Raw genomic sequence first — 57,671 nt, 5'->3', positions numbered from 1 at the left:
TGTAGGCTTGTTGCCGCTCCTCTGCTAATTGTACGGTGTCGCCGTTTACCAGTCGTACAAAGCCTGAATTATTAAGAATATCGGTTATCGCTTCCCCCGTGCTATCGGTAAATATCCTTCGGTATTCGAAGGTGCCGCCATTGCGCTGATACATATAAGTGCGGTCCCTGAATTCGAATGCCAGCTTTGCATTTTCTTCAAAAGCATCTCCGCCATGCACTTCAATGGCCTGGTTCACCACTTCAGCTGCTTTATCTGTAGCAGGCTCAGGCTGGCAGGCTGCAATGAGCAAAAGAAGGAGAGGAGGGAGTAAATAAGTTTTCATAACAATAAGGAGAAAATATAATTATGACCAGATGGTTAAGCAGCAGGGGAGTCAAGAAAATGCCTGCAGCAATTCTTCATCAATTCGCCTGGGGCGGTGTTTTTCGGCGTCCAGCAGGCACCAGCTTGTTTTAGCCTCCGCCAGCAGCTCGTTGGTTGCTGCTTTATAAAGGCTGACGTAGCGCTCTATCCTGGGCCCGCTGTGGGTTCCAATCCAGGTATAGCCAACAACCTCCTCTTCCGGAAGGGCGGGCTGACGATAATCAATTTCGTGCCTCAGCACCACCCATGCATATTGCTCCTGAAGGTGGCTTGGGGCCGACTGCCAGTGTGCCTGCGCCACCTCCTGCACCCAGCGGAGGTAAACGACATTATTTACATGGCCCATCTCATCGATATCACTATCCTGTACTTTTAGCTTATGCTGAAAGCTGTGACTGGGAGGGTTTGGGGTTTTCATCAATTGCCTGTTTGATAAGTTTAAAAAATAATATTTTAAATTGAACATAGAAGTTGCTCGTCGGAAAGCTTAAGAGACCGGTTTCATGTAGCCGGCCTCTTTCTGCTCTTATCCTGCTAAGCGAGCATGGATTAATCTTCCGGAGGTACACGTCTCCTAAAGATTGCTGCTGCATTTATTCTTCTTTGTTTAAATCCTTCAGGATGATTTCAATGGCCTTATCCAGCTGTGGCTGTCGGTGACTGAGTCGGTCTTTAAAGTTTTTCCCAACATACACATCCGGGCTAACGCCTTCTGTTTCCAGATTTCTGCCATCGAGTGTATAGCAGCCCCAGGAAGGCAAACGGTAAAAGGAGCCATCGACCAGTGATTCGCCGGTGGTAAAGATAATCCAGCGGTAGGTTTCTGTGCCTACAACCGTACCCAGGCCAAGCTCCTTAAATCCATTGGCGGTCATTTCCGCATCGGAGAGCGACTGCTCATTGATTAGCAGCACAATAGGCTTTACCGATGGTCCGAAGTTAGACTGGCTGGTTAGGGCCCCTTCGCGGTATTTCCATTGCAGGTAGGGCTTCTGGCTCAGAAAACGCAGCACATCATCATGTACATTTCCGCCGGTATTATACCGCAGGTCCAGGATAAGCCCGTCGCGATAGGCCGCTTCGGAAACCATGTCATGCATAAACTGCTCCAACTCCCCGCCACCCATATTCTTCATATGCACATAGGCAATACGATTGCCGGCCTGCTGGTTAACATACTCCTGGTTAGCATCCTGCCACTCATCGTACAGGAGGTCCGAAAGGCTTCCGTAGGTAGTGGTATGTAGCTTCACTTCCTTCTGCTTGCCATTTCGTTCGAAGGTGAGCGACACCTCATCGCTCAGCGAAGGAGCGGAAAAGTATTTTTCGCGGTTTACAGAAGGATGAACGGCTATGCCATTTACAGCCACCAGACGGTCGCCGGGTAGAATGTCTTTTTCTTTCACATCGGCCGGACTCTGCTTTACAATTCGGCTTACGGTATAAGGGGCTTCATTCGAAAACAAAATACCGGTGGCAATCGAGCGGGTTCCGTAATAAGTTTCCTCCTCTGCACCACTGGAGCGGAAGCCGAAATGCGAAGTGTTCAGTTCGCCCATCATATCGTTCAGAAGGAGTCTTAAATGTTCGCGCCGGCTGATGTGGGGGATATAAGCAGCATAGCGGTCTCTCAACCCCTGCCAGTCCTGGCCATGGAAGTTTTCATCGTAGAAGTTTTCTTCCATGCCGGCCCATGCTTCATAAAACATTTGCTCGAATTCGTGGGAAAGGGTCTTGCTGAAGGTGTGGCTAACGGGCAGTGCCTCTACCTTATTGTTCTTGTTATCGAGCGTATAAATGGAACCGTTGGCCAGGATAAAAAAGCTGTCGCCGGCTTTTGCTATCTGGTAAGAATGCACTTCCTCTTCTCCAATTTGCTCGGTTTTAGCTTCCTCAAAGGGTTCCAGGCTGGTTTTATACAGGTGAGAGTTACCTTCCTTATGGTCGGAAAGGTAAAATACCATGGTCTTGTCACCTTCCTGTACCACATAAGGAGCAAACTGCTGTCCGAAAGAAGGGCTTATTTGTTCGAGTCGCTCCATAAGTCCTGAGTGGTTAATACTCAATTCGGGCTTCTCAGGGGCCGCGTCTTTCTCTTTTTTCTTCTTATCACTTTCTTTCGCCCCCTCACTGTTTTTCTCTGAAAACAGCTCGCTTACTTTGTCTGATCTGAAGGGAGCATCGTATTTGTCGAGTGCCATGCGGTAAATTTTGGCGTTTTTAGTGCCATACGGGTAGCCGGGGTTTATGCGGTCGGAGGAAAAATAGAGATACTTTCCGTCGGGCGACCAGTAGGGCTGGCCTTCATTTACCCTGGTGTGCGTGAGGTTAAAGCTTTCTTTGGAATCGATATGATATACAAAAATATCGTTCTCGAAATGGCGGTGGGCAGTGTAGGTAACATACTCATCATCGGGCGAGAAATAGGGATTAGAGTTATAGAAGCCCCAGAGTTCATCCCGTGCAATAGTGTTGCTTTTGAAATTTTCGAGATCCATGATGCGAACTTCATTCCTTCCGCTAAGGTATACAGCCTGGCTTCTGTCGCTGTTAAAGGTGAGCTGACGGTTATTCTGCTGATCGAAGGTAATCTGCTTTTCAGGGGCGGAGCCATCGGCCGCAATGGTAAACCAGTTATAATAGCCGCCAGCGGTTTGGGTAAAGAGAAGGGTGCGGTTGTCGCTGAGCCATTTTACTTCCCCTACTGCCTTATTGGGCGTTGTAAAAATTTGCTGTACAAATTTCCCTTTCGGGTCCGTAATAAACAGCTCTCCGCGCGATACAAAGGCAATCTTTTTCTGGTCCGGCGACAGGTCGAAGCTGGCGATATCGCTTTTTACATTAAAAGTTTGCTGCCGGTCGAGGCTTGAGTTCTTGAACACCCGAATGTCCGGTTTGGTGGTTTGTCCGCTTGCTACATCATATACATAAATCTGGTAATCTTTCCGGAACACTACCTTTTCGCCATTGGCGCTAACCTTTGGCCACATAATGGAGGAAGGGAAGCTGGTAAGCTGCTTTTTCTGGCTGTTTTCAAAGGTATAAAGGTTGTACTCCCCATTGGCTTCATCTGACTTAAAATAGACCCTGCCGTTTTTATCGATGGTCGCGCCAAAGTCCTTGCCGCGGTAGCTGGTGAGTTCTCTGTATTCTCCGCTTAACGGGTTATAGGTTTTAATATTCGGGTTGTAGTCTCCCTTATAGCGCTTACGGTGAGCAAAACTCTTGCTTTCCCATGATTCATTGAAGTAAACCTCCTGAGTGGCAGGGTGAATGGCAATATTATGAACGGTATTGAAATAGTGGTCGAATAACCTTTTAGGAGTTCCTCCCTCACGGCCGACATGGTAGCCGCTGTAGCGGTTATAGCGATCAGAGGTAAAATAGATTTCCCGGCTGTCCCAGCTCCAGCTTTCTACCTCATCGGTAGCTTCATGGAAGGTAAGTTGTACCACTTCACCTCCCTGCAGGGGCATTACAAAAACATCTTTATTGCCATACTGCTCGCTGGTAAAGGCCAGCCACTGGCCGTCTGGCGATACACTGGGCCTGCTTTCTTCCCCTTCCATGGCAGTGAGCCGGAGGGCGCTACCTCCTGTTACCGGCACCTGCCAGAGGTCGCCTTCGTAATTGAAGATGATGCTCCCGGCATCGGGAGTAAGTACCGGGTCGAGGGTGAAGTAAATGTCAGTCGATTGGGCATGGCTAAGGAGTGGAGCAGCCATTAGCAGAAGCAGTAGTTTGCGGATCGGGTGTTTCATGTTGTTCAGGGCGCTATCTATCAGTTTTGTTCAGGTGCAAATCTGTTTTAAGTTGTAACATAGGTACTCTATGGCTGATTTGCAAGCAGATGGCAGGAATAACAAAAAGGCCGCCTAAAAGGTGCCTGGAACAAACCACTCACAGCTTTTCTTTGTTATAATGAAAATTGTCATTAATTTTAAGAAAATTGTCAGCTATGGGATTGCCTTTGTTTAAAAATATATCGCTGGATGAATTGATTCAGTTGAGCAGGGAAGGACTCGAAGCCGCTACCTTTGAGGAGATTATTGGCAGGCTGCCGTTCAGCCTGCAGGAATGGGCCCGCTTTCTGGGGGTGTCGGAGCGCACGCTCATCCGTATTCGGAAGGAAAATAAAAGCCTTGGCACAACGGCCTCCGATAAGGTCATTCGTATAACCCAGCTTTACCAGAAGGGAACAGAAGTTTTTCGTGACGAGGAGAAGTTTAGGGACTGGCTGGATGTGCGCATTATGGCCGTGGGAGGGGTAAAGCCCAAGTCGCTGCTCGATACCAGTTTTGGACTTGAACTGGTCGATAATACACTGGGGCAGATTGAATACGGCGTATTTGCATGATTCTTTATCGCTTTAGCCGGAAAGAGCATGGGGGAGACCTTTCGGGTAAAGGAGCCGAATTGTTTGGTGGCCGCTGGAACAGTAAAGGGGTGCCGGTGGTGTACACTGCCGAAAACAGAGCCCTGGCTGTAACGGAAATGATTGCCTATGCCCCTCCGGGTTTTATTCCGGAGGGCTATGTGCTGAATATTATTGAGGCACCCGATATAGAGACTACTCCCTGTGAAATAAAGCCGGAAATATTGCCTGAAGGGTGGAAGCGTTACCCGCATGGAAAGGAAACGAAGACTCTGGGAGATAGCCTGCTGAAGGCAAAGGAGTGCCTGCTGATAAAAGTGCCGTCTGCCCTGGTGCAGGGGGAGTTTAATTATCTTCTTAACCCATTACACCCGGATTTCCCGCAGGTAAAGGTGCTGGAGGTACTACCATTTAATTTCAACGAACGCCTGTTTCACTAAAAAAAGGTTTATTTTGAAAGAGAGAGGGGGAAGGTAAAAGGGGAGATTGGAAAATGCTGTTAAAATAAAAAAAGCGACAGCTGAATGAACAGCCGTCGCTTTAAAGCTAGGTTTAGCTTAGAGTGCTAATTCTTAGACTCTCTCGTCTTTTCGCTTTTTGTCCGCTTTCACTTTTTCTTCTTCTACTTCAGTATGACGCACACGGTCACGGACAGTTTCCTTGCGTTCGTTTACTTCTTTCTTCAGTTTTACCTCTTCGACTACGCGGGCTTCCTTACCTACTACAGGTACCTCTGCACGTTCGGTAGCCTCAATGGTTCCTTCTTCGAAGTTTTTGAAGTCGGCTTCGGTAGCCTTACGGTCTACAGGTTTACGCTCTACTTCTACGTGCTCCTCACGCAGGCGTAATTTCTCTTCGACCGGACGCTCCACAATTCGGCTGCGCAGGCGAACACCACCGGTTTCTACCTCTTTTTTACCAACTTCCAGCTCCTCTTCAATTACCGGAATAGACTTCTTGTCTGTACCTTTTACATCATCGGTTTTTTTGTACTTTCTGGCATGTTCGTTGGCATCAATGGCACCGTTTTCATCTAAAATAGCAGCGGCACGCTCGGCACGGTCCATGCTGGTGGTATGGACGGTAACTACGCTGCCTCTTCTTGCTACTTCGGAATAATTCCGGGCTTCATTGGTATCCTCGAACATAGAGCTGAAAAAGTTGTCTACATGCTCGTGGTTTCTATCCGCTACATCTCCTTCTATTCGCGGAGAAATGTCAATATCTTCTTTCTTAAAGCCTTCTTTTTCAAGCATTTTCTTTGCTTCGCGGGCTTTCATTTCATTCTCATATACTCCTATTACTGTCTGTTTCATAACATTTTGTATTTAAATTAAAAAATTGATTTAAAGGAATCGCAGTGATTCTACTTCGGTTGAGAGGGAGGGGTAGGAGAGCTGGAGTTATTATTACTATTTCGCTCTACCTCTATTTCTTCTTTTTTAAGCTTTATGGTATCGTGTACCTCTTCCTGCTTCTTACGTCGGGTAATATGTAGCTCTTCAACTACCACCAGGCGCTTTACAATCTCTTCGCGCAGTACCGGAATAATCATCGTATCTCCTTCATGCCGGATTGCCGGGGGTGCCTCCTCTACGTACTGGTTTACTGCTACCCGTTCCACATCAATTTCGTCATGTTCAAGAGAGAGGTCAATATTTACGTCTTCTTCTGTTACTCTTTTATGCAGTTTAATGCTGCCGGTTTCCACCTGCTTTTTGCCAACCTGTAGTTTTTCTTCTATCACCGGGTAGGTCTCCGACTGGTTTGCCTCCGGTTGCCGTGCAGCGGAGGAAGGGCTAAAAGTTTTCTTTTGCTCCTGCTGTCCACTTAAATTTTGTTGTCTGGCATCTGTTGGCTCCCTGTCTTTCATTTTTTTGTTCTCCTGTTTAAAATTGGTATCAAAAAATCAATCGTTAAAAGGCTGAAAAACAACCCTTTATAAGTAGTACACGAAAGAATGAGGGAAGGGTTTTGTGGGGAGAGAGGAAAAAATGTCTATTTGAGCTGAGAAGATACAAATGGAAGAATTTTTGAAAGAACACGAATGAAGTTTTACAGGATTTTAATAAGCTTAAGGCTTCCCCATTAATAATTTTCTTTATGAAGTCATTTGTCTAAAATAAATCCGGAGAAATGGTTATTAGTTGACAAGGCTGTCCTTTTGAGGAACCAGTACTTTACCGCTCATCCTATTTATGGCGCACTACCTAAAATTTCTCTTGCTATCCTTCCAGTCCATCTTTATCTTGGATGGTTTAAAATAATTAGTACTATGTTTGCTACACTGGTTCATCATGCTTACCTGAAGTTTATGCGCTCCGCTTCCTTTTCAAGGAATATGGCTACGCTTATTTTCCTCGGGTTTTTATGTCTGTTGTTTGGTTCTTATTTCCTGGCAGCAGCCTTTTTGCTGGACAGTCTCCTGCAGCAGTTTTTTAACACAGAAAATACTTTCCCCTACCTTTGCCAGCTGCTGATTTACTATTTTACGACCGAAGTCCTCATGCGGTATTTTCTGCAAAGTTTGCCGGTGCTGGACCTGCAGCAATACATCCATTTGCCCGTTGGCCGTAAATCCCTGATGCACTTTATCCTCCTGCGTTCTTACGTCCACCCCTTTAACTTTCTTTCAGCTATATTCTTTCTTCCTTATACCCTGCACGTTCTTGTTCCACAGCTGGGCGGTTCCTCTGCCTGGGCCTGGTGGGGTAGTATGGTCCTGCTTTCCCTTCTTATCCATAATGGCATGTTCATCTTCAAAAAGCATCTCGACGACAAGCCATTGGGCACCGGCCTGCTGATTGGCTTGGTTGCCCTGTCCGCCTTTAGCCAGTACATGGATTGGTTTAGCCTGGGCAAAATGACAGCGCCTTTCTTTGAAATGGCCGCCCGCTTATCCTGGTTGCCCGTGGTGCTGGCAGCCGGACTTGTTTTTGCCTATGTGCTCAACCTCTTTTTCCTCCTTCGCCATTCCTATCCCGAAGACTGGGGAAGACAGGGTGCGGAAAAGATACAGCAGGTTCCGGCTTTAGGTCTGCTGCAAAGGCTGGGCCTGGCAGGGGAGCTGATAGGGCTGGAAATACGCTTAATTCTCCGGCATAAGCGGAGCCGTTCCATCCTGATGCTTTCTTCTTTTTTCCTTTTTTACGGGTTAATATTTTACACAAATCCTGATTACCTGAATGATATGCAGGCTTTTCTAATCTTTGTGGGCATCTTCATTACCGGAATTTTTATGATGAATTACGGACAGCTCCTCTTTAGCTGGAACAGTGGGCATTTTGATTTTTTCCTTACAAAACCTATAACCGCATACGATTATGTAAAGGCAAAGTACTACCTCATGGTGGGGGTGGGACTCCTGACCTTTGTGCTGGCCATCCCTTACGTTTACTTTGGCTGGAAAGTGCTCTACATCAATACCATGATGCTGCTCTTTAACCTGGGGGTGAATATGTTTGTGGTGATGAACCTGAGCATGTGGGCCCCTAAAAAGATAAACCTGAGTAAAGGCAGTATGATGAATTATGAAGGCCTGGGAGCTGCTCAATGGCTGATGGCCATTCCTATCATCGGGTTGCCATACGCCGTCTATATCCCTTTCGCCATTTTTGATAATCCTACACTCGGCATTACAGCTCTAGGTGGAATGGGCCTGATTGGTTTGCTTTTCCATCGCCGCCTGCTGGCCTTATCCACCCGAAGGGTGGAAAGCAAAAAGTATCAAATCTCTCACTCTTTCAGAAACGAAAATTAAGATGATACAGATAAACAACCTAAGCAAACGCTACGGCAAAACCCAGGTGCTGGATGTACAGGTGCTCAGTATTCCGGCAGGAGAATCATTTGGACTGGTTGGAAACAATGGTGCGGGAAAAACCACCCTCTTTCGTACTATTCTGGACCTGATACGCCCCACAAGCGGTACTGTACAAATGAAAGGAGAGCCAGTACATGGACGGGACGACTGGAAAAGCTTTACCGGCTCTTACCTCGACGAGAACTTCCTGATTGATTATCTTACGCCCGAAGAGTATTTCCAGTTTATCGGGCGCCTGCATGGGTTGCGACCCGAAGGAGTGGCTGAATACCTGGGGCGCTTTGATGAGTTCTTTAATGGAGAAGTGCTGGGGAAGTATAAATATATCCGCGACCTCTCGAAAGGCAACTTAAAGAAGGTAGGCATTGCTTCTGCCTTAATGGGAGAGCCGGAGCTGGTGCTGCTCGATGAGCCTTTCGAAAATCTCGATCCCAGCTCTCAGATTCGCCTTAAAAAGCTGCTGAATGCAGAACGCGGCAGGCGCCCGATAACCTATTTGATTTCCAGTCATGATCTCAACCATATCACCGAAGTTTGCCAGCGGATCGTTATCCTGGAAAAGGGGCGTATTGTGCAGGACCTGCAAGCCGACGAAAATCTGCTAGGATCGCTTCAGGCTTACTTTACAGCTTAAGAATAATTTAAAATCCTAATAATGAGAAGATTCAAAGCACTATTAATTACAATTTTCGCCACTGCACTACTATCTGGCTGTGGCTACCATATGGCAAGGGTTGCTAACCTAAATAACCATACCACAGAGGTAGAACTAAGCAGGAGAAACTTTGTGGTGGTTGAAAAAGTAATAGGCAAGGCAGATGCAACCTATATTTTTGGAATAGGAGGTCTGTCAGATGAGGCCCTTATCGCCAATGCAAAAGCGAATATGTTAAGCAATGCTGAATTGGTAGGCACAGCAAGGGCGATCATCAATGAAACTACAGAGGAACATTACGCTATGATCTTTCCGGTTTATTTTAAAAAGACGGTTACGGTGAGTGCTTTTATAGTTGAGTTTACTGACTGATTAACAGACATAAATTATTATTCATCAGGCATCCAGGCAGCAGCTGGGTGCCTTTTGCTTTTTTAAAAGGAACCTGCTCCCTTTACAGCAGGTCCCAGTCCGGCCTTCCCAGAGCGGTGGTTGTGGTATAGTTTACCTTACGCCGCATATTTGCACCCAAGCTAATAAGGGGAGGTTTTGCATAGGAAATCCCCACCGAAAGGAAAAAGCGAAAAGCTGGTGTTCAGAAAAAAGTAAGGCTCCTTGAGCAGGAATTGCCTCCATTTAATAAACTTTTGCCTGGTATACTAATATGGATCCGCCTGAAATTGCACCTTCCTGTGCTAATACTTAACTTCAAGGCTCATGCAGAAAAAGCAAAACCCTATGCACTGGAAAATAGCAGCCGATACCGGCGGTACTTTTACCGATTGCCTTGCGCTGGATCCGGATGGAAATACCCACCGAGCCAAAGTACTGAGCAACGGAAGCCTCAAAGCCACTATAAAAGAAAAAATTTCCGAAACCCAATATACCCTGTCGGCGGAATGGCTAAGGCAGCCGCTCTTTAAAGGCTTTTCCCTCTGGAAAGCCGGAGCCCCGGCAGCTACCGTAAAAATTGAAGCCCTTAATCCGCAAAGTGGACGCCTAACAATTCAGGAGAAGCCATCATTCAACTTAAAGGTTGGCGATACAGTAGAAATCAGTGCTTTCGAAGAAGCGCCTGTGCTGGCTGCCCGTCTCCTTACCGGAACTCCCTTAGGCCAGCCTTTTCCCCCTCTTCAGATGCGCCTTGGCTCTACCAAAGGAACTAATGCATTACTGGAAGGAAAAGGCGCTCGCATAGCGCTCTTGGTGACCAAAGGTTTTGGCGACTTACTCTTGATAGGCGACCAGCGCCGGCCGAAGCTTTTTGCCCTGAATATTCAAAAACGTAAACCATTGGGCCAGCATGTGCTGGAAGTAGAGGAAAGGCTCAATGCCGCGGGGGAAGTGGAGCAGGCCTTAAGTGCCGATGAAATCAACCGACTGATAGGAGAGGTGAAGGCCTTAAAGGTAGAGGCAGTTGCTATTTCTCTGATGCATAGCTATAAAAATCAACAGCACGAACAGCAACTAAAAAGGGCTTTACAGGATGCGGGAGTTACTTTTATTTCTGTTTCTGCGGAGCTTTCTCCAGCCATTAAATACCTTCACCGCACCGAAACGGCCGTCGTTAATGCCTATCTCTCACCAGTCATTTTTAAGTACACAGAAGAAGTGCAGCAGGGGCTGTCGGGGTCCGGCCAACCAGGGCCCGGCCATCCGGGGTCTGGCCGGTCGGGAGCAGATTTTAAAATAATGACCAGTGCGGGAGCCTTGGTGAGCGCTGCCTTTTTTCAGCCAAAGGATAGCTTGTTGAGTGGTCCGGCCGGGGGAGTAGTGGGGGCCGCACAGGCCGCGCGGCAACTGGGAGAAGAAAAGGTACTTACGCTCGATATGGGCGGGACCAGTACCGATGTGGCCAGATATGACCAGGCTTTTAGTTTTCATTATGAACTGCAGGTAGGAGAGGCGCGCCTCCAAAGTAAAGCAGTCGCTATTGAAACGGTGGCTGCCGGCGGGGGCTCAGTATGCCATACCGATGGACTAAAACTGATGGTGGGGCCTGAAAGTGCAGGGGCTTACCCCGGCCCGGCCTGCTATGGCTCTGGGGGGCCTTTAACGGTTACAGATGTAAACCTGCTCTTAGGGCATATTTACCCGGGCCGGTTTCATATTCCACTGCATCAGGAGAAGGCCCGCCGGGCTTTTGAGCAACTCAAACAGGAGTTAAACTCCCATGGGGAAGTGGCGGACGAAGAAATTATGGCAGGCTTGTTACAGATTGCCAATGAGAAAATGGCCGAAGCTATCCGGAGTATATCTGTGCGACGGGGCTATGATCCGAAGGAATATGCCCTTATGGGCTTCGGGGGTGCGGGGGGACAGCATGTTTGTGCCATTGCCGGCTTGTTAGGCATGCAAAAAGTGATTGTGCCTTACGATGCCAGTATTTTAAGTGCCAGTGGCATCCATCAGGCGGTTATCGAACGAACTGCAATGCGGCAGGTGCTGAAGCCATTACTGGAGGTAGGTAATCTGGATCTACTAATGAAGGAAGTTGCGGCAGAAGCTCGCCAGGCGCTTTTATTGGAGAAGATTTTGGAAGAGGAAATGGAGGTGAAAGAACAAAAAATCTTTCTGCGCTTTAAGGGACAGGACAGCAGTATAGAAGTAGAATATGGCCGCGGAAATAATCTTCAGGAAGCTTTTAAGGAAAAGTATCGTCACCTGTACGGGCATTGGCTCGACGATAAGGAAATAGAGCTGGAATCTGTTCAGCTGACCCTCGCCAGCCGCTCTCCTGAACCCTTCTCTCCCGGGGAGAAAATGGAAGCCCATCGTGCGGAGACCACTCAACACCATGCCTGCTGGGTAGGAGGAGGCTGGCAAAAAGTGCCGGTGTATGAATGGGATGAGCAGGCCGCCGGAGCTACCATAGCAGGGCCAGCCTTGTTACTTTCTGACTTTACCAGTATTTTGGTAGAACCAAAGTGGGAACTGCAGATTTATCCCGATCGCTCGGCGGTTCTGGAACAGCAGGGGACGAAAGAAGAGGATAATACCTCCATTACTTCTGAGGCTGTACAGCTCGAATTATTTACCAACCGTTTTACAGGGATAGCTGAAGAAATGGGTAGCCTGCTCGAGCGTACTGCCTTCTCTGTTAATGTAAAGGAACGTCTCGACTTCTCCTGTGCGCTGATGGATCCGAATGGTTACCTGGTGACCAATGCTCCCCACATTCCGGTGCACCTTGGCAGTCTCGGAGTTTGTACTCGTCTGGTAAAGGAGCAGTATGCCATTCGTCCGGGAGATGTGCTGATAACCAACCACCCGGCCTTTGGCGGCTCTCATCTGCCGGATATAACCATGATTTCAGGGGTATTCGATGCAGCAGAAAATTTGCTGGGCTATGTCGCGAACCGGGCCCATCATGCCGAAATCGGAGGAACCCGACCGGGCAGTATGCCGCCCGATGCAAAGAGCCTGATAGAAGAAGGGGTGGTGATTCCGCCAACTTACCTGATAAAAGAAGGTGTACCTCAATGGGAAGTGGTGGAGCGCCTGCTAAGGGAAGCTCCCTATCCCAGCCGGGCAATATCAGAAAACCTGGCAGATTTAAAGGCGGCTCTGGCAGCAAATGAAGCAGGCAGGGTCGCCTTGCTATCCATGGCTAAGCAGTATGGCAGAGAAGAAGTGCTGCATTATATGCAGGCCCTGTGTACCTATGCCCACGAAAGCCTGCACAAGGCATTGAAAGGGTTTGGCTATGGGAACTATTCGGCAACTGAACTGCTCGATGATGGCAGCCCGCTTAAGGTAGCCATCAACATTCAGCCCGAGGGAGTGGAGATTGACTTTGCAGGTAGTGCTGATGTTCACCCGGCCAACCTGAACGTTAACCCGGCCATTGTAAATAGTGTCATCATGTATAGTCTGCGCCTCTTGCTGGACAAAGAAATTCCTCTCAATGAAGGGCTCATGGAGGGGGTGCAGGTTAATATTCCTGCCGGGAGCATGCTAAACCCCGACTTTCAACAGCCAGCAGAAAAATGCCCGGCCGTGGTGGGGGGGAACACTGAAATCAGTCAGCGCCTGACCGACCTGATGCTGAAAGCCTTTGGCGTTTCGGCCTGTAGCCATGGCAGCATGAATAACCTGCTTTTCGGAAATGAACACTTTGGCTATTATGAAACGATAGGAGGGGGCAGCGGTGCCGGACCTGGCTTTAAAGGTGCAGATTCCGTCCATCAGCACATGACCAATACCCGTATTACCGACCCGGAGATATTGGAGTTCCGTTACCCAGTTCAACTGGAAGCTTTTAAGATCCGCAAGGGGTCTGGTGGCAAAGGGAAATGGGCGGGCGGAAATGGCATTTATCGGCAGATTCGCTTTAAGGAAGCCGTTCAGTTATCTGTTCTTACCCAGCACAGGCAGGTAGCTCCTTATGGTGCGGATGGTGGCGGGGAAGGTGCCGTTGGGCGGCAGTATATCCTGCGGGCCAATGGCAGCTGCGAAGAACTCCAAGGTATTGACGGTGCCGATATGGCTGCCGGCGATGCAGTGGTCATGGAAACCCCTGGTGGAGGTGGTTACGGGCTGCCTGAAAAAAAGTAATATGACTAAAAAAGAGGCTTTTACCACCAGCTTAACCAATATCCTGTTCTGGTCGGTTATTTCAGCAGCTTTTATTGGACCGGGTACTGTAACAACGGCTGCCAGTGCGGGGGCGGCTTATCGATTGGACCTCTTATGGGGATTGGCCTTTTCTACCTTAGCCTGTCTGCTTTTGCAGGAGGCTGCTGCGCGTATCCGCCTCGTTAGCGGCCTGAGTTTGGGGGAGGCGATTGCCCGGCGCTATGGAGGGGCAGCATATGTAAAATTGTTTATTGCCGGAGCCATTATTATCGGGGGCATGGCTTATCAGGCAGGTAACATTTTGGGAGCGGTTTCCGGAATCGGCCTGTTGCTGGATGTTTCCCCGGCCTGGCCTGCAGTTTTCCTGTCCCTGCTGGCTGCAGTCTTTTTATTTATGGGAAGGAACAAACTAATTGCTAAGGTGCTGGGAGGAGTGGTAGCGTTGATGGGAGTGGCTTTTGTGCTTACGGCCAGTCAGCAAAGCTTTTCCTTTCCGGAAATCGCCTTAAATATGGTACAGCCCAATTTTCCTGCCGGCAGTGAATTGCTGCTGTTGGGTCTTGTCGGAACCACTATCGTTCCTTATAATCTTTTTTTAGGCTCAGGAATCGGGCATACACAAAGTCTGAAGCAAATGCGCTGGGGCTTGGGTGTGGCTGTTGTATTGGGAGGTTTTATTTCCGGAGCAGTGCTGATTACCGGCGCAGGCTTGGAGGGGCTGTTCAGCTTTGAAGCCATGGCCCGGCATATGGAGGCCGGGGCAGGAAGGGGCTTTGCGGCTCTTTTTGCCTTTGGTCTTTTTGCGGCAGGCTTTTCCTCTGCTTTAACGGCCCCTCTGGCAGCGGCCATAACAGCTAAAAGTGTAGCAGGAACAGCACCTGAATGGCAGGAAAGAGGGTGGAAGTACCGGCTGGTATGGGGAGTAGTAATTGTATGTGGACTGCTTTTCGGGGCCTCTGGAATTAAGCCAATTCCCATGATTATTCTGGCCCAGGCGCTGAATGGCTTCCTGCTGCCATGGTTGAGTATTTACCTCTTCATTTTATTGAACGACCATCAGCTGATGGGGCAGCACAAAGCTTCCATTCTGAATAATATTCTGCTGCTAATGGTTATTTTCTGTACCCTCTGTCTGGGACTGTTAGGCATGGTAAAAGCACTTAATGGCGCCGGCGCCAGTGTGCCGCTCGATAAGGGAAGTTTGCTCGTTATCAGCTCCCTTTCCCTGCTTGTAGTAGGAGCCTTAGCATGGAAAGTGGCAGGAGAAAGGAGAGGATGAAAGAGCTGCTAAAACCTCTCTCTGCACTTTTATTTTTGGGAAAAGTGCAGAGAGGAGTAAGTTGAAGCTCATTTAATTCTTCATGGAAGGAAATTTAGAGGCAGATGGAGCGCAGTTCTTTTTAGAGGGAAACCTAAGCCGGCAGGAAAAGGATACTCCAGAAAAGCCCATAACTGTTGCAGGCAGTATAAATTGATAAGCAACACTCATTACTTCTGCCAATTCTTCCGGCATTGATTCAGTAGTTCCACCAGGTCGGTGACTTCTTTCTCTGTGGTGGCATAATTAGTAATACAGGCCCGGAGGGCTTGTACTTCTCCGGTTTGGTATATCGATATCCAGGCTTTTCCGGACTGGACTACCTGCCGGTTGATTTCTGCGGCAAAGTCTGCATTCTTTTCATAAGCCGGGTCGGTAAAGCAGGCAATAGGAAAATCAGTATAATTGTAAAGCTTCCAGCCACTGTTTTTTAGCTGCTTTTTTAATAAGTTACCCATCTCGGTTTGGTGACGGATTACCTGGCTGTAGCCTTCCCAGCCAAAAAAAAGGAGGGAAAGGTACACCTTTAAACCTATAAAACGGCGGGACCATTGTAGGGAGTGGGTAAAAGGATCCACAATTTCCAGCTGACCCGCTTCCTTGGGCATATAATCTGCCAGGGTGCGGAAACTACGGTCGAGGATGTGCCGGTGCCGGGTCAGGAACATGCCGGCGGCCATGGGTACAGACAGCCATTTATGCGCATCGAAGGTGATGGAATCGGCTGCTTCTATACCTGAGAGTAGAGGAGCAAGTCCCGGCTCCAGAACGGCTGCACCCCCATAGGCGGCGTCTACATGCAGCCAAAGATTATATTTTCGTGCAAGATTTGCTGCCCGGGGTAAATCATCGATGGCTCCTGTACCGGTAGCACCGGCAGTAACAACCAGTAAGAAAGGCTGATGCCCTTCAGCGGTATCTTTAATCAGCTGTTCTTCTAACTTATCCATCCGCATTTGTTGCTGCTGATTTACAGGGATGGAACGTACAGCCGCCATTCCCAACCCGGTGGTGCGGGCAGCTTTTACAATGGAGTGATGGGTTTCGGTGGTGCAATACAACAGAGGCTGACCTGCCAGGCCCCTTAATCCCGTTTGTGCATAGTCGGGGAATTGCTGGTTCAGTGCAGAAATAAGGGCCGTAAGGTTGGCTTCGGCTCCCCCGCTGGTAAATACGCCGTCGATCGAGTCCTGAGGAAAGCCAAAGCGCCTGCCAAATTCCTGCAGGAGGTAAGTTTCCACCTCGGCAGCAAAAGGAGAATGGCTCCAGGCGGCCATTTGAGGATTATAGGTAGCGCTGATCAAATCGGCCAGGATAGAAGGAAAATTAGCCCTGGGGTTAAACAGTCCGAAATAGCTGGGATGGGGAGTGTGAACAGCATATTGCTCCAAACCTTCCAGCACATGCTGTAGTGCCTGAATGGATGGCACCACCTGCTCAAAAGAATATTTTTGTGCATGTTTCCGGATACCTTGGGTATTTAATTCCGGGGCTACCTGCCTTTCATGGGTATGGGCATAGTAGTTTTCCAGTTCTTCCAGCAGGAAATTCCATATCTCCTTCCTCTCGCTTACGTTCAGGTCGAAATTCATGCGTTCATCTGATTTGGGTAGGGCTCTAAGTTAGGGGAAATGCTCCGCAAAACAAGCTTCCTTTTTTACCTTCCCATTAAAATGCGGATACCTTATTTTGTGATTCAAATAAAAGTTTTTCCCCTGCCCGGCTTAATAAAAGACCTTCTGCTAAGAAAAGGAATACTCTTTGCTTTTATCAATTTTCATTCTGTAGTAAGCATGCAAATTCGCATTATCAGGGAAAAGGGTTAAACCTACTGCTCTTACCTCTTTCTGAATCCTGCGCTCAAAACCAAAGCATAAACTCCGAGCAACGGCCCCACACTCAGCGTGGTGTATGCCAGCGTAGGCGGGAAGTATTTTAGCAGTAAACCAATCAGCTGTATACTCACAATGGTAATGGAAAAGCCAATACAGTTAACAGCCGTAAGGGCAGTCCCTTTAAATTCCGGCGGAGCATGCTGAGCTACAAGGGTGGAGAACTGCGGCGAATCTGCCGTTACCACCATCCCCCAGAAAAAAAGAAAGGCCAGAAAGAATGCAACAGGCAAAAAGAAAGCAAGAGGTGAAAATAAGCAACAGAGGCCCGAGGCTAGTAAAGCCCAAAAGGCCACCTTTTTGCTGCCCAACAGCTGGGAAAGAAAGCCACCGATAATGCATGAAAGCCCCCCGATGCCAATGAGCAGGAATGAAAGGAAGGATACAGGAAAATGATGCTCCGGGTGTAACTGTACATAAGTAGCCAGTATAAGTGGAAGGTAAGCCCAGAAAGCATACAACTCCCACATATGGCCGAAATAGCCAAAAGCAGCCGCTCGAAATGCTTTGTTGCGGAAGGTTTGAGGAAAGGCCTTCAGCTTAATGGTACCTCCCTTTTTTCTAAATGGGCCATCAGGTACCAACATTAGGATAATGAAACCTCCGGCGATGGCAAAAAGGGAGGTAAGGGAGATGACATACAGCCATGGAAGGCCTTGAGTGGCCGCTTTTAAGAGATGGGGAAAGGCAGTGCCAAGTACCAGTGCCCCCACCAGGTAGCCAAGGGCTTTTCCCAGGCCTCTTTCATGATAGTCGGCAGCTATCTTCATTCCTATTGGGTAAATACCAGCCAGAAAGAAGCCGGTTCCGAAGCGGAAAAAAAGCAGGGAAAGGAGGTTTTGCTTTCCCAAAAGTAAACCAGCATTCAGTAAAGCCGCAGCAAGGGCAGAGACGAAGAATACTTTGGAGGGAGAAAAGCGGTCGGCAATAGCCAGTAAGGCAAAAGAAAGGGTACCAACAATAAACCCAAACTGTACAGCGGAGGTAATATGGCCCAGGGCGGCTGCCGGAAGATGTAAATCCCGAACAAGGTCCTGCATAATAGCATTGCCTGCAAACCAGAGAGAGGTACAGGCAAACTGTGAAAAAACAATGAAGAACAGAATACGGCCATAGCTGTTTTCCAATCGAATAGCCGCCCCTTCCGGATTACTTGTTAGCATATTTTCACCAGGCAAAACAGCCGCACCAGTTTAATGTTAGCTGGCAGGAGCATTAAACAGAATGCGAAGGTACAGGAAAAAGCTTACCAATGGAAGTTCCTGCCTCCATCTGGTGCATCCTCAGGAATAAGCACATCTTCAATGATAGTGGTTTTATTGCTGAATAGCTGGTGCGGAAAATGGTAGATGAGCAAGCTGTCGCTTAGAGCTGTTATTTTAAAATACTTGGTATTGCTCCCCTCTTTTACTTGAAATAAAGTGGGAATAATATCGCTGGAAATGGCAAGGTAAGCCTGCCCATTGCGTCCTACACTAAAATTCCATTTTCCTGTTATAGATGGGCCGCAGTTATTGTTTTGGCTATTATTATCACTCACCTCCTGATTGGTGCTAAATGTTTGCCGGTAGGCAAGGGTGCAGTCTCCCATATTAACCCGAACCCCACCATTGGTGCGCTTTGCCAGCTTCCAGGTTTTCGATTCTTTACCCGCGAGCTTTTCCATGGCATTTTCCGGAAGGGTATATACTACCTCATTTTTCTCACTACTGCAGCTGGTAAGAATGAGGAGGATGATGCAAGAGGTAAAAAGGCTTTTCATGTAGAAATTTTTTTAGGAGTAGGACAGAGAAAGTAAGATAAAAAATGCCATTGTAAATAAACAAAAATTCCTTCCTTTTCTCCTGTACCAAGTAGGGTGAATGAAGAAAGATGATGAAGCTAAAAAGAATGGGAAAGGTAAGATTCTTCCTTGATTGTATTTTTTCGTGCAGTGTTGCAGTTACGGTTGACTCATTTAAATGCCGTCAATGTATGAACAGGGCAAAAATAAGGCAGTGATTAATCGTTTTTACCATTCTGGCTCTCGGGTAAGCTTTAAGAACAAAATCGGCAGCAAGCGACCACCTCACTTCCTACATTTACATTTATTTGATGCGAAAAGGTGTATAGATGAAAACAGGAGTAGGTTTAAGAATCATTTGCGCTGGTATTTTTAGTATCCATGCGGGGCTGTTAAGCGCCCAAACCATCGGTGATACAGCGGAAGAGAGAAAAGAAAAATTTGAGCTGGTAAGCCTGAGCAGGAAAGTAAATACACAGTATCATGACTCTGCTCCTGTGTTGTCGCCCGATGGAAAAACTCTTTATTTTACGGTTAATGATCACCCCGAAAATACGAGGGGCAAAGGCAGCCAGGATATCTGGTTTAGCGAACTGGATTCTACAGGGCAATGGGGGCCGTCTCAACACATGCCGCAGCCGCTCAACCAAAACCAGTTTAATCAGGTGCTGAGTGTATCTCCCGATGGGCAGACGCTACTCGTGCGCGGAGGGAACCGGAAGGATGCCTTAGGCTTTTCTCTTTGTAGAAAAAGCAACGGACAGTGGCAGAAGCCGGAAGAGCTTCGTATCGATGGCTTTGAAAAAATGTGTAAAGGGCGTTTCAACGGCGCTTTTCTGGCACTTGATGCTTCAGCCCTGCTGCTTTATTTCAGCGAAACGGAAGCCGCAGCCTACAGCGACCTCTATGTTAGCTTCCCGGAGGGAAATGGAAACTGGAGTCGCCCTGAGTTAATTACAGCCCTGAATTCACGGCAGGATGAATTTGGTCCTTACCTGGCCCCAGATAACCGAACCCTTTTCTTTGCCAGTAACCGCCCCGGCGGCTTTGGCGGCATGGATATCTATAAAACAATTCGAAAGGATAACAGCTGGCAGCAATGGTCGGATCCACAAAACATAGGTGCACCGGTTAATACCGGCGGTTTTGACGCCTATTATGCCGTGGGCAATGCCGATACGCTTGTTTTTACTACCCGTGCCTATATGTCGGCCGATGGTGGCCACCTGGACCTGTTCACTCTGCAGAGAATTCCAGAGAAGAAAGTGAAAATCAGCCTGGCCGGACGTATATTGAATGAGAAAACAGGAGAGGAGATTCCGGGGGCAGCCATTCGTGTGGTTCAAAAAGAGGAGGTGATCGAAAGAGTGGAGAGTGCAGCAGAGGATGCTTACTTTTCGACGGAACTGCCTGGCCCCGGTGCTTATCAGCTGCAGGTAAATGCCGAGGGTTATCTTGCCGGCATCGATAGTTTCCTGGTGGAACCTACCACCATTGACCTGAGTGTATACCGGACTATTTTCCTTAAAAAGCTTGAGGTGGGCCTGTCTGTCAGACTCAATAACATTTTCTTTGACTTCGATAAAACAACCCTCAGGCCCGAGTCTTTTCCGGAGCTGGATAAGGTGGCTGAGCTAATGGAACAAAATGAAGGCCTTTCCATTGAGATTGGCGGCCACACGGATGATAAGGGGAGCGAGGAGTATAATGCGAGGCTCTCGCAGGGCAGGGCAGAAGCCGTTCGCTCTTATTTAATGGGAAAATGGATTGAGGGAGAGCGGATAACAGCGAAAGGCTATGGCGAAAGTAAACCCGAAGTAGTGAACGACAGTGATGAAAGCCGGCAGGTTAACCGGCGGGTAGAGTTTACCATTCTCCGGAATTCAGCTGACTTAGAGTAAAGCATCGCCCCTGGAAGAATAAAGCCCGACCAGGGGCAATATTTTTTTCAGGAGCTGATTCATTCATTTTTCAGGGCAGCATGCAGGATAGTTTTCCCACATTATGATGTTCCCTAAACAATCATTTTTTCCTTACTGGTATTCATGAACAGGACATCGCCAACACCATCGTAGCCATCGAATACGTCTGTCTCTTTGTGCCGGATCAGTTCTTCACGGAAGCCAATAATGGTAAGGTCAGCATCTTTCGATTCTTTATTGATGATGGAACGGGGGTCTTTATCTATTTCCTGCAGGATAAACTGAATATTGCTGCGGGAAATCGGCAGTCTGCCTGAATTGATCATCGATAAAAGCTTTTCGCGCTGAGTCTCAATTTCCTCTTCTGATGATATCACAAAAATCTTGATGCTACCCTTTTTCCACTCAGGATGCCCGAGAATAATATAAGCCATCAGGATCATGAGGTTGGCATTGGCATAATCCTTTGAGGTTATCCAGATATTGATTTCCTTTTTAATGCCAAATTTACGGTCGGAGCTGGCCAGGATGCAGATGTCGAAATCCGTCGATTTAACAAGCTGAAAATTATCGACGATGTCCTGCAGGCCTTCCGGCTTATGCTTGGAGTACTCAAACAGGATCATGTTGTTTTCTTTTCCGGAAACCCCTGGCAACTGAATAACCTGGGCAATGGCAGAGGTGTAGGAGGGGCTGATAAGGGTATCAAGATAGACGTTACTTTTTGAATATTCCGAAATCTGGATAAGGCGGTTCATGGCTTCTTTTGACTCCATATGAGTTTCTGTAGAGAGGTAGCCGTCTATTCGGTGAATGTAGGTGCCAAAACCATATTTATAGGAAATCCAGCGGAGCAGATCAAAGGCCGCAAAACTGTTGAATGTGCTGCCTGAAATACAAATAACCGATGGCCGCCAGTGCCCACGGTCCGTATCTTTATCTGCTTTCTGAAGGAAAACCTGCATTTGCCGGCTTAGCTGAAAAATAACTCCCTGGAAAATAACCGACATTCCTTTTTTATCTTCCCGGGTGCGGGTAAGGCCAATAAAGATCAGGACCATGAAGAAGATAGAGATAATGGCATAAGTTGGGTTCATCTTAAACATCAGCCATATACAAAGAACAGCTCCCATAAGAGAGAGGTACCATTTTGATTTAAAGGAAGGCCTGTAGGAAGGATCGGCGGCAAAATGTTCCAGAAAGGAAATCATACAAATGGCTCCATAAGTAACCATAAAAAACATGGAAATAATCTCCGCCACAAAGTTAACATCGCCAATACTAACAAAGAGAAGCGCAATAACAGAGGTGATGAGGGTGGCATTAAATGGTTCATTGTTACTGCCTTTTCCTTTTGATAACCAGCTGTTAAAGCCATCGGCAGGAAATATTTTATCGCCGGCAAGTGCCTGTAACGTTCGCGGGGCCACGAGAATGGAGCCAAGAGCAGAAGAAATAGTTGCCGCTGCCAGACCAATAGGAATGATAGGACCCCAAAGGGCAATCTCGCTCATAATGAGCTGGTCGTTGGCCAAATCTTCGGCGCTGGCTGAAATGTAAAGTTTATATACAATAAAGAAATAAATAAACATTCCTGCGATAGTGGCGCCAAGGGTCCCTAGTGGAATGGATTTTTTAGGATCTTTCAGGTCGCCGGAAAGGCCAACACCGGCTGTCATACCCGTAAAAGCAGGGAAGCAAATGGCAAAAACGTAAAAGAAGTTATCGGGCTGCGCAACGGTCTTGCCCAGTTCAAAGCTTTCTGTGGAACCTGCAAAATCTGTGCTGCCGGCAAAGAAGAGAATGAGGGAAAGGAAAAGGATAGCCACGACGATATATAACACCTTCAGGCCCAGATCGGCTCCTTTTGTGGTAACAATTAAAATGAGCAGGAGGGTGGCCGGTATACTTACGATGCGATAATCGTACACCAGTATTCCATACTCTTTAAGAATAAAATCAAAAACAGGCTCAAAGGCCTGGGAGAAGGCAATGATATAAAAGGCTACACTTATGGCCTGAGAGAAATAGAGGGCAATACCGATAGAGGCGCCAATATTCAGGCCGAATGAGCGGGAAATGATATAATATTCTCCACCGCCTTCTACTTTTTGATTGGTAGCAATTTCGGCAATGGCCATTGCAGTAGGAATGGTTACCAGGTGCCCGATAAGAACAATGGCAAGCGTACCAACGAAACCCACATGACCTACTGCATAACCAAAGCGCAGGAACATAATGGCGCCAAGAATGGTGGAAATGGCGGTTAGGAAAACGGGTGCTGTACTAAGTCTTTTACTATCTGATTGAGTAGCCATGGTTTAAAGATAGGAAATTAGGCAACAGGTTTTGCATGAAAGGTGAAAAGCGGCCAGGGGAATGGAAACACACTTCCACTTACTGGGTCTGCCGTTCAGGCTAACAGTAGCAATGTACCTCTTAAATAAGGGATGTTCGGGCAAAATGTTTTGTACGGCAGTAGTAAAGGAGCCTAAAGGGCCGGAGAAGGAACAGGGGTATCGGGTACTTCGGAGAGCCAGATAGAATTTGCCGGGAATTACCCATCTAAGCCTCCTGTGGCTACTGTTTGAAAAGGGAAATCGTTGTATGTAAAATCTTTAGCATAATTGAAAAGCTAGAGTCGAAGGTAGAAACAATTCTAATCATGATTCTGCACCATCTTCAAAACTCATTTTATTTAACGTCAGCCCGGTTTGGGGAGCCATAAAGGCAATCGGGCCGTCTTCCTTACCTTTGAGCGATCCCTCTATCTCGGCTAAGCTGAGGTTTCCTTTTCCCAGTGCAAAAAGAGCGCCCATCATCAGGCGAACCTGGTGGCGCAGAAACCCCTTTCCGTGGACATAGTAAACAAAGCTTTCTTTGGGAAAGAAGCTGGCGGTGTGGAGGTCATTTTCACGAATTACGCTATGAAGAATCTCCCGCTCAAAAACAGTGTTTTCCCCTGGTTTTATGCAATAGCGCTTAAAATTGTGGGTGCCCTCAAAAAGCTTTGCTCCTTTCTTCATCAGCGGAATGTCCAGCGGTTCGCGCATGTATACCATAAAAGGGGCACAGAATGGGTGGTTCTTTTCTCCATAACTGAAGAGATAGGTATACTCCTTTACCTTCGGGTGTTGAATGATATTGAAATGCCTGTCTACCGCTTCAATACCCATGGCTCGGATATCATTTGGGAGATTCAGGTTAAGCTGTGCTAACAGCTCCTCAGGCTCCAGGGGTTCCCGCACGAAGAGCTCCAGGGCGGCCTCATTGGCCGAAACGCCTGCATCGGTACGGCTGGCGCCAAGGGTCTTAAAATCCTCATGTCCGAAGATAAAGGCGAGGGTGCGATCCACCATTCCCTGGACAGTCTTAACCTCAGGTTGCTTCATCCAGCCATGGTAGCGAAATCCTAAAAACTGCAGGTGAATCAGGTAATAATGGTAAGGCTTTTTTCTCATCGCCTGCAAAAATAGGCATAATTATATTTGCGGAGTCCTCTGATGTGAAAGAATGGCATCGACAGGAATGTGCCTGTCCTTATACCTTTGTCAGGTTGTTCACCAATCAGAATAAGGAAACCCCCAGCTTATCTGTCAAAATTTCAAGGGCCTTTATGCCTTTCACGCTGTTTCCCTTAGTGTTGAGCTCCGGGCTCCAAACGGCAATGCTGAAGCGGCCGGGAAGCACTGCTCCCACACCGCCACCTACGCCACTTTTACCGGGTAGTCCTACTTTGTAGGCAAAATCACCGGCTTCATCGTAAAAGCCGCAGGTAAGCATAAGCGCATTGATCCTTTTAATACTACTGCCATCTAAAATATGATCTTCACAAAAAACGGAATGGCCATCATTGGCATAGATAAGGAAGGCTTTTGCCAGCTGTTCGCAGCTCATTTCAAGGGAACAATGGTAGGTGTATACCTCTATGATCCTGTCAATGCTGTTGTCGATATTTCCGAACGACTTCATGAAGTTGGCAAGGGCTCTGTTGCGCGAAGAATGAGCCAGCTCCGACTGGTGAACCAGCGGGTTAACAGGTATCTGAACTTCGCAGGCAATGCTCCTGATAAAATTGTGGATGGCCTTCTCCGGATCCGGATACTGCGAAATAATGGCATCTGTAATTACTAATGCACCTGCATTGATAAAGGGATTTCTTGGGATACCATCTTCCTGTTCCAGCTGCACCAGAGAATTAAAGGGATTGCCGGATGGCTCAACATTCACTCTTTTCCTGAAGATATCCTTCATAACGGAAAAAGCCATGGTGAGCGTAAATACTTTAGAAATACTCTGGATAGAAAAACTCTTCTGGTAATCGCCGGTGCCGTAAATATTGCCTTTACAATCGACCAGGCATATGCCAAACTGGTTGGGGTCTACGAGACTTAGCTCCGGAATATAGTTAGCCAGCTGGCCTCGCAGGCCCATGACTTCCACTTCATGGTGTACTTCTTCTATAAGTGACTGGTAATCCATAATCTACTTTTTCAGTCTTGACTCCTGCAGCTCCAGCTTTGCCTTTTGTACCTCATAGCAGGCCCGCATAAAGAGTTTAAAGTTTCCGCCCTGCAGGGCTTCCACCAGAGCTTCCATTTCGGGAATATAGCGGCGGGCAAAATCTTTATCGTTTTTGAGGATATCCCGGGTGTTATCAATTACATCGGCCAGCTTAATGGTTTTGGCTTCTGTACTCATGTTTGCCTGCCGTGCCGCTTCCTTCTTTTTACGTTCGCGGCGGTTGAGGTTCGGGTACTTTTCCTTGATGTACTCATCGGTTAATTCATGCACGAGCCTGGCAATTTCTTTCCCGAACTTTTCTTCGATTTGCGCGTGGGTAACAGGAGTATCTTCCACCACATCGTGCAGGTAAGCAGCACATAACATAGCCTCTGTATGGGGAATGGTTTTAAGGGTCTCGACCAGGCGGATAGGATGTTCAATATAAGGTTCGCCGGTATATTTTCGATGCTGCCCTTCATGTGCCTGGCGGGCAAATGTTAAGGCTTCCTTGATCATATTTTAATCTTTTAGCTTATCTTATATAACAGTAAAAGCCCCCTTTTGTATGCTCCTGCTGCTTATTACATCCAAATGCCCGTTCAATTCTTCTCTCTTTCGGAAAGGTTTGGGTGATGTGCCGCAATATCAGCGATAGACGGAATATACAATAAAAGCTATGTAAATCAGCAGAAAAACAACTCCTTCGGCTTTCACTACCTTTCGTTTACCCAGTACAATGGTCGTCATAAACAGCAAAAAGCTGGCCAGTATGGTAATGGCAATATCGAAGTTCATGGATGGTTCAAAAGGCAGGGGCTGGATTAGCGCCGTAATGCCTAAAATAAAAAAGATGTTGAAGATGTTGGAACCTACGATATTTCCGATGGCAATATCGGCCTTCTTTTTATAGGCTGCTACCAGCGAGGTAGCAAGCTCAGGTGTGGAGGTGCCAACGGCCACAATCGTTAATCCAATCAATTTCTCACTCATGCCGAGTTGGCCGGCAAGGGAAACAGCTCCTTCTACCAAAAACTTTCCGCCAAAGAACAGCCCCAGCAGGCCAGCCACCATCAGCAGAATGGACTTCCAAATGGGCATCAATACCACCTGCTCATCAGTTTCACTTTGGTTTTTCGATATCTCGATAGTGTAAACCATAAAAATGATAAAAAAAGACAGAAGTACCAGGCCATCGATCCGGGAAATGAAGTTGCCAATTGGGTTGTTATCAATTAACTGATCGTTGGCTAAAAAACCCAAAACAATTGCAGCCAGCAGGCTGAGGGGAATTTCCTTCCAGGTAGTGTTTTTCTGAATTAGGAGGGGGGAAATAAGTGCTGAAAGGCCAACAATTAGAAAGATGTTGGCAATGTTACTTCCCAGTACATTGCCTATAGCGATGGCAGTGGAGCCCTGCAAAGCAGAAAAAAGGTTAACTGTTAACTCCGGAGCCGAGGTGCCGAAAGCCACAATGGTAAGCCCGATAACCAAATCCGGGATCCCATATTTTTTTGCAAGAGAAGAGGCACCATCAACTAACCAGTTGGCGCTAAAAATAACAAGAGCAATTCCTCCAATCAGATAAACCAGGTCAAGAAGCATGTTGAAAAAGTTTTAATGGTAATCAGGGCCTAAATATAGCATGAAAAAGCTGAATTCCGGATATATCAAAAAGAAGGGGAAGGCCTTTTCTGAAGCTGAAGGCTTCCTGTTATATGAGGTAGAAAACTAAAGAACTCAACTTTTAACGCCGAAAGCTTACGGGCAGAATAACTTTTATTTTTACAGCCTTCCCCGGAAAATGGCCGGCTTCCAGCGCCGCAGTTTTATTAGTACTCCAATCACCCCGCTTTCCAGTTTGAATCCTTCTTTTGTGAGAGGAGTAAAATCAGATAGTTCACCCTTTTCATCTATAATAAATTGGATCAGGGTACCACTTTTTGTGCTCTTCGTGCCCTGTCTGGGTACTCCAGATGCCCGGAGAGGCTTCCGTAAAAGGCTTTCATTCCTCTCCAAGGCTGTGGAGCTTTATCGTAATGGTAATAAATAGTACCCTGTTCCACGGGCCGTATGCCCTACCTTTCTACCAACTCCCCCTCAAGGTAAACTTCCCTTATCTGCTCGCCATTTCGTTCATCGATATAAGTTTCCAGACCGCTGCCATCAACTAATGCCATCAACTAATACTTCTTTCCCTTCGGTATCGCCAAGCTGTTCGTAAATTACCTTATTGTTTTCGCCTGTTATCTTAAACAGGGGAGTGCCAATTCTCCTGAACTGGAGCAGCTGAACCTTTTTGCTATGGAATAAAAGATTTCGGCCATACATAAACCTGTTCCCTTGATAGTATTTCACAATGGCATCCGCTTCGGCAGGGCTTTCCACTCCATACAGACTGGCAACCATTTGCAGCATATCGTTCCTGTAATCTTTTATTGTTTCAGGCTTTGCCTGAAGATAATAGAAGCGGACATTCGCTGTAGTATCATTGGTAGGTGTATGGAAACCTGATTCGAAAAAACGAATTTGCTGGGCATAAGAATTAAAGGCAATCAGGAGGAAGAGGAACAGCAGAATTGTCTTTTCTTATATATGAGAGCTATAACAGCAAGGGGTTAGGAAGATAAGGGAATAGTTTAGTACATCAAACTTAGGAAGTCTTCTTAAAGGCACCATTAAATATTGTAAAAAAGGCTTCAATTTTAGTGCAAAATTGGGCACCCTGTCCATTTATGGAGGCTTTACAGATATGGATGATTGCTGAAGAGTGGACCAACAGAACAGGTGCCGGTTAATGTGATAAAGAATGCTCTTGAAGCCGCTGCCCGACCTCAGGGGAAGGTGGAAGTTAAGATCCAGTCTGGGGAACTACAGATTCTAAATAACGGCAAGGGAATTCGTGCAGAGGTACAGGGAAAGCTGTTTTTGTCTTTCTATCGTACCAAGCCACAGGGGCAGGGTATTGGGCTAATGCTGGTGCGGGAAATTTTGCGAAACCACGGCTTCCGCTTCTCTCTCCAAACCCGCCCCGATGGATGGACGGAATTTAGAATAGTCTGGGAGCAATAACTTTGTGGAGTAAATAAATGGGCCTAAAAAAAAAGCCCCACACGGTGGTGCGGGGCTTAGAGGGATTCAATTTTTATTAGGCGTTACGCTGTACGTTTACCGCGTTAAGTCCTTTTCTGCCTTCTTCAAGGTCGTAAGTTACTTCATCACCTTCTTCAATCTCATGCACTAGGCCGGATACGTGTACAAAGTACTCTTTGTTTGAATTGTCATCTTTAATAAATCCGAATCCTTTTGATTCATTGAAGAATTTTACTGTTCCAGTATTCATATTGTATTGTTAATTATTATAGGGCAGCTTTTCTTTTAACAGCTGGAAATCCCACCTGCTTACTGCCTTCTTTACTAAGACCAAATATACGGTCTAAAAGTTTCATAAAAAGGGGCGGTAGAAAATAAAATTGTAAAAGAATTCTAATTTAAGCTTAAGGCAAGGGTTTTCTGCTGAAATATTTTTAGCTTCTCCTTCTTCTTCATGTCCTGAAATCCAGAAAGCCCTGCCTTATGAAAAGGCAGGGCAGAAAGGCTTCTGCGGGAACGTTGTTTAATCCAGGTAATAGTTGAGTATAAATAACAGGTCTTCTATGCTGCCGGAAATATTGCGAATGGAGTTATAATGTTCATCTTTAGCCGTAACAAAATTAGTGGCGTCATGTGCGGAAAAATTCTCCTGAACATGTTGCCATAAGGCAGGATCTTTTTCGTGTAGCTGAAGAAAGGCTTTCCTGATTTTTTTCTGGAGTTGCTTATCAAGCCCGCTGTTCATGATGACGGGAGTTTGGGTAATTGGTTCAGATACCCACAGGATGTTGAGGTCGTTTTTATTTACTTCGCCGGCTTCAATTTTTGCCTGTAGAATATTGTAGGCCATGGCTCCGGCATCTACTTCTCCGGCCAAAACTTTTTGCAGGCTGGTGTAGTGGTCGCCACTAAAGCTTAAGTCTTTAAAAGCTGTTTCTGCCTGGGCAATACCTTGTTTAATTAAAAACAGTCGCGGCACCAGGTGGCCCGAAGTGGAGGTGGGGTTAACAAACATAAAGCTCCGGTATTGGGCATTTGCCAGTAGCTCGTCCATATTTTTTATGCCTTTATCCGCTGCTGAAATAATACAGCTGTTGTAGGTGCTAGGGACTCCATCCTTTCCGCCTGTTATAACAAGTGGCGTAATAGGTAAGGAATCAGAAACACCCAGAACATATCCGAAAGAGTTAATAAAACCGACGTCTGCCTGTCCTGCTTTCATCTGTTCAAGTAATGTGGTAGACTTTTTAGCCGAAACGGTCACTACTTCCAGCTTCAGCTCTTTGCTGAGGTACGCTGCAATGGGCTTAATGGCTTCTAATCTTTTACCAGAGCCATTATCTGTAATAGTCAGGACTAACTTCTTTAGTTTGGCGGGAAGTTTTGTTGAAGCAGACTCCATTGCGGGCAGCTGTGAAATTCCGGTGAAAAGGGCCAGCAGGAAGAGGATTAATTTAAATCTTGTTTTCATATCAGGTTCTTCTGAATTTTAACAACTTAAGGCAAGTTAGCTGCTTGTTGAAATAAAATACCGTCGAATATACGTTACACATTACATGCATTGGTATATGTCTAATAAACCAAAGTTCTTATGGGGTAAGACTGATTGATCACCTAAGCGCCGGGAATTTTCAGGCCAATGAATATTTATGGTAAAGGAAGGACGCTGGTTCCAGCGGGAGTGGAAAAAAATACTCAGACAGCTTTAGAGCCTGTCTGAAGATTTATATTTTGAACTACAAGCCAATATTTTGCACGAATTCTTCCGTTTTTTATCAGGCAATAGCGCTGCTATTACCTTCAAAAAGAGATTTGCCTTCGCACAAAATATAAGCCTTTCGAAATCAACAATAAATTTAAACAGGCTCTGAGGGGTTAAAACAGCAAACACAAAAAAAGGACAGGAGTAATTTATTTACTACCTGTCCTTTTTTAGGTCTTCCCTTTACAATGAAATCTTTAGCAGTTACCATCAGGGCCGCAACTCGGACCGTCGGTTTTAATTTCTTCCAGTGCAGGAGCCACCTGGCCGAAAACACTTTTAAGAGTTTCGGCAGGTTGTGCTCCACTAACCATATATTTATCGTTAAATATAAAGGCAGGAACACCGTTTATGCCGGACCGCTGTGCCCAGCTTTCCATTGCCCTTACTTCTTCCACACCTTCCGTGGTGCTGAAAAAATTTTCCAGCTTTTCGGCAGGTATCCCATGCTCTATTCCAATTTGTTTGAGTTGCTCATGGTCATTTACATTTTTACCTTCGGTAAAATTGCTTTCAAATAGGGCATTGGCCACTGCTTCCTGTACACCATATTTTTCAGCCAGCCAAATGAGGCGGTGGCCGTTAAAGGTGTTGTGGATTACGGGCGATTTCTCAAAATTAAAAATCGCGCCTTCGGCCTGTCCCATTTCTTTAAGCTGTCGGTTTCCGGCATCCAGCCTTTGCAGTGCTTCTTTTCCATAATTCCGGATAAAATAATCCTCTTTCTTTTCACCTTCGGCCGGTGCATTTGGGCTAAGTTCAAAGGGTTTAAAGTTTATTTCAAAATCGAAATTATCTCCGGCTTCTGCCATTGCTTTTTGGAGCCGTTTTTCACCCAGGTAGCACCAGGGGCAGTTAATGTCGGATACGATATCTATTTTTATTTTTTGCTTGTTCATGTTTTTTTCTTGATAATTAGTTTACACCAGTTCTTCTGAAATAATAAATTTTTCTTTTTCTCTTCGCACCTTTGGCAGCTTAGCCAGCCAGTCGTTTTCGGCATCACGATAGCCTAAAGGCATTAGTGTTACACTTTTAAGGCCTTTTTCTTTGAGTTTCAGTAGTTCATCCAAAGCAGCATTATTAAAGCCTTCCATAGGGGTAGCATCTACCTTTTCGGCCGCTGCAGCCATTAAACCTGTACCAAAGGCAATATAAGCCTGCCTTGCAGCCCATTCGAAATTTTGTTCTTGTGTACGGTTTTTAGCCATATTCAGAAGGGAAGCCTTAAAATCGTTCAACGATTCCACCCCCACATTCCGCACAGAAGCGGTATGATTAATATACTCCTCAATCTGCTCCGGCTTTACATTATCCCAGGCGGCAAAAACAAGTAAATGAGAACTATCGACAATTTGCGACTGGTTAAATGCAATAGGCTGAATTTGTTTTTTTAGCTCCTGGTCTTCAATAAGAAGAACCGTATAAGGCTGTAAACCCATGGAAGAAGGGGCGAGCCTGATGGCTTCCAGGATGCGTTCTATTTTTTCTTCCGGCACACTCCGGCCGTTCATTTTTTTGGTGGCATATCGCCATTCCAGAGTCTGTAAAATATCCATAATTTTAGGTCATGCTCCTGAAAAATGGAATTTGCAGGAGTATATTTATATATTTGAATTCTTCGATTGGTTGATTTAAATTTTTTTACCCTTTTTCCCCGCTTAGCTGTAGTTGAAGTTCATCCATAAACATTCGAAGCGTTTCCCGCTTAAGGGTATATTTATAATTGCGGCCTTCTTTTTCTGCCTCAATTAATCCGGCTTCTGCCAATATTTTAATATGGTGGCTCACAGAAGGCTGGGCTAAATTTACGCATTCCTGAACGGCAGAGCAGGCTCCTGTTCCGCCATGCTGAGCCATAAGACGGAGCATCTTTAGCCGATTTACATCGCCCAGCGCCTTTGCTATTTTTTCAAGTTGTTTGAGTTGTTCTGCCATTCTATTATAGATACATTTAAATATATCGATTAGTTCCTGTAAGGCAGATTTCTTTCAAAAGATGGATTGGAAAGGGATTAACCGGATAAATAAAGGGTGTAAAAGATTACGATCTTCTTAAAAATTCAATTTCTTAGGTAGGAAGGCAAAGGATAATTAAAGAATGATGCTTCTGATAAGGAACAGGGGAGGGAAATTCCAGTTCTCCATTAGTTACAGGAAGCTTTTTAAGTCTTACAACTTAATTTCTGTTGGTCCAATCCGCTTTACTGATTTGGAGGTTGGCGGAAGGGTGACGGAGTTCCCTATCGACCAGCTTTCTCCATGCCTGTTGCTGTTCCTGCCTGATACCATGGAGGCTTTCTTCGTCGTATTGTTCCTGGGCCTTTAGCTGGGCTTGCTGATAATCTGCAATTACACTTTTGATTCCTTTGCGATCCCATTTATTTGCCAATGAATTAAGCTTTTTTTCAAGCTTAAGCGCATAAACTGCGGCAATATCGAAATGGAGCTGTTCATGTGCCAAAAGAAGATCATCTTTCCGCTCAGGTTGAACCCAGGAGCGTTGCCGGTCGAATACGGCCACCACACTAAAGCGCATAGGCCTTTCATCTTCCAGTTCTACATCTAAACCGGCATAGGTAACGGCTCCATGTATTTTGTCGGTGGCTTCGGGTTCTCCCCTGAAGTCATTCCAATGTAACAGACGGCTTGGCTGCCAAATCAGGAAATCGGGTGCCGGAAGGGAAATACCAGTCTTAGCTGACGGCAGAGGAGGTTCCTGCTTATCCAGGTCTGGTACGGATATAACTGAAAAGCTAAAGAAACTTACAAACAGTACAAGCAAAAATGAAGACATGTGCTAAAGGAAATAAGGTTCTGTTATAGATAAAAGGGTATGGAGCCCTGGATGGTTCCCGTGTGGAAGGGAGAACATACTTTCTTTTTTTCATCAGAAGCTGCTTAAAGAAAAGACTCAGTGAGATTATGCTTTGGAAACTACATCTGTAAATTTTTAGAAATTTCGTACAGCAAGCCAAGGGCAGGAATATTAAGTTTACCGGGCGAAAACGCATATATACTCTAATGAGAGGACTGAAATTTTTAGGTTACCTGCTGCTTTGTCTCCTGCTGGGGATGACCCTGCTTTCGTGGTACAACTATGGTTCCCTGCAGGTTCTGCTAACAGAAATAAAGGACTTTGGCAACTTTATTAATTTTGTGGTTGAGAAAGTTTCTTTTTACTTCTCCTACGCCGGTTCGTGGAACTACCTTATCCTTATGCTGTTACTGGCGTTTCTGGTAGTTCTGTATACCTGTAACGATTTATGGCTGGAAAAGTATCTTCATTCACGAAAACAAAAATCTTTTCTGCGGTTCGGCTATACCTGGTTGCTGCAGCGCTCCATGGCCTTTGTACTGCTGGCGATTGAGTGTGTTTTAATTGCGAACCTGTTTGTATGGAGCTATACCCGGCAGGGAATTATTTCAGATTTTACCTCTATCAAACATCCGCAAACTGTTCTGCTGCTGGGAACCAATAAAGAGCTCAGGAATGGTGAGGGGGCCAACCTTTACTTTACCTACCGCATCGATGCAGTAAGGGAGCTTTACCGGCAGGGAAAGGTAAAAAAGATCATTATTTCTGGCGATAATGGCAGAGTAGGTTATAATGAGCCGGCGGATATGCAAAATGCTCTTCTGAAAAAAGGAGTGCCTGCCTCCATTATAGAACTGGATTATGCAGGCTTCCGCACCCTTGACTCCGTAGTACGCCTGAAGGGGCACTTTAAAGTAAAAGATGCCCTTATTGTGTCGCAGCGATTTCATATAGAAAGAGCGCTGCTGCTGGCATGGCTGTATGATATTGAGGCAGTGGGTTATCCTGCAGAAGGATCTATGACCGTAGCCATGGCTGCCAGGGAGCTTCTGGCCAAGCCCAAAGCCCTACTCGATGTATTCGTGTTTAATATGCAGCCGCGCTATGGAAAAACATATGCGAAAGCTACTGTTAACTTAAACGACTCCAAAGACCGGGCATTTATTGGGGTGGTACTCTTTTGCTGTCTTTTTGCAGGCCTGATGGTCTGGCTGTTTTTTAATGATTAAGTCAGGCGGTTTCGCTATCGCTTGCTTGCCTCTTTGCCCGCTCCCAAAGCACCGATTGTCGGCCCCTCAGGTAGCGAAAAAAACCGGCATATACTGCATAATTCATCAGGAAGAAGTAGTAGGGGATAAAGAACACTTTTACCTTTAATTTTCGGCTTTCCAGCCAATAGCCGGCAAGTGCACAGGCATAAAACAGCAGCTGTCCTGCCAGTAGAAGCTGGTAAAGGAACAAGCCCTGCAGTGCCAGGCCAATATTGCAGAAGAGGAGGATCAGCAAGGCAAGAGGTGCCAGTGTCCAGCGAAGGACCCGGTGCGAAATATACTGGAAGCTGAGCATGCCGTAGCGAAAAGGGTTTAACAAAGCCTTTAGGCGCACAATGGCTTGTATACCACCAGCGGCTATTCGTACTTTTCTTTTAAGCTCTTCGCGCGAATCGGCCGAAGGTGGCTCCACTGCACGGGCTTCGGGTTCATATACTACTCTGTACCCTCTCTGGGCTATCCGCAGTGTCATATAAAAATCTTCGATAAGCGTATCGGCAGGTACATGCTCAAAAAGGCTGGTCCGGATGGAGAAGAGCTCCCCTGCTGCACCAACTACTGTATGTAGCTCAGAATCCCATCGCTTGAGGGTCGATTCGTATTTCCAGTAAAAGCCTTCACCTGCACCGGCAGCTGCATCCTGCTCCGGGCTCACCACCTGCTTTTCTCCCGCCACAGCTCCCACTTCAGGCCGCTGGTAATGACGCACAATTTTCTGTATAGCTTCTTTATTAAGCATGGTATTGGCGTCTGTATAAATAGTTATTTCGCTCGTTACGAGAGGCATGGCGCGGGCCACGGCAGCAATTTTGCCTTTTCGCTCAGGCTGGTGTAAAAGCTGTACCCCTGGGTGTTTTGCAACAATTTCTGGGGTACGATCGTTTGAACCATCAGTAATGAACAGCAATTGAAGCTTGTCCTCTGGATATTCCAGCGCTAAAGAATTTTTAATTTTTTGCTCAATGTCAAGCTCTTCATTGTAAGCCGCTACCAGCAGGGTAACGGTAGGGGTATAAACTTTATCGGGCTGCTTTTTTTCAGAGGACGAAAATAATCTTTTCATTTTTAGTAACACCATTAGCAGAAGGCCGTATCCGATATAGGTGTAAAAAATCAATCCCAAACAAATCCAGAATAGAATTAGCAGGCTGTACATTTAGTTGATATTTATAAATGAAAGTTAAATAACTGTAACACAGTATGTTAAAAATGGCTAATTTTGCGCAGGCAATTCTTTTATTGTGATTTAAATCATTTTAGAGTGTGAATGGTTCTATTCGTTTAAAAATACTTTTGCTTAAGATTTAATATAGAATATGGATATCTGGTCTTTTTTACGCGTCCTGCAAAGGCGAAAATGGCTTATCATCACCGTTACTTTAACGGCCGTATTGGCTACGTTTTTTATTACCATGAAGTTGCCCCAATCTTATAAATCACAGGCAACTCTTGCTACCGGCATAACTGATAACACAGAAGTTTCTCTGGAAGAGAACAACAGCTCCAACCCTTATGTTATCAACACCCGCTTTAGTAACCTTATTGAACTTATTACTTCCCGCAGGGTCATCAGTTTACTTTCCTACCGTCTTATGCTCCACGATCTTACCAGCGAAAACCCCTGGCGGAGTGTAGAACCTTTGAAAGAAGAGTATTCAGAAGAACTTATTGCTAAAGCAGCCTTACTGTTCGAGAATAAGCTCGATTCTATGGCCACGCTTGGTGCCAGCGACAAAATAGACTGGGTGATGCTGGATATGCTGGAGGAAATGGATTATGATGAGGAATCAATCCGTGAAGACCTGGTTATTAACAGGCCTGTTGGTTCTGATTTTATCGAGATTGAGTTTGTTTCTGAAGATCCCCATCTCTCAGCCTTTGTTGTTAATGCCCTGAGTGAAGAATTTCTTCGCTTTTACCGGACTACAAAGGTAAAACAGGTGGAAAACTCTCTGGAGTTTTTTGCTAACCTGGTTGAAAAGAAGAAAGAAGAACTCAATGAAAAGGTGGCCGCACTTCAGGCTTTTAAAGAACAGAATAGTGTAATAAACTATGGAGCTCAAAGTGCCAATATGTTAGATCGTATAGCCCAGCTGGAGAATAGCAGGCAGGAAGAAACAAAAAAGATTATGGGTTTGCGCCGGGCCATCAGCAATATAAATTATCAGCTGAGCGGAAATGCCGAAACAGATTACGGAGATGGAGCAGCCCGGAACAACCGCCAGATGATCGAGCTCCGGAACCGGATAAGTACTCTTAATAACCGCTATATCAGCGGAGGGATGCAGGACCAGGCATTGGCCGATTCGATCCAGCTACTCCGTAATCGCCTGGATGGCCTTATTGGTCAGTCAAACGAAGAAAACCTTTATCGCCCGGATATTACCCGGCAGGAACTGGCCTCTATGAAGGTAAAGAACCAGATAGAGCTGGAAATGGCGGAAGCCCGATTGGCTACCATTGAAAATAAGCTGCTTGAAATGGAGCAGCAGGCCTATGGGTTTAGCGAAAACGAAGGGGAGATTGCAAGCCTCGAATCTGCCATTAGTGTGGCCCGGGAAGAGTACCTGCAGGTGCTGGATAAGTTTAATACTGCCCGCAATGCCTCTTTGAGTATTGCCAACCGCCTGGAACAGGTAGAACCCGGTGAGCCTGCTTATGAACCGGAAGATTCCCGTCGCCTGCTTATTATTCTGCTGTCCGGAGCAGCCAGCTTCTCGCTTTGTGTGGTGTTAATTTTCTTCCTTGAGTTTGTTAACATGCGTATAGACTCTCCTTCGAAATTTAAGACGCATGTTAGGCTCCCTTTGCTGGGGTCTCTCAATAAGGTAAGCCTGACGGGTTTTGACCTTAAAGCCCTTTTTGCCGGCGAAAATAAAGATGAAAACAGGGAGGTATATAAGCAGATGCTCCGAAAGATTCGCTTCGAAATAGAAAGCGAAAAACCTAAATCTATTCTGGTTACAAGCAATAAAAAAGGGGAGGGAAAAACCTTTACTATTATCTCTCTCTCTTATGCGCTAAGCCTGCTGGATAAACGGGTACTCATCATTGATACTAACTTTAAAAATAATACCCTTACAAAAATATTCATGCCTTCTGCCAAAGCAGATAAGTTTCTGGAAGCAAGCAATGTTCTGCGGGACCCCTACAAGGAAACAAAGCTTTTACAGGAAGCAGGTGGAGAAAGAAATGACCGCTTAAATGGACACTCTACTCTTATTACGCCTACTCGTTTAAAAGGGATTGATCTCATTGCCAGCCGTGGAGGCAGCATGTCGCCGGCAGAAATCTTCATGAGCAAGAACTTTAAGGAACTTATCGCTGAACTGGAGAAGGAGTATGACTATATCATTATGGAAGGGGCTGCCATGAATGAATATTCCGATACCAAAGAGCTGGTTAATTTTGTAGACAAGGTAATTACCGTGTTTTCGGCAGAATCGACCGTGGGACAGGTAGACAGGGAAACGATTAATTTCCTCAGGAATCTGGATCAAAAACTCATTGGTACTATCCTCAACAAGGTAGAGCCGTATAACCTCAAACTCTAAGAAACAGGTGAAGCTTTTTCGCCAATCATACTGGCTAAAGTCAGGGGCTTTTGTATTTATGCAGCGGTTGTCTACCTTGCTGTTTGGCTTCGGGGCTTTCTTTTTCCTGATCCGGGCCTTATCTAAAGAGGAATTTGGAGCCTGGGCACTTTTCCTTTCTATTTCAGCTATAGTGGAAATGGGGAAGAATGGTCTGGTTCAAAACGGCCTGGTAAAATTCCTGGCTGCTGATGAAGAGAAAAAGGAGGCCCAGATTATTACCGCTTCCTTAGTGCTGAACCTGCTGCTCAGTTTACTGGTAATAGTAGGTTTAATTCTGCTTGCACCTCTAATGGCGCGCTGGCTCAACACGCCCATACTGGAAGGAATGTTATATTGCTATACCCTTAACGTTGTTCTGCTGATTCCTTTTTCTCAGTTATCGTTTATTCAGCAGGCCAATTACGACTTTAAAGGTATTTTCTTTGCCAATCTTATCCGGCAGGGGCTCTTTTTCCTCTTTGTGCTGGCCATATTCTTTTTTTCTCTTCCTTACCAGTTAGAATGGCTAATTCTCGTACAGGGAGCAGGTATATTACTCGGTAGCGGCGTTGCCTACCTTTTTGCTGGTAAATATGTTTTCCTGCACCGCCGTGTCAGCTGGCCATGGGTGCACCAGCTTTTCCATTATGGTAAATATGTTTTCGGGACTAACATCAGCTCTATGCTGATGAAGAGTGCCGACCAGCTAATGCTGGGGATATTAGCGGGACCAGCAGCGGTTGCTATGTTTAATGTAGCGGCAAGGGCAACGAATTTCGTTGAAGTTCCCTCCTTTACCATGGCTTCTATTGTTTTTCCAAAGAGCGCAGCTAAAGGGCAAAAGGAAGGTCCTGCAGCCATTAAAAGGTTGTATGAAAAATCAGTAGGGGCCATCCATGCAGTACTGCTTCCAGTAGTATTGGTGGTCCTGTTGTTTCCTGAGCTGGTTATCTTCATAATTGCAGGAAAAGAATACCTGGAGAGTGCTTTACTTCTCCAGGTAGTAGTCATTTACTGTCTGTTTATCCCTTTTTTACGGCAGTTTGGGACTATTATGGATTCTGTAGGAAAACCACAGATAAACTTTTGGCTGATATGCATGTTAGCTGTTATAAACATCACCCTGAATTATTTCTTTATTAGTGCCTATGGCGTTATGGGAGCAGCTTTCGCTACTTTAGTTGCCTACTGCATAGGATTTATCACTAACCAGCTAATATTATATCGATTATTCCGGATTAGCACCTTTCAGGTTGTGAAGGAATTAGGGTCTTTTTACCGGCAGGGATATAAACTGCTTCTTTCACGTTTTACTGGTAGGCAGTGGGTTGAAAAAAAGCAGTAACAGGTATTTTATTTAAGAAGTTTTAAAATTCTCTCCTGCCCTTCTGAACTGATAAGGGTGGGAATAAAGTTTAAATAATTAGAAATGGACGAAAGAATCTGAGCCCTGCTGTTCAGGTAGATAGGGCCTGGTGGCAGGATAGAATAGATTAAAAAGCCGGTTAGGCCCTTAAAAGAAAGCAAGCATGAAGAATCAGTTAAATCAGAAAGAAAAGTTTATCGAATTTCTAAGCCTTGGAATGGTTGCCATAGTGTTGCTGATCATTTTTGTTAAAATTTTGTTTCTTTAATATTAGGTAGTGTCTTTAAATTTTACCTCCATATCATCCGGAAGGAAAAAGTCTGTTACTGAACGGATTCATCATTGGCTGAAACGACAGTTGCTCGATAAGCGGCTTAACAGTCCATTCGGCTATCTCCTCCTGTTGTTGGCGGCTGTTTTTATTTCGGCTGGCACAGCTGTTTTAGGATTGAAGTTTGGCATTGGTTTACTCTTTCTTATTATAGGCATTCCGGTTTTACTGGGCTCCGTTTTTAATTTGCAATTCGGGCTTATAACCTTTTTTGTCATATCCTTTATTATTATGGGGATAAGCCGTTTTGTAAGTGGTATACCGCTGGGTACCGTTATGGATGCCTTTATTGCCGCCTTGTTCTTCGGCCTTTTGATTAAGCAAATTGGAAGTAAAAAGAAGCTTAATATAGCCGATCCGGTAAGCTGGCTGGTGATTATCTGGATTGTTTACAATCTTATCCAGGTATTTAATCCTGCGGCAGCTTCACGGGTAGCCTGGTTGTATACCATTCGTACTGTGGCGGGCAGCATGCTTATTTATTTTATTGCATTGCAGGCAATTAAATCTTTAAATTTTGTTTCTGTACTCTTCAAAATCTGGATTGTACTGGCGGTAATCGGTGCTATATATGGGCTAAAGCAGGAATTCCTGGGTTTTGCCGAAATGGAGCATGCATGGGTTCTGGCCGATGAAGAGCGGTTTAGCTTACTTTTTACCTGGGGCCGTTTTCGCAGGTTCTCCTTTTTTAGTGATCCGACAGTTTTTGGCATTTTGATGGCTTATACCAGCTTGTTGTGCTTTGTACTGATGACAGGACGGATGGCGATAGGAAAAAAAATTTTATTAGGTATTTCTGCCATTTTAATGCTGCTGGCAATGGTTTATTCCGGCACAAGAACCGCCTATGCTGTTGTTCCGATAGGTGCTGCCTTTTTTACTGTTGTTACTTTCCGGAGGAAAATTATTTTAATGGCAGGTGTTATGGTTCTTTTGGGAGCTGCAGTTCTTTTCTTACCAATAAATAGTATAGGACCATTAGATAGCAATGCCCTGGACAGGATTCGCTCTGCCTTTACCATGGAAGAAAACCCTTCTTATAATGTAAGGCTTAAGAATCAGGAGTATATTCAGCCTCATATATGGAGCCACCCCATTGGCTGGGGCTTAGGTAGTATTGGGGTTTGGGGTTTGCGCTTTTCTCCGGATTCGCCGGTGGCCAGTTTTCCTCCGGATAGTGGCTTCGTGCGGGTAGCGGTAGAGCAGGGGTGGATTGGGCTGATTTTATACAGTATCCTACTCTTCACTATTTTCAGGTATGGAATTCGCCATTACCTGCTGTCGGAACATCCACGGGTCCGAACTTATTATGTCGGTGTTCTGACAGTTCTGTTTAGTTTAATGGTGGCCAATTACCCGCAGCAGTCCTATGCCATCTATCCTACTATAGTAGTGTTTAATATTTGTACTGCTATTGTGGTGCGGCTAAAGGATTTTGATAATGAAGAAATGGAAAAGCTGAATGGTGGCATAAAATCAATTAATTAATTTTTTAGATCTCAGTAAAAATGAAGAAAGCTTATTTTTTTCTGCTAATCCTGATTTGTTTCTGTAATGTCGGGGCTTTTGCCCAGGAGCCGGCTCCACTTGCCGGCCCTACCCGTTTTCCTGAAGGGATCGACAGTCTTGCAATTGGAGAAGCTCTTGTGGAAATTGCGTTGGAAAATTATCCTGTTCAGGATGCTCTTCTCTTTGAGGTAGAACAGGAAGATGAAAACATAACCCTGGCCCGCTGGAGCTGGCTCAACGATTTAGATGCTTCTTTTAACCTTAACGAAGGAAATATAAATCCGGAAATAACAAGTTCAAACCTTTTCTTTCCTCGCTATAATCTTCGCTTTTCTATTAGCCCGGGCATTTTTATCAGCACACCGAGCAAAGTTAAAATTGCCAAGCTACAAAAGCAGATTGCGCAGAAAAATGTAATGGAACAGCAGCTGACTATCCGAAAGGAAGTGCTGTCAAGGTATTTTACCTATTTGTACAGTATTCAGTTGCTTAAGATTCAGGCACAGGCATACCAGGATGTTTACTCCACCTTTAGACTGGCCACGGAAGCCTTTACGAATGGAGAAATAAGTCTGGAGGAATACAACCAGGCCCTGATGGCAAAAAACAGTGTTCAGCGGGTAAGGGCAGAGGCGGAACGAAGCATGGTTCTGTCGGAGCTTGAGCTGGAGGAAGTTTTAGGAATGTCGCTCGAAAAAGCGCTGGAATTAATAGGGGAGTAGGAAAAGCTAAGAGGTATGTTTCATTTTTTGATATTTCTGCCAAAAAAGCTGGCGAGGGTAACTTCTGGCGGGCGCTTTATTGCAGAAATTGACGGTCTGCGTTTTCTGGCCATTTTTCCGGTATTGATCCAGCATTTAAGTGAACGATTACTGGCCTATACGCCCTTATCTTTTGAAGGAGTAGAAGAAAACTTTGCTGCTTATGCCGCAAGCCGGGGCTTTATTGGGGTATATATCTTTTTCGTGATAAGTGGTTTTGTGCTGGCCCTTCCGTTTGCGGCCCACCATTTGCGCGATGCCAAAGCTGTTTCGCTAAAGAACTACTTCTGGCGCAGGTTAACCCGCCTGGAGCCCCCCTATATCATTCTAATGACGTTCTTCTTCCTGGTGCTCATCAACATGAGAAGTGATTCATTCCAGGAACTGTTTCCGCACTACCTTGCCAGTATATTTTACCTTCACAACATCATTTATGAGAGTTACACCCCCATAAATCCTGTTGCCTGGTCGCTCGAAATAGAAATACAGTTTTACCTGCTTGCCCCTCTGCTGGGGACTTTGTTGTTCAGGATAAAGCATAAAACCGGCAGGAGGGTGGTGCAGGTGGCTACCATACTTCTTATTCTACTGGCGCAGCAGTATTTCGGCTGGTACATATCTTCTATGAAAATGACCATTTTAGGAAATTTACACTTGTTCCTGATAGGCTTTCTGCTGGCCGATATATTCCTGATAGAATGGAAGAATGGATGGTCGAAATCATATGGCTGGGATCTGCTGACCCTGATAATGCTGCCCGTTCCTTTTTTCTTCTGGCGCCACGATTTTCTCAACTGGATGATTTTCCCTTTTCTTTTACTAATTGTCTTTGTAGGCGTTTTTAAGAGCAGGTATATCAACCGTTTCTTTACTAACCCGTGGATAACCGCCATTGGGGGGATGTGCTACACTATTTACCTGATTCACTTGCCATTGGCAGAGCTGATGTTCAGGCTTACCCATCAAATTACGCTGGGGCAGGCTTACCTGCCTAACCTGTTATTGCAAATGGCCATTTTTCTCCCGGTAGTGTTTGCAGTGAGTATCCTGGTGTTTTTTGCATTGGAAAAGCCGTGTATGGATAAACACTGGCCAGAGAAGTTGAGGGGCAACCTGCGTAAAGCCTTGTACAGGCTAAAAACTTATTAATGATTCTGGCATTAGTGGAAGCTCTGTTTATTTGGTAGAGTAATAAATTTTTAAACATTCAGCAGTTAATTCATTCCAGATGATCAAAAAGAGAGACTTTATTTTTGTTGGTTTACAGGATTGGGATATTGAAATTGGCAGTAACTTTAAAAATCTGGCATACGAAATCTCGAAAGAAAACCGGGTTCTGTATGTGAACCTTCCTGAAAATACTAAAACCAGGATGTTGAATGTGTTCAATGGACTAAAGAAAAAAACGGCAGAAAAACGTCCGGAATTATGCCAGGTAAACGAAAACCTTTTTGTATACTCTCCTTCAGTGCTTAATTTCTCGGTTAACTGGTTAGAAAAAGGAACGGTCTATAATAAACTGAACAGGAAGAATGCACATGCTCTTTCTACGGGTATCTTAGAAATGGCAGAAAAGCTGCAGTTTAAAAATTATTTTCTGCTGAATGATAGCCTCATGTTCGTGGGGAAATATCTGAAAGAAATGCTGGAGCCGGAGCTCTACCTTTATTACATACGGGATTATCTTGTTAAGCAGCCCTATTTTAATAAACATGGTTCATACCTGGAGCCTGAAACCATCAGGAGTGCTGATTTTGTAATTGCTAATTCAGATTACCTGGCCAATTATGCGCGCAAGTTTAACCCCAGGTCGTTTATGGTAGGCCAGGGTTGCGAAGTAGAGAGCTTAATTTCGGAGGGCTCGAAAGTAGAGCCTGCCTGGTCACAAAAAAAAGGGATGCCAGTGGTGGGGTATGTTGGGAGCTTAAATGCAAACCGGCTTGATATTCCTCTTTTAGAATACATTACAGAAAAAAGACCCGACTGGCAGTTTGTACTGGTTGGGCCTGAGGATGAGAGGTTCCAAAAATCTGCTTTGCATTCCCGGCCTAATGTAGCCTTTACAGGTTTGCAGCCTGTTGCGGACTTAGCCAGCTGGATTAAAAGTTTTGATGTATGTATGAACCCGCAGCTAGTCAACGAAAACACGATTGGAAACTACCCCAGAAAAATAGATGAGTACCTGGCATTGGGGAAGCCGGTGGTAGCCACCGCCACTCTGGCAATGGAGTACTTTAAGGGTTACGTCTATCTGTCGGAAAGTAAGGAAGATTTTATTAGCCATATAGAAATAGCTTTAGCAGAAGACCAGGAAATCCTACAGAAAAGCAGGATAGCGTATGCTAAAACCCATTCGTGGCATAATAATGTTGAGGCCATTTACGGGTTGATTCATAGCCATTTAACACCTGTTAGCTCTTAAACTAGAAGGAGAATTTTTCCTTTGGGAATGAAGCCATGGATTCAGAATATTCTGAAGGGCATTTAATGGAAGGGGTAGCCGATAGGGAAAGGCCTTACCGGGTAAGGAAAAGCCTTAAAGTATCAGCAAAAAGGAACTACGTATTTTTATTTCTGCTGGCGTTCAGGTAAAAACTCCTCCCTTAAAACATTTCGCAGCTTATTTAAAACGAAAACCTGTCCTTTTTCGCTTAAATGCCCATGATCAATAAATAATTCATAATCAGAGGTTATCTCCTGATACTCTTCGTCATTAAGGTCAAGTAAAATATCACGGGGAGTGAGAAGGCTTGCCATAACCTCCTGATATTCCCTGTAGTTGTCTTTATTTGCAGAAAGCACCTGGTAAGGAAGGGGACTAAAGTAGGCAATTATTTTGATGTCGTTCTCCCGTAAATAACGGAGAGTTTCTTTAAGTTCCTGCAGGGCAAGAGGGTCTATATAAATTTCTTCCTCACCTTTTGCCGCCTCTTCTTCAATCATTTCCCTGGCTTTACCTTTATCCAGCACCAGGTTAAAATTGTTAAAGCCATAGTCGTTGATGTATTCCTTTGGATACTCTTCCGGCAGTAATTCCCATTCTCGTATATACTTGAGAATATAGGCTTTTAAGAGGCTTGTGGAGCCTAAAGCCCCGTAATACTCCTTCGGATCAATCATGGCCGTTTTTCTCCCATGGTCTTTGGTGAGATAAGGGTCCAGACATATTATTACAAACTTTAAATCACCATTTTCTACGATATTACGGACCAGATAGCTTAACTCCGAAATATTGGCTCCCATAATACTGGCATTGTATATCTTAAATTCCTCTATGTACTTGGGGTTCAAATTTGCTGAAAGAGATGGACCAATAATAATGCCCTCGAAATTTTCAGGGATATAGTTAAAAGAAAGCAAATATTTTGAGGTGCGTTCGTCGGCGTAAATATTTAAATGACGGCCTTTTGTATCCCTGAAAAGACCGTAAATATCAAGGCTGTAATTAATGCCTACAATAACTGCAATCAGTAAAGTGGAGAAAATTCCAACTCTTATAATGAATTTTTTCGCTGTCATTGGCCTGATTTAAAAATCGAAATACAGAAAATCATTTGCTGTTATTGAATTAACGAATAACAGCCCTAGAATGATGAGAGAAACAGTGAGAGCAAGATGCTTGGTGTCAAAGGCAAATTCCTTAAGCCGCTGGTGGGTATTCTTCATGAATAAAAGGACAATACCAATAAGCGCTATAGGAATTACATAAACATCAGTAATGATAGATATGGAAAATGGTTCTCCTTCTCCAAAGCCAAACATAGCCTGCAAAATATTTATGGCATCGGACCACTCTTCTGCTCTAAAGAAAACCCAGGCAATGTTTACAAAATTAAAAGTGATAAAAACACCTAAAAAGTTTCCCATCCTGTAGGGAGAGTATTTTGTCCACAGACGATGCACAATAAGGGCAAAACCGTGCAGAAATCCCCAGAAAATAAAAGTCCAGCCTGCCCCATGCCATAACCCACCAATTAAAAAGGTAATCATTAAGTTACGAAGGGTTTTATACTCCCCGCTTCTGCTGCCCCCCAGAGGAATATAAATATAATCGCGCAGGAAACGGCTTAAGGTAATATGCCAGCGCCGCCAGAAATCCTGAATATCTTTTGCGTGGTAGGGTGAATTAAAGTTCTGAGGAATCTGGATGTTGAACATTAGAGCCGCTCCAATAGCCATATCGGTATACCCACTAAAGTCGTAATATAACTGGCAGGCATAAGAGATGGAGGTAATCCAGCTATCGAGGAACGATAACTGTTCCGGGCTTGAATAGCCGTAGTTAGCAAATAGGGCAAAGGAATCGGCCAGTATTACTTTCTTACAGAGCCCCATAAAAAACATAAATATACCTTTCGAAAGGTTATCATAGCGAAAGTGCATATTCTCTTCGCTATAGAACTGGGGCATCATTTCTGAATGGTGAACAATTGGGCCGGCAATTAACTGTGGGAAGAATGAAACAAAAAGCCCATAGTTCAAAAATCTGTAGTCGGCGGTATGTCCATGGTAACTATCGACCAGGTAAGCAATTTGCTGGAATGTAAAAAAGCTGATTCCTAAGGGTAAAACAATATGCAGGAGCGAAAGGGAGGAGGAGGTGAGGGCATTAAAATTTTGGATTAGAAAATCGGTATACTTAAAAAACACCAATAGCAGTACATTTGCCACAATTCCTGCTATTAATATTCCTTTCCTGTTTCTGCCTGTTCCTTTCTTACTTAACTGCTTCCCAACAAAGAAATTAAATACCATTGACAAAAGAATGATAGGAAGGTAAACCGGATTCCACCAGCTATAAAAAAACAAAGAAGCTAAAAAAAGCCAAATCTTTGCAGCCTTTAGTTGTTTCGCTCTATTTAAGATAAAGTAAACGGCCAGTGTAAGAGGAAGAAAGCAAAAAATAAACTCTGCCGAATTAAATAACATAAATAAAAAATATACTGAAGTTATTTAGTGGTTTAATGAAAAATGTGGAGGTCCTTCTAGTCCTTCCTATTGAAAGGGAGGTGAAACTTCAGCCATACACTTTTCAAAATAAAAAAGGTTAAAAGCATTCTAAAAAGGGTTGGATTTGTTTTCAGCTGTTCCCCCTGTGTTATCGTTTTAAGCAATTCAGCTCTTTTACTGTTGTGTTGGTGCATATTCAAAAGCACCAATATCATAACTGCTGCCCTGCGGGCGGGGGTTGGAAAGTAAATCTGTTTTAATGCCGTAGGCAGATACATCTTTACCTGCATCGATCGCCCTGCTACTTTGGCTAAGGCCATAATTATTTTCCAGAGCTGCTTCAAAAACTACATCTCCCACATCGGTAAGCAAATTGTGTTCTATTGTCCAGTCGGTATATGGTTTCAGGTGGTTCCAGTCATTACTACTGTTTACAATGAGGTTATTGTAAAACACATTATTAGCCGCTTTGTTAACGTACTCGCGAATTACGCCGTTTTGAGCGCCCACTACTGTATTGTTAATGATGTAAACGCCTTTTCCAGGTAGGGTCTGGCGGGTATTCACATTAAAGGCTTCCTGTCCAGGGTTAACGATCAGGTTATTATAAACAAAATTATCTCCTATTCCCTGCACCACAATGCCTGGGCCGCTGCCACCAAATATTTTGTTGTTATATGTTCGGCCTGTGGTGCCAAGGCCTAATTGTATGGCCTGGTTCTGGGCATGCTTATTGGCGGTGCCATAATTCCTGATCTGGTTGCAGAATATTTCTACATCTTCAACTGCCGATCCTACCTGTATAGCATCCCAGCCGGTATTTTCAACCCGGTTGTTAAACACCCGCACCCCTTTTACTTCATGCGGAAGGTGAAAGGTATCACAATAAACCTTGGTGCCTAAATAAAAGCTGTTGCCCAGGTAAATTCCCTCTCCTCCCACGTCGTGGATATAATTATCGTGTAAACTAACATTGTACATGGTAAAAGCCCCGCGGTCGGCAGTTCCTTCGCAGTTGGGGTCTGTTTTCGCCATAATGCCGGCAAAGCCAGCTTTCTCAATTTCGATATGGTCGATTTCAAAGTCGCTGGAAAAATGGTAGACTGCCACTCCCTGGCTTCCGGGTCTGCTCTCCACAATGTGGATACCGTAGGTGTGGGCAGAGTCGCCGGTGCCGGTAAGACGAAAGTGCCGGCTGTTGAGGATTTTGATGCCATCATTTACAGCAGGTCCCCCTAAGGTTACTTTGCCGCCGCAATTCTGAAAAACAATAGGTTCTTCAGCGGTACCCTCAAAGTTCTCAAGCCTTAAATAAGGGCGGCGTCCGGCTTCGATACATACCGTATCTCCCGCCTGCACCTTTAGCCTCTTTCCGTCTGCCATATAGGTATCGAGACCAATGGTATGGCTGCAATTACAGGGGGAAGCTGCCAATGCCGGAAGCACCAGGAAACTTAACCAGAGAGTCAGAATAAATTTCATTATTTTTTCCTTGTATAAACCTCAATATAAGAATCGCCGAGTGCCCGGGGAGCCAAAAAGCGATCCCTGAGTTCATAATCTTCCATTAGCTGCTCACGGACTTCGTAAGGATAAAATTCGGTAAGGCTCGGAATATCTTCGAAAAGCACCAGGTCGTAATATTCCTGCTCAATTTTCTGTTTAAACTCATCCACCTGCTGGTCAAACATTCCAATATTCAGGTGGTACCAGAGTGGCTGGTTGACAAGTGGTTCATAGCCTAACTCATGTGCCAGCGGGGTTAATTCGCTCATGTTCAGCACCTTCAGGTTCTCCTCTTTCCGCTGTACTACATCAAGCTCTTTTATACGCTCAATACCGGCAATGGTTGCTTTGGGCATGTAAACATTTTCAAAAGCTTTATAATCAGATAAAGCCCATTCGAACGATTGTTGTGCCGAAACGGAACTTTCCTTTTCCTGACTTACATTTAAAAATTTGCCGGCATATTTCCAGAATACTCCCGACCACCAGAAGAGGGTGAGAAAACCTGCCAGCATTATATAAGCTGCAGAGGCGGTGTTTTGCTTCCGACTTAAGCTGTCGAGAATATAAGCAAAGGCAAAGGCATGAAAATAGGTGGAGGTATCGGCTGGTAAGCGGCTGGTTACTTTGGTAATAAAGGCCATGCCCACCAAACCTACGGTCAGGATAAAGAAGGTGCCTTCGCGTTTATCAAGGAAGAGCTCTTTAAAAGATTTAAAGCGAAAAAAAGCCAGCAGCCCAATCAGCAGCAGGTACCATTTCTCTTCCATTGAGCCCCCAACAATGGAATTGGCCAAATCGAATGGGTGAAGGCGCGAATCGTGTGGAGGCTGGCCGTAATTAAACCAGTAGAGGAAGTCGTATGGCAGTACCGGAACGATGAGCAGGGCCAAAAAAGCGAGATAGCCAAGGAAATAAATGCCGATGCTTTTAAAATCTTTGCTAAGCCAGGCATAATACCCCATTAAGAGGAGACCAAAAGCAAAGGAAAGGCCGCCAAAATCCTGTTTGGTAAAAAGGGAAAAAGCCATAAAAAAGCCTGCGGCTATAAGGTAAAGCCATTTCCATTTCGCTTTTTCCGAAAACTGATACAGGAGCAGCATATTAAGGCCAAACATGCCATATATAAAAGCTGAATTGTTGTACCAGGGCCAGAAATTAATTGGAAAGGTAAAGGTGAGGCACATGACTAAAATGGCCAGTAATACATTTGCCGGCTTTACGCCCAGTGTATGTAAAATGGAGCGGAGGCTCAGGAGCGTTAAAATATTAAGGAAAGCCTGTGCATATACCAGGGAAAATAAATAAGGCCCAAACAGCTTAAAAAAGAGGGCAGGTACCACAAAGTAGCCATAACCCAGGGGCATTCCAAAATCGCGAAAAGGGATTTGGCCAAGGTATAGTCTGTAAGCTCCCTCCCAGGAGAGAAAAATGTTTACCCTATAGGGAAGGTTAAAAAACACAGGGAGCAGGCTAAAGCCTATTATTACGATCAGTTGCAAAAGGTATATCTGCCAGCGGCTTACAATACCGGTAGAGAGGAGGCGCGAATTCATATTTAAAGCGGAACTATGGCGATTGATAATTTTGCCGGATGAAAAAGTAAACATGGTTTTATAACTTAAGCTCTAAAAAAATTATTGAGCGGGCTAACATTCTTTTTCATAATTAGTACTACATATTGAAGACTATCCTTCATAACGAGAAAAGTCTTTTTGTATTCTTCATGTTTTATTTTTTCCTAAAATATTTTAATTTTTTAGCCTTGAGTAAACTTACTAATATGCAAATGTCTAAGGCAGGATTTTGGAGTATACCTGCTGTTCTTCGGCTGATTCGGGTACACCAATGGGTGAAAAATCTGTTTTTGTTTTTACCTATTTTCTTTGCCGGGCAATTATTCAATAATATTACTGGCTTTGTTCATTTATGTTACGCTTTCCTGTCATTTAGTTTTATTGCCAGTTCCATTTATATTATCAACGATTACCAGGATATAGAGGAAGACCGAAGACATCCGGTAAAGAAAAACCGGCCGCTGGCCGCCGGAACGGTTTCTGTTCCGTTTGCAGCAATTATACTAACCGTTCTTTTTATAACAGGTTTTGGAATTGCCTACTTTTTAGATGTCTGGTTTCTAGTTATTTTGGGCGCTTACTTTATTTTTAACCTTTCCTATTCCATGGGACTTAAAAATATTCCACTGGTCGATATCTTTATTATTGCCCTTGGCTTTTTATTTAGAACTCTGGCTGGTGGTGTAGTGGCAGATATCCCGGTTTCGCAGTGGCTTATGATAATGGTTTTTCTGCTGGCCTTATTTCTTGCCCTGGCCAAAAGGCGCGATGATATTGTGCTGCATATTTCATCCGGAAAGCATATGCGAAAATCGGTCAAAAACTATAATCTCGAATTCCTGGGCGCCTGCCTTACCATGATATCCGGAATTATCATTGTTTCCTATATTATGTATACCATTTCTGCTGAGGTTACCACCCGGCTGGATTCTCACAACATTTACCTTACCAGCATATTTGTTATTGCAGGACTTATGCGCTACCTGCAAATAACCATGGTAGAGAACAATAGTGGCTCACCTACAAAAATATTGTATAAAGATACATTCATCCGGGCAACCGTTATCAGCTGGATTATTAGTTTTTATTTTATCATTTACCTGCCGGAATTTTAATGAGCCATGAAGAAAAAGATAACTAACTGGAGTAATTACCCTGTGGTAGAGGCAAATCTGTTGCCCTTCCGTTATGAGGATGAACTTCGACAGCTATTGAATAGCCAGCAGGAGCCGCTGATAACGAGGGGCAATGGGCGCTGCTATGGAGATGCAGCCCTGGGGCCGAATATCCTGTCCAGTCTTCCGTTTAACCATATTTTAAGCTTTAATGAGCAGCAGGGGATTATACACTGCGAAGCCGGAGTAATGCTGGACGAGCTCCTGGAGCTGATTGTACCGAAGGGCTGGTTTTTGCCTGTTACGCCGGGGACCAGCTTTATTACCGTTGGAGGGGCGGTGGCTTCGGATGTGCATGGAAAAAACCACCATAAAGATGGCTCTTTCTCCAATCATATAGTTGAGTTGGAGTTGATGAATGGCGTGGGGGAGAAAGTTCGATGTTCCAGGGAAGAAAAGGCAGACCTTTTTGCCGCCACCTGTGGCGGCATGGGATTAACAGGTGTTATAACAAAAGTAAAGTTCAGGCTAAAAAAGGTTGAATCATCCTTTATCAACCAGCGGTCGGTGAAGGCAAAGAACATCGATGAAATTTTCGGCCTTTTTGAGCAAAACGAAGGCTACACCTACTCTGTGGCGTGGATAGACTGCCTGCAAAAAGGAAAAGACCTGGGCAGGAGTGTGCTAATGCTCGGCGAACATGCAAAGCGGGAGGAATTACCGAACCGGCAGCAGATGCACCCGCTCAAGGTGCCGGCCAGCAAAAAAGTAAGCATACCCTTTAACTTTCCATCTTTTACACTCAACCCGTTATCTGTACAGGCCTTTAATTTTGCCTACTATAACAAAATGTTAGGGAACGAAAAAAAGGATATTGTTTCTTACGATCCCTTCTTTTATCCGCTCGATAGTGTGCTGCACTGGAACAGGATGTACGGGAAGAAAGGCTTTGTGCAGTACCAGTTTGTGTTGCCGCTGGAACAGAGTCGACAGGGTTTAATTGAAATTCTTGAAAAAATTAACAGCCGGAAAATGGGTTCCTTCCTTGCCGTACTAAAGCTGTTTGGAGAGCAGGAAAGTCTTATTTCCTTCCCGATGCGCGGCTATACCCTGGCACTGGACTTTCCGATAGTTAATGGTTTGTTCGAATTTTTAGATGAGCTGGATGATGTGGTAATGAAGTATGGTGGTCGCATCTACCTTACTAAAGATGCCCGGATGAAGCCAGAGGCATTCTGGAAGGGCTATCCGAATGCCCAAAAGTGGGTAGATATACTCAAAAAATACAATCCTGACCAAAAGTTTAATTCTTTACTTGCTCAACGACTGAATATTATCTCATGAAGTATATTTTAATTTTAGGTGCTACCTCAGATATTGCCATTGCCTGTGCACATGAGTTTGCCCGCAATGGGTATGGTGTTCAACTGGCTGCCCGTAAGCAGGACAAGCTCAAGATTATTGCCCAGGATATTGAAGTACGCCATAAAATGCCTGTCACCTGCCATACTTTCGATGCCCTGGACTACGAAAGCCATCATGAATTCTGGAAAAAACTACCCCACCGCCCGGAGGTAACCCTTTGTGCCTTCGGCTATCTGGGGCAGCAGGAAAAGGGTCAGACAGACTGGCGGGAAGCGTGGCAGATTATTGAAACCAATTTTACCGGTGCCGCCTCTATACTCAACATCGTCGCACAATCTTACGAAGAACAGGGAAGGGGAAGCATTATTGGCATCAGTAGTGTGGCCGGCGAAAGAGGTCGCCAGAGCAACTACCTGTACGGGAGCGCCAAGGCAGGCTTTACTGCCTACCTTTCGGGTCTCCGCAATCGCCTCTATAAAAAAGGCGTTCATGTGCTTACGGTTAAGCCAGGCTTTGTAGATACGAAAATGACAGAAGGCCTGGACCTGCCAGGGCCGCTGACGGCTAAGTCGGAGCAGGTGGCAAAATCCATCTATAAAGCCCATCGATCAAAAAAAGATGTTATTTACACCTTACCTGTCTGGCAGTTGATTATGCAGAACATCCGGTTAATACCGGAAGGGATTTTCAAGAAAATGAATTTATAAATGAAGCGCCTGGTAATTTTTGACTTCGACGGTACCCTCACTTATAAAGATTCCTTTCTGGCTTTTATCCGCTATTACCATGGCTCGGCGGCCTTTCTGCTGGGAATGCTCCGGCTGATGCCCTGGCTGGTGGCCTATAAACTCAAGCTGGTGCCCAACTGGCGGGCAAAAGAAAAGGTGCTGGAATATTTTTTTAGGGATAAAGCCGAATCAGAACTTCATCGGAGGGGGCAGTCATTTGCAAAAGAGCTGATACCGAGGATGCTGCGCCCTAAGGCAGAGCAGGCTTTAAAAGGCCATATTGCGGCAGGCGACAGAGTAATTGTGGTATCAGCTTCGGCCACCCCCTGGCTGCAGGCATGGTGCGAAGAGATGGGAGTAGAATTGCTGGCTACAGAGCTCGAATGCCATAATGGGAAGATTACCGGCAGGCTAAAAGGAAATAACTGCTATGGACCGGAGAAAGTCGAAAGGCTCCGGAAGCATTTATCGTTGCAGGACTATGATGAAGTGTATGCCTATGGTGATAGTGCCGGAGACCGGGAGCTGCTGGCACTGGCCTCGCATCCGCACTACCGGTATTTTTAAATGCTGGCCTGCGGGTAGTACAGATTGGAGAAGGGGCTGGCACAGGGCCTCTGGTAAGGGTTGTAAAAAGCCACATAATTAATGGCACGATTTTCATCCATCCTGTTGAGGGTAAAGAAATCAGTAGAGAGCAGAAAGGTGCCGACAATTTTGCTGCGGTACTGGCTGTACTTTAGCTTGTAAGGTAAAAAGCCAGACCCCAGCCAGGTGTGGGCTACAATAAATCCTTTCCTGGGGAAGTCGTATTTATGCCAGAAAACCTCTTTCCTAGCATCAGCTAAAAACCTGTCAACCGTTTCTTCCTTTAACAGAAGTCCTTTGGTGTCTTCCAGAATAATATCCCTGATGCTGGATTCAAAAGAGTTAAGACCCCAGTAGCCTAGGGAGGTAAGGAGACTGCCTGCTCCTAAAATCTTCAGAAAGTTTCTTCTCTTCATCTGTTTAAAAGCTAAGGTCGGCCGATCGTAATGATAATGCCGCGATGGTTAAAGATGGATTGGCCGGAGAAAGGGCCGGGAAAGCGCTTCCGCCCAACACGAAAAGATTGCGGAACTGGTGGTGGCAGAGTTTGTCATCCACTACTCCCTGTGCTGGATTTTTGCTCATGCGGGCCGTTCCTAAAATGTGGGCTTCGGTCGGCTGAATAAACTCATCGATTTCAACTTTCTCAACCGGTAAAAAAGGGAACAGCTTTTCCACGTTTTGCCGGAGGTAATCAATTCCTCTTTGTGCATAATCGGAGTGGCGCTGGTAGCGGGCTACGGGAATAAGTTTATTAGCTTCTGATGACACAACCTCATTTTTGTTGTCCGGTAAATCTTCAAAGACGAATTTCATTTTCATAATTTGCCGCCAGCGTCCTTTTTCATTCCGGATAAAAGGATCGTTATGATTTTCGATGATGCAGGCAGCCCGCTCACGCCGGTGAGCTCCGTCGTACAGCATAAATCCATTGGCTGTAATGGTGGAGGAGCCGCCGATATTATCCAGCCCGTCGAGGTAAAAATAGCCATACAGGCCCACCTGCTCGCTCAGGCCTTTTCCTGCCAGTGGACTGCTATCGCCCGAATTGCGAAGGATGTGTCCGTTAAAGAGCGCATTGGCCCCTATGGCTACCACCTCTCCATACGCGGTTTTCTCTACTCCGCGTTGGGTATATAATACCCCCTTTACCTTATTGCCTTCCGTATCAAGGGCAAAAACCTGGGAGCCATACTGTAGAATCACCCGAGGGTCCTGGTATAGCTGCATCATGGTGTTTTCAATGGTAAATTTGGCGCTTACAGGGCACAGGTGGCAGATGGCCGTTGTACAGCAGGCGCCACGTTTTCCGGTGGCTTTGCTGGCCCTTGCGGTAGGCTGGCTTATATACAGTTCGCCGTACTGTTGCTGAATAAGGCGATCTGTTGTGCTGAGCATATGCGGGGGGAGGGGATAAGCTTTGGACATGGGGTAAGGGGTTACTTCAGGTCCGGAAATTTGCATAACTTCTTCCGCCTCGCAATAATAAGGCTCAATTGCATTGTAATTAAATGGCCAGTCGGCTCCTACACCGTAAACAGAATAGAGTTGAAAATCGTTAGGCATAAAACGGGGAGTGCAGCCCGTCCAGCAGTTGGAGCTTCCGCCAAAATTAGGATCGAAAATCCAGGGTTTTGTCGACTGGGTATTATCAAAGGTAGGGTTATGATTACTCAGGCTGCTGATAAAGGTATTTAACCCATATTGCTGCTCCCGGGCATGGGCCAGCCGTTTGGAATGCGGAAGCATTTCTCCTCTTTCCAGCACCAGTACGCGGGCGGTTGGAGGTGCTTTTTCCAGATATTTCTTCAGAAAAAAAGAAGAGGCAAAAGAAGTGCCTACGAGCACAAGATCATATACTTCCTTTATCAAAATAAGGTAGTTTTATTAGTTCAAATAAATATACTTTGAGGATATAAGAAGGAACTGCCGGGCTTTTCTTATATCGTTTTTAACCTGATAATAGTTTCTTGTTTTTATGTTATTAGCAAAAGAAAGGGAAGAATCTGTAACATACAAATTGTTCCGCTGGGCAATTTTTATTCTTTTAAGTGCTTATATTGTTTACGAGCAGGCTATAAGTTGCATTGGTGTAGGTATGGAAGTGCAGCTGGAACGGCATGCCCGCTTTATGGCTGGCAATGCCGAATTTTTTAACCCATGGCAGTACCGGATTCTTTCGGGTTATGTATTGGAGGGCTTTATCCAGCTTTTTAAGGCCATTCCTCTTCAACTTCATGTGTATACACCCTATTTTGCCCTGCGCTTTCTGCAAAATATACTAATCTTCTGGATCGGCTGGCATTTTTATAAAGCTTTGAAGATTAAAAACTGGTATTTACTCCTGACCGGCCTGCTGCTTCTGGCTTTTAATATGAGTAACAGTAACTGGAAGGCAGATATGGCCTATAATACCTACTTTGACATTTTCTTTTACCTGCTGGCTGGCTGGATCATCCTGAAGGCTCATCCTGCCTGGATTATTCCTGTTACAGCCTTGGCCGTACTGAACAGGGAGACAAGTGGTTTTATACCATTTATGCTGCTGTTAACTGCCTTTAGCTTTAAACCTTTAAGGCTGGAAAGAAAAGACAGATTATGGTATAGCCTTGCGGCGCTGCTGGTTTATTTTGTTTTTTTTATTGCCGTCCGCTGGATTTACGGCATTCGCCCCTATGAGGCTATCCACGAAATAGATACTCCGATAGAGTTCCTCCGCTTTAATCTCAGCTTTTTTAATATGTATCCGCAGCTGATAGGCACCTTAGGTATTGTGCCTTTGCTTGCTATTTTGGGCTTCCGCCGCTGGCCTGTTTACCTGCAGGCAATCGGTTTGCTGATTGTGCCTTTCTGGGTACTGGTACATCTTGTGAAGAGTATGGCCATGGAGACACGCCTGTTCCTGGTGCCTCAGGCTCTTATTTTTATACCGGCTCTCTTATCCCTTATTGAATGGGAATGGAAGAAGAGTAAACTCAGCTCCAATGCCGAGGTTGTTCCGGAGAAAGCCCAATGGTACCAGTAAGTAGTCCATTTAAGAACTTTAATTTTTTTCTGCAGAGCCAGTAGCGTCAGAAGGCTGGAAGAAGTTAAGCATTAGCTTATTTACCTCTTCCGGCTTTTCAAAATTAACCACATGGCCGGCTTCGTCAATGATGAATACCTCTAGTTCGGGAATCATCTCCTGGTAGATATTGGCTTCATCAGGAGCCAAATAAGGATCATGAGCTCCTAGCACCAGGGCAACGGGCGTGCCTTCCTTGGCTATTTGACGGATAAAAGGCTCCATACTGTAGGTAAGAGTGTGAATCCAGGTGGAGTAGTTGGAATCCTTATATCCTTCGTACCGCACCATTTTTTTCAGCTCCTCCTTATAATCCTGAAAATTTTCTGGCTTGTAAAACTCTTTCATTTGCTGATCGATGGCCCGTGGCTGCCAGTAAACAGTCATAAGAAAATCGGAGAGGAGCGGGACCTCCAGGAGGGGATGGAGATTAAATAGTCCCCTTGCCGCCGGAGAAATCAGCATTAATTTTTTTACCTGTTCAGGATGGCGGGCCGTATAATCAATGGCCGGCATACTCCCGAGGGAAAGACCGGCAAGGTAAAATGGTTCTTTAATGGCGAGGCTGTCTAACAGCTCCTCAAACTGTCCGAAGAAAAGCTCGGGAGTATAAGCTACCTCCAGGCGGTCGGAGTAGCCGCGGCCGTATAAGTCGTACTTCAGTACCCGGTAACCGTTTTCCACCAAAACTTGATAGTTCTTGTCCCAGGCATACATCCCGGAAACCATTCCTCCATGGATAAGCACCACCAGCTCTCCTTCGGGCGGGCCAAGAAGTCTGTAATGGGTTGTTCCCTGGCTTAGCTGTATAAATTCTCCTGCTGCTTCTGAGCGAGCCTGGCTATTCATTACAAGAGGTTCCTGCTGGTAATCGAGTAAAAAGAAAAGGATCAGCGCCAGCAATAAGCCACCAATAGAGAGAAAGAGAATCCAGCGGAAGCGTTTAATGATCTTCATAGGAAAATTGTATGGCTGCCAAGTTATAAAAATTTATAAACAAAAAGGTCTGCCCATGGGGCAGGAGTGGTCGGAAGATTTTTTCTTCCGACCTTTTTATTTTTAGTGGTAACAATTCAT

At 45.3% G+C, this 57,671-nt stretch carries 49 protein-coding genes (1 of these 49 running past the window's edge); 21 read left to right on the top strand and 28 right to left on the bottom strand.

Features of this window, described 5'->3' with window-relative positions; all coding sequences use genetic code 11:
- From F752_RS0114585 to F752_RS0114575, 3 genes are all read right to left on the bottom strand, one after another.
- On the bottom strand, positions 1 to 325 hold the beginning of the coding sequence (locus F752_RS0114585; RefSeq protein WP_017732483.1) for a DUF6503 family protein. 422 nt of this gene lie to the left of the window's left edge; 325 of the gene's 747 nt are visible here — the first part of the coding sequence; its start codon is at positions 323 to 325; its stop codon lies beyond the left edge, outside the window.
- 51 nt (positions 326 to 376) lie between these two features.
- The gene (locus F752_RS0114580; RefSeq protein WP_017732482.1) at positions 377 to 784 is read right to left on the bottom strand and encodes an acyl-CoA thioesterase; all 408 of its coding nucleotides are present in this window, start codon (positions 782 to 784) and stop codon (positions 377 to 379) included.
- A 175-nt stretch (positions 785 to 959) separates the two neighbouring features.
- Positions 960 to 4,127: a S41 family peptidase gene (locus F752_RS0114575; RefSeq protein WP_017732481.1), complete on the bottom strand. Its 3,168-nt coding sequence runs from the start codon at positions 4,125 to 4,127 to the stop codon at positions 960 to 962.
- Between the two features lie 197 nt (positions 4,128 to 4,324).
- Here F752_RS0114575 and parS point away from each other — a divergent pair, with 197 nt between their 5' ends.
- Together parS and F752_RS0114565 are read left to right on the top strand one after the other, a co-directional pair.
- Complete coding sequence (parS, locus tag F752_RS0114570; RefSeq protein WP_017732480.1) at positions 4,325 to 4,723, top strand: type II RES/Xre toxin-antitoxin system antitoxin; 399 nt, start codon at positions 4,325 to 4,327, stop codon at positions 4,721 to 4,723.
- Entirely contained in the window at positions 4,720 to 5,181 is a 462-nt protein-coding gene (locus tag F752_RS0114565) for an RES family NAD+ phosphorylase (protein WP_017732479.1), read from the top strand. The genes parS and F752_RS0114565 overlap by 4 nt, the downstream gene beginning before the upstream one ends.
- Positions 5,182 to 5,313: 132 nt before the next feature.
- On the opposite strand, the gene F752_RS0114560 is transcribed toward F752_RS0114565, so the two are convergent.
- Entirely contained in the window at positions 5,314 to 6,057 is a 744-nt protein-coding gene (locus F752_RS0114560) for a YsnF/AvaK domain-containing protein (RefSeq protein ID WP_017732478.1), read from the bottom strand.
- 50 nt (positions 6,058 to 6,107) lie between these two features.
- Positions 6,108 to 6,614: a YsnF/AvaK domain-containing protein gene (locus F752_RS24260; protein ID WP_017732477.1), complete on the bottom strand. Its 507-nt coding sequence runs from the start codon at positions 6,612 to 6,614 to the stop codon at positions 6,108 to 6,110.
- A 402-nt stretch (positions 6,615 to 7,016) separates the two neighbouring features.
- Between F752_RS24260 and F752_RS0114550 the strand changes: the two genes are divergently transcribed.
- From F752_RS0114550 to F752_RS0114530, 5 genes are all read left to right on the top strand, one after another.
- Positions 7,017 to 8,501, top strand: coding sequence for a DUF5687 family protein (locus F752_RS0114550; protein WP_017732476.1), 1,485 nt, complete (start codon positions 7,017 to 7,019; stop codon positions 8,499 to 8,501).
- Position 8,502: 1 nt separating this feature from the next.
- A complete protein-coding gene (locus F752_RS0114545) occupies positions 8,503 to 9,198 on the top strand; it encodes an ABC transporter ATP-binding protein (RefSeq protein ID WP_017732475.1) in 696 nt (231 codons plus the stop codon).
- Between the two features lie 21 nt (positions 9,199 to 9,219).
- Positions 9,220 to 9,591, top strand: a complete 372-nt coding sequence (locus F752_RS0114540) for a DUF6567 family protein (RefSeq protein WP_017732474.1) — start codon at positions 9,220 to 9,222, stop codon at positions 9,589 to 9,591.
- A gap of 345 nt (positions 9,592 to 9,936) precedes the next feature.
- Positions 9,937 to 13,776 (top strand): hydantoinase B/oxoprolinase family protein, encoded by a 3,840-nt coding sequence (locus F752_RS0114535; RefSeq protein WP_017732473.1) that lies wholly within the window; start codon positions 9,937 to 9,939, stop codon positions 13,774 to 13,776.
- A gap of 1 nt (position 13,777) precedes the next feature.
- Entirely contained in the window at positions 13,778 to 15,076 is a 1,299-nt protein-coding gene (locus F752_RS0114530) for an NRAMP family divalent metal transporter (RefSeq protein ID WP_017732472.1), read from the top strand.
- A 209-nt stretch (positions 15,077 to 15,285) separates the two neighbouring features.
- On the opposite strand, the gene F752_RS0114520 is transcribed toward F752_RS0114530, so the two are convergent.
- The 3 genes from F752_RS0114520 to F752_RS0114505 all read right to left on the bottom strand — a co-directional run bounded on the left by F752_RS0114520 (position 15,286) and on the right by F752_RS0114505 (position 18,769).
- Positions 15,286 to 16,707, bottom strand: a complete 1,422-nt coding sequence (locus F752_RS0114520) for a pyridoxal phosphate-dependent decarboxylase family protein (protein ID WP_017732470.1) — start codon at positions 16,705 to 16,707, stop codon at positions 15,286 to 15,288.
- Between the two features lie 245 nt (positions 16,708 to 16,952).
- Positions 16,953 to 18,170: an MFS transporter gene (locus F752_RS0114510; protein ID WP_017732468.1), complete on the bottom strand. Its 1,218-nt coding sequence runs from the start codon at positions 18,168 to 18,170 to the stop codon at positions 16,953 to 16,955.
- Positions 18,171 to 18,253: 83 nt separating this feature from the next.
- Positions 18,254 to 18,769 (bottom strand): lipocalin family protein, encoded by a 516-nt coding sequence (locus tag F752_RS0114505; protein ID WP_017732467.1) that lies wholly within the window; start codon positions 18,767 to 18,769, stop codon positions 18,254 to 18,256.
- 350 nt (positions 18,770 to 19,119) lie between these two features.
- Here F752_RS0114505 and F752_RS0114500 point away from each other — a divergent pair, with 350 nt between their 5' ends.
- Positions 19,120 to 20,691, top strand: coding sequence for an OmpA family protein (locus tag F752_RS0114500; RefSeq protein ID WP_017732466.1), 1,572 nt, complete (start codon positions 19,120 to 19,122; stop codon positions 20,689 to 20,691).
- Between the two features lie 113 nt (positions 20,692 to 20,804).
- On the opposite strand, the gene F752_RS0114495 is transcribed toward F752_RS0114500, so the two are convergent.
- The 6 genes from F752_RS0114495 to F752_RS0114455 all read right to left on the bottom strand — a co-directional run bounded on the left by F752_RS0114495 (position 20,805) and on the right by F752_RS0114455 (position 27,633).
- Complete coding sequence (locus F752_RS0114495) at positions 20,805 to 23,030, bottom strand: amino acid permease (RefSeq protein ID WP_017732465.1); 2,226 nt, start codon at positions 23,028 to 23,030, stop codon at positions 20,805 to 20,807.
- A 345-nt stretch (positions 23,031 to 23,375) separates the two neighbouring features.
- On the bottom strand, positions 23,376 to 24,173 hold the full coding sequence (locus F752_RS0114490; protein WP_017732464.1) for a tRNA pseudouridine synthase A: 798 nt from the start codon (positions 24,171 to 24,173) through the stop codon (positions 23,376 to 23,378).
- A 106-nt stretch (positions 24,174 to 24,279) separates the two neighbouring features.
- Complete coding sequence (locus F752_RS0114485; protein ID WP_017732463.1) at positions 24,280 to 25,194, bottom strand: glutaminase; 915 nt, start codon at positions 25,192 to 25,194, stop codon at positions 24,280 to 24,282.
- Between the two features lie 3 nt (positions 25,195 to 25,197).
- A complete protein-coding gene (locus tag F752_RS0114480) occupies positions 25,198 to 25,734 on the bottom strand; it encodes an HD domain-containing protein (RefSeq protein ID WP_017732462.1) in 537 nt (178 codons plus the stop codon).
- Between the two features lie 129 nt (positions 25,735 to 25,863).
- The gene (locus F752_RS0114475) at positions 25,864 to 26,820 is read right to left on the bottom strand and encodes a calcium/sodium antiporter (protein ID WP_017732461.1); all 957 of its coding nucleotides are present in this window, start codon (positions 26,818 to 26,820) and stop codon (positions 25,864 to 25,866) included.
- Between the two features lie 561 nt (positions 26,821 to 27,381).
- Complete coding sequence (locus F752_RS0114455) at positions 27,382 to 27,633, bottom strand: hypothetical protein (RefSeq protein WP_017732457.1); 252 nt, start codon at positions 27,631 to 27,633, stop codon at positions 27,382 to 27,384.
- Positions 27,634 to 27,975: 342 nt separating this feature from the next.
- Here F752_RS0114455 and F752_RS0114450 point away from each other — a divergent pair, with 342 nt between their 5' ends.
- The gene (locus F752_RS0114450; protein ID WP_017732456.1) at positions 27,976 to 28,287 is read left to right on the top strand and encodes an ATP-binding protein; all 312 of its coding nucleotides are present in this window, start codon (positions 27,976 to 27,978) and stop codon (positions 28,285 to 28,287) included.
- Positions 28,288 to 28,363: 76 nt separating this feature from the next.
- Here the strand turns inward: F752_RS0114450 and F752_RS0114445 are convergent, their stop codons facing one another.
- The 6 genes from F752_RS0114445 to F752_RS25425 form a co-directional block, all read right to left on the bottom strand.
- Positions 28,364 to 28,558, bottom strand: coding sequence for a cold-shock protein (locus F752_RS0114445; RefSeq protein WP_017732455.1), 195 nt, complete (start codon positions 28,556 to 28,558; stop codon positions 28,364 to 28,366).
- Positions 28,559 to 28,831: 273 nt separating this feature from the next.
- A complete protein-coding gene (locus tag F752_RS25430) occupies positions 28,832 to 29,779 on the bottom strand; it encodes a phosphate/phosphite/phosphonate ABC transporter substrate-binding protein (protein ID WP_017732454.1) in 948 nt (315 codons plus the stop codon).
- A gap of 488 nt (positions 29,780 to 30,267) precedes the next feature.
- Positions 30,268 to 30,969 carry a DsbA family oxidoreductase gene (locus tag F752_RS0114435; RefSeq protein ID WP_017732453.1) on the bottom strand — a complete coding sequence of 234 codons (702 nt, stop codon included), beginning with the start codon at positions 30,967 to 30,969 and terminating at the stop codon, positions 30,268 to 30,270.
- A 21-nt stretch (positions 30,970 to 30,990) separates the two neighbouring features.
- On the bottom strand, positions 30,991 to 31,629 hold the full coding sequence (locus F752_RS0114430) for an NAD(P)H-dependent oxidoreductase (protein ID WP_017732452.1): 639 nt from the start codon (positions 31,627 to 31,629) through the stop codon (positions 30,991 to 30,993).
- An 85-nt stretch (positions 31,630 to 31,714) separates the two neighbouring features.
- Positions 31,715 to 32,008: an ArsR/SmtB family transcription factor gene (locus tag F752_RS0114425; protein ID WP_017732451.1), complete on the bottom strand. Its 294-nt coding sequence runs from the start codon at positions 32,006 to 32,008 to the stop codon at positions 31,715 to 31,717.
- A 241-nt stretch (positions 32,009 to 32,249) separates the two neighbouring features.
- Positions 32,250 to 32,867, bottom strand: coding sequence for a DUF922 domain-containing protein (locus tag F752_RS25425; RefSeq protein WP_017732450.1), 618 nt, complete (start codon positions 32,865 to 32,867; stop codon positions 32,250 to 32,252).
- A 227-nt stretch (positions 32,868 to 33,094) separates the two neighbouring features.
- Between F752_RS25425 and F752_RS25420 the strand changes: the two genes are divergently transcribed.
- Complete coding sequence (locus F752_RS25420; protein ID WP_017732449.1) at positions 33,095 to 34,117, top strand: SanA/YdcF family protein; 1,023 nt, start codon at positions 33,095 to 33,097, stop codon at positions 34,115 to 34,117.
- 1 nt (position 34,118) lies between these two features.
- Here the strand turns inward: F752_RS25420 and F752_RS0114410 are convergent, their stop codons facing one another.
- Positions 34,119 to 35,222 carry a glycosyltransferase family 2 protein gene (locus F752_RS0114410; protein WP_316928886.1) on the bottom strand — a complete coding sequence of 368 codons (1,104 nt, stop codon included), beginning with the start codon at positions 35,220 to 35,222 and terminating at the stop codon, positions 34,119 to 34,121.
- A 253-nt stretch (positions 35,223 to 35,475) separates the two neighbouring features.
- On the opposite strand from F752_RS0114410, the gene F752_RS24240 reads away from it, so the two are divergent.
- The 6 genes from F752_RS24240 to F752_RS0114370 all read left to right on the top strand — a co-directional run bounded on the left by F752_RS24240 (position 35,476) and on the right by F752_RS0114370 (position 44,123).
- Complete coding sequence (locus F752_RS24240) at positions 35,476 to 37,713, top strand: exopolysaccharide transport family protein (RefSeq protein ID WP_017732447.1); 2,238 nt, start codon at positions 35,476 to 35,478, stop codon at positions 37,711 to 37,713.
- 7 nt (positions 37,714 to 37,720) lie between these two features.
- Positions 37,721 to 39,079: an oligosaccharide flippase family protein gene (locus tag F752_RS24235; RefSeq protein ID WP_017732446.1), complete on the top strand. Its 1,359-nt coding sequence runs from the start codon at positions 37,721 to 37,723 to the stop codon at positions 39,077 to 39,079.
- A gap of 298 nt (positions 39,080 to 39,377) precedes the next feature.
- On the top strand, positions 39,378 to 40,919 hold the full coding sequence (locus tag F752_RS0114385) for an O-antigen ligase family protein (protein ID WP_152425148.1): 1,542 nt from the start codon (positions 39,378 to 39,380) through the stop codon (positions 40,917 to 40,919).
- Between the two features lie 20 nt (positions 40,920 to 40,939).
- Positions 40,940 to 41,662, top strand: a complete 723-nt coding sequence (locus F752_RS0114380; RefSeq protein WP_017732442.1) for a TolC family protein — start codon at positions 40,940 to 40,942, stop codon at positions 41,660 to 41,662.
- Between the two features lie 15 nt (positions 41,663 to 41,677).
- Positions 41,678 to 42,850, top strand: coding sequence for an acyltransferase family protein (locus tag F752_RS0114375; RefSeq protein WP_017732441.1), 1,173 nt, complete (start codon positions 41,678 to 41,680; stop codon positions 42,848 to 42,850).
- Positions 42,851 to 42,929: 79 nt separating this feature from the next.
- Positions 42,930 to 44,123: a glycosyltransferase gene (locus F752_RS0114370; protein WP_017732440.1), complete on the top strand. Its 1,194-nt coding sequence runs from the start codon at positions 42,930 to 42,932 to the stop codon at positions 44,121 to 44,123.
- A 146-nt stretch (positions 44,124 to 44,269) separates the two neighbouring features.
- Here F752_RS0114370 and F752_RS0114360 read toward each other — a convergent pair whose 3' ends face one another.
- From F752_RS0114360 to F752_RS0114340, 4 genes are all read right to left on the bottom strand, one after another.
- Complete coding sequence (locus F752_RS0114360) at positions 44,270 to 45,220, bottom strand: hypothetical protein (RefSeq protein WP_017732438.1); 951 nt, start codon at positions 45,218 to 45,220, stop codon at positions 44,270 to 44,272.
- Positions 45,221 to 45,229: 9 nt separating this feature from the next.
- Positions 45,230 to 46,456: an MBOAT family O-acyltransferase gene (locus tag F752_RS0114355; protein ID WP_236614013.1), complete on the bottom strand. Its 1,227-nt coding sequence runs from the start codon at positions 46,454 to 46,456 to the stop codon at positions 45,230 to 45,232.
- A 369-nt stretch (positions 46,457 to 46,825) separates the two neighbouring features.
- Positions 46,826 to 48,133 (bottom strand): right-handed parallel beta-helix repeat-containing protein, encoded by a 1,308-nt coding sequence (locus tag F752_RS0114345; RefSeq protein WP_017732435.1) that lies wholly within the window; start codon positions 48,131 to 48,133, stop codon positions 46,826 to 46,828.
- Positions 48,133 to 49,767 (bottom strand): hypothetical protein, encoded by a 1,635-nt coding sequence (locus F752_RS0114340; protein WP_017732434.1) that lies wholly within the window; start codon positions 49,765 to 49,767, stop codon positions 48,133 to 48,135. The genes F752_RS0114345 and F752_RS0114340 overlap by 1 nt, the downstream gene beginning before the upstream one ends.
- Positions 49,768 to 49,946: 179 nt before the next feature.
- Between F752_RS0114340 and F752_RS0114335 the strand changes: the two genes are divergently transcribed.
- The 4 genes from F752_RS0114335 to F752_RS0114320 are packed head-to-tail and all read left to right on the top strand — an operon-like array spanning position 49,947 to position 53,509.
- Entirely contained in the window at positions 49,947 to 50,849 is a 903-nt protein-coding gene (locus tag F752_RS0114335) for a decaprenyl-phosphate phosphoribosyltransferase (protein WP_040664665.1), read from the top strand.
- Between the two features lie 6 nt (positions 50,850 to 50,855).
- Positions 50,856 to 52,193: an FAD-binding oxidoreductase gene (locus tag F752_RS0114330; protein ID WP_017732432.1), complete on the top strand. Its 1,338-nt coding sequence runs from the start codon at positions 50,856 to 50,858 to the stop codon at positions 52,191 to 52,193.
- Positions 52,190 to 52,921 (top strand): SDR family oxidoreductase, encoded by a 732-nt coding sequence (locus F752_RS0114325; protein WP_017732431.1) that lies wholly within the window; start codon positions 52,190 to 52,192, stop codon positions 52,919 to 52,921. The genes F752_RS0114330 and F752_RS0114325 overlap by 4 nt, the downstream gene beginning before the upstream one ends.
- Positions 52,922 to 53,509: an HAD family hydrolase gene (locus F752_RS0114320; protein ID WP_017732430.1), complete on the top strand. Its 588-nt coding sequence runs from the start codon at positions 52,922 to 52,924 to the stop codon at positions 53,507 to 53,509. It begins immediately after the preceding gene.
- Here the strand turns inward: F752_RS0114320 and F752_RS0114315 are convergent.
- Positions 53,506 to 53,946: a hypothetical protein gene (locus tag F752_RS0114315; protein ID WP_017732429.1), complete on the bottom strand. Its 441-nt coding sequence runs from the start codon at positions 53,944 to 53,946 to the stop codon at positions 53,506 to 53,508. The two genes, F752_RS0114320 and F752_RS0114315, sit on opposite strands and share 4 nt — an antisense overlap.
- 4 nt (positions 53,947 to 53,950) lie before the next feature.
- Positions 53,951 to 55,402, bottom strand: a complete 1,452-nt coding sequence (locus F752_RS0114310; protein WP_017732428.1) for a GMC oxidoreductase — start codon at positions 55,400 to 55,402, stop codon at positions 53,951 to 53,953.
- 106 nt (positions 55,403 to 55,508) lie between these two features.
- On the opposite strand from F752_RS0114310, the gene F752_RS0114305 reads away from it, so the two are divergent.
- On the top strand, positions 55,509 to 56,555 hold the full coding sequence (locus F752_RS0114305; protein ID WP_017732427.1) for a hypothetical protein: 1,047 nt from the start codon (positions 55,509 to 55,511) through the stop codon (positions 56,553 to 56,555).
- Between the two features lie 18 nt (positions 56,556 to 56,573).
- Here the strand turns inward: F752_RS0114305 and F752_RS0114300 are convergent, their stop codons facing one another.
- Positions 56,574 to 57,551 (bottom strand): alpha/beta fold hydrolase, encoded by a 978-nt coding sequence (locus F752_RS0114300; RefSeq protein WP_017732426.1) that lies wholly within the window; start codon positions 57,549 to 57,551, stop codon positions 56,574 to 56,576.
- Positions 57,552 to 57,671: the final 120 nt, after the last annotated feature.

The sequence above is a fragment of the Nafulsella turpanensis ZLM-10 genome, from assembly GCF_000346615.1.
GTDB classification, from domain to species: domain Bacteria; phylum Bacteroidota; class Bacteroidia; order Cytophagales; family Cyclobacteriaceae; genus Nafulsella; species Nafulsella turpanensis.
This window is presented reverse-complemented; position numbering and strand designations above follow the sequence as displayed.

What these genes read in the sequence shown, in the direction of transcription:
- F752_RS0114580 (WP_017732482.1), bottom strand. Translation starts at nt 784, where the DNA reads ATGAAAACCCCAAACCCTCCCAGTCACAGCTTTCAGCATAAGCTAAAA.
- F752_RS0114575 (WP_017732481.1), bottom strand. Translation starts at nt 4,127, where the DNA reads ATGAAACACCCGATCCGCAAACTACTGCTTCTGCTAATGGCTGCTCCA.
- parS (WP_017732480.1), top strand. Translation starts at nt 4,325, where the DNA reads ATGGGATTGCCTTTGTTTAAAAATATATCGCTGGATGAATTGATTCAG.
- F752_RS0114565 (WP_017732479.1), top strand. Translation starts at nt 4,720, where the DNA reads ATGATTCTTTATCGCTTTAGCCGGAAAGAGCATGGGGGAGACCTTTCG.
- F752_RS0114560 (WP_017732478.1), bottom strand. Translation starts at nt 6,057, where the DNA reads ATGAAACAGACAGTAATAGGAGTATATGAGAATGAAATGAAAGCCCGC.
- F752_RS24260 (WP_017732477.1), bottom strand. Translation starts at nt 6,614, where the DNA reads ATGAAAGACAGGGAGCCAACAGATGCCAGACAACAAAATTTAAGTGGA.
- F752_RS0114550 (WP_017732476.1), top strand. Translation starts at nt 7,017, where the DNA reads ATGTTTGCTACACTGGTTCATCATGCTTACCTGAAGTTTATGCGCTCC.
- F752_RS0114545 (WP_017732475.1), top strand. Translation starts at nt 8,503, where the DNA reads ATGATACAGATAAACAACCTAAGCAAACGCTACGGCAAAACCCAGGTG.
- F752_RS0114540 (WP_017732474.1), top strand. Translation starts at nt 9,220, where the DNA reads ATGAGAAGATTCAAAGCACTATTAATTACAATTTTCGCCACTGCACTA.
- F752_RS0114535 (WP_017732473.1), top strand. Translation starts at nt 9,937, where the DNA reads ATGCAGAAAAAGCAAAACCCTATGCACTGGAAAATAGCAGCCGATACC.
- F752_RS0114530 (WP_017732472.1), top strand. Translation starts at nt 13,778, where the DNA reads ATGACTAAAAAAGAGGCTTTTACCACCAGCTTAACCAATATCCTGTTC.
- F752_RS0114520 (WP_017732470.1), bottom strand. Translation starts at nt 16,707, where the DNA reads ATGAATTTCGACCTGAACGTAAGCGAGAGGAAGGAGATATGGAATTTC.
- F752_RS0114510 (WP_017732468.1), bottom strand. Translation starts at nt 18,170, where the DNA reads ATGCTAACAAGTAATCCGGAAGGGGCGGCTATTCGATTGGAAAACAGC.
- F752_RS0114505 (WP_017732467.1), bottom strand. Translation starts at nt 18,769, where the DNA reads ATGAAAAGCCTTTTTACCTCTTGCATCATCCTCCTCATTCTTACCAGC.
- F752_RS0114500 (WP_017732466.1), top strand. Translation starts at nt 19,120, where the DNA reads ATGAAAACAGGAGTAGGTTTAAGAATCATTTGCGCTGGTATTTTTAGT.
- F752_RS0114495 (WP_017732465.1), bottom strand. Translation starts at nt 23,030, where the DNA reads ATGGCTACTCAATCAGATAGTAAAAGACTTAGTACAGCACCCGTTTTC.
- F752_RS0114490 (WP_017732464.1), bottom strand. Translation starts at nt 24,173, where the DNA reads ATGAGAAAAAAGCCTTACCATTATTACCTGATTCACCTGCAGTTTTTA.
- F752_RS0114485 (WP_017732463.1), bottom strand. Translation starts at nt 25,194, where the DNA reads ATGGATTACCAGTCACTTATAGAAGAAGTACACCATGAAGTGGAAGTC.
- F752_RS0114480 (WP_017732462.1), bottom strand. Translation starts at nt 25,734, where the DNA reads ATGATCAAGGAAGCCTTAACATTTGCCCGCCAGGCACATGAAGGGCAG.
- F752_RS0114475 (WP_017732461.1), bottom strand. Translation starts at nt 26,820, where the DNA reads ATGCTTCTTGACCTGGTTTATCTGATTGGAGGAATTGCTCTTGTTATT.
- F752_RS0114455 (WP_017732457.1), bottom strand. Translation starts at nt 27,633, where the DNA reads ATGCTGCAAATGGTTGCCAGTCTGTATGGAGTGGAAAGCCCTGCCGAA.
- F752_RS0114445 (WP_017732455.1), bottom strand. Translation starts at nt 28,558, where the DNA reads ATGAATACTGGAACAGTAAAATTCTTCAATGAATCAAAAGGATTCGGA.
- F752_RS25430 (WP_017732454.1), bottom strand. Translation starts at nt 29,779, where the DNA reads ATGAAAACAAGATTTAAATTAATCCTCTTCCTGCTGGCCCTTTTCACC.
- F752_RS0114435 (WP_017732453.1), bottom strand. Translation starts at nt 30,969, where the DNA reads ATGAACAAGCAAAAAATAAAAATAGATATCGTATCCGACATTAACTGC.
- F752_RS0114430 (WP_017732452.1), bottom strand. Translation starts at nt 31,629, where the DNA reads ATGGATATTTTACAGACTCTGGAATGGCGATATGCCACCAAAAAAATG.
- F752_RS0114425 (WP_017732451.1), bottom strand. Translation starts at nt 32,008, where the DNA reads ATGGCAGAACAACTCAAACAACTTGAAAAAATAGCAAAGGCGCTGGGC.
- F752_RS25425 (WP_017732450.1), bottom strand. Translation starts at nt 32,867, where the DNA reads ATGTCTTCATTTTTGCTTGTACTGTTTGTAAGTTTCTTTAGCTTTTCA.
- F752_RS25420 (WP_017732449.1), top strand. Translation starts at nt 33,095, where the DNA reads ATGAGAGGACTGAAATTTTTAGGTTACCTGCTGCTTTGTCTCCTGCTG.
- F752_RS0114410 (WP_316928886.1), bottom strand. Translation starts at nt 35,222, where the DNA reads ATGAAAAGATTATTTTCGTCCTCTGAAAAAAAGCAGCCCGATAAAGTT.
- F752_RS24240 (WP_017732447.1), top strand. Translation starts at nt 35,476, where the DNA reads ATGGATATCTGGTCTTTTTTACGCGTCCTGCAAAGGCGAAAATGGCTT.
- F752_RS0114380 (WP_017732442.1), top strand. Translation starts at nt 40,940, where the DNA reads ATGAAGAAAGCTTATTTTTTTCTGCTAATCCTGATTTGTTTCTGTAAT.
- F752_RS0114375 (WP_017732441.1), top strand. Translation starts at nt 41,678, where the DNA reads ATGTTTCATTTTTTGATATTTCTGCCAAAAAAGCTGGCGAGGGTAACT.
- F752_RS0114370 (WP_017732440.1), top strand. Translation starts at nt 42,930, where the DNA reads ATGATCAAAAAGAGAGACTTTATTTTTGTTGGTTTACAGGATTGGGAT.
- F752_RS0114360 (WP_017732438.1), bottom strand. Translation starts at nt 45,220, where the DNA reads ATGACAGCGAAAAAATTCATTATAAGAGTTGGAATTTTCTCCACTTTA.
- F752_RS0114355 (WP_236614013.1), bottom strand. Translation starts at nt 46,456, where the DNA reads ATGGTATTTAATTTCTTTGTTGGGAAGCAGTTAAGTAAGAAAGGAACA.
- F752_RS0114345 (WP_017732435.1), bottom strand. Translation starts at nt 48,133, where the DNA reads ATGAAATTTATTCTGACTCTCTGGTTAAGTTTCCTGGTGCTTCCGGCA.
- F752_RS0114340 (WP_017732434.1), bottom strand. Translation starts at nt 49,767, where the DNA reads ATGTTTACTTTTTCATCCGGCAAAATTATCAATCGCCATAGTTCCGCT.
- F752_RS0114335 (WP_040664665.1), top strand. Translation starts at nt 49,947, where the DNA reads ATGTCTAAGGCAGGATTTTGGAGTATACCTGCTGTTCTTCGGCTGATT.
- F752_RS0114330 (WP_017732432.1), top strand. Translation starts at nt 50,856, where the DNA reads ATGAAGAAAAAGATAACTAACTGGAGTAATTACCCTGTGGTAGAGGCA.
- F752_RS0114325 (WP_017732431.1), top strand. Translation starts at nt 52,190, where the DNA reads ATGAAGTATATTTTAATTTTAGGTGCTACCTCAGATATTGCCATTGCC.
- F752_RS0114320 (WP_017732430.1), top strand. Translation starts at nt 52,922, where the DNA reads ATGAAGCGCCTGGTAATTTTTGACTTCGACGGTACCCTCACTTATAAA.
- F752_RS0114315 (WP_017732429.1), bottom strand. Translation starts at nt 53,946, where the DNA reads ATGAAGAGAAGAAACTTTCTGAAGATTTTAGGAGCAGGCAGTCTCCTT.
- F752_RS0114305 (WP_017732427.1), top strand. Translation starts at nt 55,509, where the DNA reads ATGTTATTAGCAAAAGAAAGGGAAGAATCTGTAACATACAAATTGTTC.
- F752_RS0114300 (WP_017732426.1), bottom strand. Translation starts at nt 57,551, where the DNA reads ATGAAGATCATTAAACGCTTCCGCTGGATTCTCTTTCTCTCTATTGGT.